Source organism: Diplocloster hominis, assembly GCF_032380655.1.
In the GTDB taxonomy this organism is placed as follows: Bacteria; Bacillota; Clostridia; order Lachnospirales; family Lachnospiraceae; genus Diplocloster; species Diplocloster hominis.
Map to the genome: position 1 here is coordinate 1 of NZ_JAWDIY010000027.1, position 57,671 is coordinate 57,671.

47 protein-coding genes and 1 pseudogene (1 of these 48 running past the window's edge) are annotated in these 57,671 nt (G+C 50.1%); 8 read left to right on the forward strand and 40 right to left on the reverse strand.

Going from position 1 to position 57,671, the window contains the following annotated elements; all coding sequences use genetic code 11:
- Positions 1-134: 134 nt before the first annotated feature.
- From ybiA to ABC831_RS20025, 8 genes are all read right to left on the reverse strand, one after another.
- Positions 135-596 (reverse strand): riboflavin biosynthesis intermediates N-glycosidase, encoded by a 462-nt coding sequence (ybiA, locus tag ABC831_RS19990; protein ID WP_343249835.1) that lies wholly within the window; start codon positions 594-596, stop codon positions 135-137.
- Between the two features lie 98 nt (positions 597-694).
- Positions 695-1,180, reverse strand: a complete 486-nt coding sequence (locus ABC831_RS19995; RefSeq protein ID WP_343249836.1) for a nucleotidyl transferase family protein — start codon at positions 1,178-1,180, stop codon at positions 695-697.
- 247 nt (positions 1,181-1,427) lie between these two features.
- Complete coding sequence (locus tag ABC831_RS20000; protein WP_343249837.1) at positions 1,428-2,825, reverse strand: MATE family efflux transporter; 1,398 nt, start codon at positions 2,823-2,825, stop codon at positions 1,428-1,430.
- Between the two features lie 15 nt (positions 2,826-2,840).
- Positions 2,841-3,839 carry a LacI family DNA-binding transcriptional regulator gene (locus ABC831_RS20005; RefSeq protein WP_343249838.1) on the reverse strand — a complete coding sequence of 333 codons (999 nt, stop codon included), beginning with the start codon at positions 3,837-3,839 and terminating at the stop codon, positions 2,841-2,843.
- 93 nt (positions 3,840-3,932) lie between these two features.
- Positions 3,933-4,583, reverse strand: a complete 651-nt coding sequence (locus tag ABC831_RS20010) for an ABC transporter permease (RefSeq protein WP_343249839.1) — start codon at positions 4,581-4,583, stop codon at positions 3,933-3,935.
- Entirely contained in the window at positions 4,580-5,575 is a 996-nt protein-coding gene (locus tag ABC831_RS20015; RefSeq protein WP_343249840.1) for an ATP-binding cassette domain-containing protein, read from the reverse strand. Before ABC831_RS20015 ends, ABC831_RS20010 begins: the two co-directional genes overlap by 4 nt.
- Positions 5,576-5,588: 13 nt before the next feature.
- The gene (locus tag ABC831_RS20020; RefSeq protein ID WP_343249841.1) at positions 5,589-6,476 is read right to left on the reverse strand and encodes a glycine betaine ABC transporter substrate-binding protein; all 888 of its coding nucleotides are present in this window, start codon (positions 6,474-6,476) and stop codon (positions 5,589-5,591) included.
- A 25-nt stretch (positions 6,477-6,501) separates the two neighbouring features.
- Positions 6,502-7,245 (reverse strand): ABC transporter permease, encoded by a 744-nt coding sequence (locus ABC831_RS20025; protein ID WP_343249842.1) that lies wholly within the window; start codon positions 7,243-7,245, stop codon positions 6,502-6,504.
- A 121-nt stretch (positions 7,246-7,366) separates the two neighbouring features.
- Here ABC831_RS20025 and ABC831_RS20030 point away from each other — a divergent pair, with 121 nt between their 5' ends.
- The gene (locus tag ABC831_RS20030; protein ID WP_343249843.1) at positions 7,367-8,290 is read left to right on the forward strand and encodes a nucleoside hydrolase; all 924 of its coding nucleotides are present in this window, start codon (positions 7,367-7,369) and stop codon (positions 8,288-8,290) included.
- Between the two features lie 39 nt (positions 8,291-8,329).
- On the forward strand, positions 8,330-9,592 hold the full coding sequence (locus ABC831_RS20035; RefSeq protein WP_343249844.1) for an MFS transporter: 1,263 nt from the start codon (positions 8,330-8,332) through the stop codon (positions 9,590-9,592).
- Between the two features lie 104 nt (positions 9,593-9,696).
- Here ABC831_RS20035 and ABC831_RS20040 read toward each other — a convergent pair whose 3' ends face one another.
- A complete protein-coding gene (locus ABC831_RS20040) occupies positions 9,697-10,281 on the reverse strand; it encodes a TetR/AcrR family transcriptional regulator (protein WP_343249845.1) in 585 nt (194 codons plus the stop codon).
- 194 nt (positions 10,282-10,475) lie between these two features.
- On the opposite strand from ABC831_RS20040, the gene ABC831_RS20045 reads away from it, so the two are divergent.
- The gene (locus tag ABC831_RS20045; protein WP_343249846.1) at positions 10,476-12,392 is read left to right on the forward strand and encodes an NAD(P)/FAD-dependent oxidoreductase; all 1,917 of its coding nucleotides are present in this window, start codon (positions 10,476-10,478) and stop codon (positions 12,390-12,392) included.
- A 162-nt stretch (positions 12,393-12,554) separates the two neighbouring features.
- Here ABC831_RS20045 and ABC831_RS20050 read toward each other — a convergent pair whose 3' ends face one another.
- The 10 genes from ABC831_RS20050 to ABC831_RS20095 all read right to left on the reverse strand — a co-directional run bounded on the left by ABC831_RS20050 (position 12,555) and on the right by ABC831_RS20095 (position 25,044).
- Complete coding sequence (locus ABC831_RS20050; protein ID WP_343249847.1) at positions 12,555-13,016, reverse strand: metallophosphoesterase family protein; 462 nt, start codon at positions 13,014-13,016, stop codon at positions 12,555-12,557.
- Between the two features lie 86 nt (positions 13,017-13,102).
- On the reverse strand, positions 13,103-14,461 hold the full coding sequence (locus tag ABC831_RS20055; RefSeq protein WP_343249848.1) for a sodium-dependent transporter: 1,359 nt from the start codon (positions 14,459-14,461) through the stop codon (positions 13,103-13,105).
- 330 nt (positions 14,462-14,791) lie between these two features.
- Positions 14,792-17,053: an Hsp70 family protein gene (locus ABC831_RS20060; RefSeq protein WP_343249849.1), complete on the reverse strand. Its 2,262-nt coding sequence runs from the start codon at positions 17,051-17,053 to the stop codon at positions 14,792-14,794.
- Positions 17,054-17,135: 82 nt separating this feature from the next.
- Positions 17,136-19,274, reverse strand: coding sequence for a leucine-rich repeat protein (locus ABC831_RS20065; RefSeq protein ID WP_343249850.1), 2,139 nt, complete (start codon positions 19,272-19,274; stop codon positions 17,136-17,138).
- Positions 19,275-19,291: 17 nt separating this feature from the next.
- Positions 19,292-20,014 carry a LytR/AlgR family response regulator transcription factor gene (locus ABC831_RS20070; protein ID WP_343249851.1) on the reverse strand — a complete coding sequence of 241 codons (723 nt, stop codon included), beginning with the start codon at positions 20,012-20,014 and terminating at the stop codon, positions 19,292-19,294.
- A 5-nt stretch (positions 20,015-20,019) separates the two neighbouring features.
- On the reverse strand, positions 20,020-20,499 hold the full coding sequence (locus tag ABC831_RS20075) for a hypothetical protein (RefSeq protein WP_343249852.1): 480 nt from the start codon (positions 20,497-20,499) through the stop codon (positions 20,020-20,022).
- 14 nt (positions 20,500-20,513) lie between these two features.
- Positions 20,514-21,272 (reverse strand): cysteine peptidase family C39 domain-containing protein, encoded by a 759-nt coding sequence (locus ABC831_RS20080; protein ID WP_343249853.1) that lies wholly within the window; start codon positions 21,270-21,272, stop codon positions 20,514-20,516.
- A 15-nt stretch (positions 21,273-21,287) separates the two neighbouring features.
- Positions 21,288-21,947, reverse strand: coding sequence for a hypothetical protein (locus ABC831_RS20085; RefSeq protein WP_343249854.1), 660 nt, complete (start codon positions 21,945-21,947; stop codon positions 21,288-21,290).
- A gap of 34 nt (positions 21,948-21,981) precedes the next feature.
- Positions 21,982-24,666 carry a helicase HerA domain-containing protein gene (locus ABC831_RS20090; RefSeq protein ID WP_343249855.1) on the reverse strand — a complete coding sequence of 895 codons (2,685 nt, stop codon included), beginning with the start codon at positions 24,664-24,666 and terminating at the stop codon, positions 21,982-21,984.
- Between the two features lie 33 nt (positions 24,667-24,699).
- Positions 24,700-25,044, reverse strand: a complete 345-nt coding sequence (locus tag ABC831_RS20095) for a hypothetical protein (RefSeq protein ID WP_343249856.1) — start codon at positions 25,042-25,044, stop codon at positions 24,700-24,702.
- A 448-nt stretch (positions 25,045-25,492) separates the two neighbouring features.
- On the opposite strand from ABC831_RS20095, the gene ABC831_RS20100 reads away from it, so the two are divergent.
- Positions 25,493-26,005 carry an AAA family ATPase gene (locus ABC831_RS20100; protein WP_343249857.1) on the forward strand — a complete coding sequence of 171 codons (513 nt, stop codon included), beginning with the start codon at positions 25,493-25,495 and terminating at the stop codon, positions 26,003-26,005.
- On the opposite strand, the gene ABC831_RS20105 is transcribed toward ABC831_RS20100, so the two are convergent.
- The 7 genes from ABC831_RS20105 to ABC831_RS20135 form a co-directional block, all read right to left on the reverse strand.
- Entirely contained in the window at positions 25,995-26,663 is a 669-nt protein-coding gene (locus ABC831_RS20105) for a phosphatase PAP2 family protein (protein WP_343249858.1), read from the reverse strand. The genes ABC831_RS20100 and ABC831_RS20105 overlap by 11 nt on opposite strands.
- 119 nt (positions 26,664-26,782) lie before the next feature.
- Complete coding sequence (locus tag ABC831_RS20110) at positions 26,783-27,388, reverse strand: helix-turn-helix domain-containing protein (RefSeq protein WP_343249859.1); 606 nt, start codon at positions 27,386-27,388, stop codon at positions 26,783-26,785.
- A gap of 214 nt (positions 27,389-27,602) precedes the next feature.
- Positions 27,603-28,256, reverse strand: a complete 654-nt coding sequence (locus ABC831_RS20115) for a hypothetical protein (protein ID WP_343249860.1) — start codon at positions 28,254-28,256, stop codon at positions 27,603-27,605.
- Positions 28,253-29,017 carry an ABC transporter permease gene (locus tag ABC831_RS20120; protein WP_343249861.1) on the reverse strand — a complete coding sequence of 255 codons (765 nt, stop codon included), beginning with the start codon at positions 29,015-29,017 and terminating at the stop codon, positions 28,253-28,255. Before ABC831_RS20120 ends, ABC831_RS20115 begins: the two co-directional genes overlap by 4 nt.
- Positions 29,010-29,882 carry an ABC transporter ATP-binding protein gene (locus ABC831_RS20125; RefSeq protein ID WP_343249862.1) on the reverse strand — a complete coding sequence of 291 codons (873 nt, stop codon included), beginning with the start codon at positions 29,880-29,882 and terminating at the stop codon, positions 29,010-29,012. Before ABC831_RS20125 ends, ABC831_RS20120 begins: the two co-directional genes overlap by 8 nt.
- Positions 29,883-29,947: 65 nt before the next feature.
- A complete protein-coding gene (locus ABC831_RS20130) occupies positions 29,948-30,904 on the reverse strand; it encodes a M56 family metallopeptidase (RefSeq protein WP_343249863.1) in 957 nt (318 codons plus the stop codon).
- A complete protein-coding gene (locus ABC831_RS20135) occupies positions 30,904-31,278 on the reverse strand; it encodes a BlaI/MecI/CopY family transcriptional regulator (RefSeq protein ID WP_343249864.1) in 375 nt (124 codons plus the stop codon). The genes ABC831_RS20130 and ABC831_RS20135 overlap by 1 nt, the downstream gene beginning before the upstream one ends.
- A gap of 476 nt (positions 31,279-31,754) precedes the next feature.
- Between ABC831_RS20135 and ABC831_RS20140 the strand changes: the two genes are divergently transcribed.
- Entirely contained in the window at positions 31,755-32,477 is a 723-nt protein-coding gene (locus tag ABC831_RS20140) for an AzlC family ABC transporter permease (protein ID WP_343249865.1), read from the forward strand.
- Positions 32,470-32,784, forward strand: a complete 315-nt coding sequence (locus tag ABC831_RS20145) for an AzlD domain-containing protein (protein WP_343249866.1) — start codon at positions 32,470-32,472, stop codon at positions 32,782-32,784. The genes ABC831_RS20140 and ABC831_RS20145 overlap by 8 nt, the downstream gene beginning before the upstream one ends.
- A gap of 88 nt (positions 32,785-32,872) precedes the next feature.
- Here ABC831_RS20145 and ABC831_RS20150 read toward each other — a convergent pair.
- The 8 genes and pseudogenes from ABC831_RS20150 to ABC831_RS20185 all read right to left on the reverse strand — a co-directional run.
- Positions 32,873-32,962 (reverse strand): annotated as a pseudogene (locus tag ABC831_RS20150) (SEC-C metal-binding domain-containing protein); the annotation flags it as partial.
- 148 nt (positions 32,963-33,110) lie between these two features.
- Positions 33,111-33,779, reverse strand: a complete 669-nt coding sequence (locus ABC831_RS20155) for a dihydrodipicolinate synthase family protein (RefSeq protein WP_343249867.1) — start codon at positions 33,777-33,779, stop codon at positions 33,111-33,113.
- A 121-nt stretch (positions 33,780-33,900) separates the two neighbouring features.
- Entirely contained in the window at positions 33,901-35,085 is a 1,185-nt protein-coding gene (locus ABC831_RS20160; protein ID WP_343249868.1) for a YgeY family selenium metabolism-linked hydrolase, read from the reverse strand.
- Positions 35,086-35,367: 282 nt separating this feature from the next.
- A complete protein-coding gene (locus ABC831_RS20165) occupies positions 35,368-37,416 on the reverse strand; it encodes a DUF5107 domain-containing protein (RefSeq protein WP_343249869.1) in 2,049 nt (682 codons plus the stop codon).
- A gap of 35 nt (positions 37,417-37,451) precedes the next feature.
- Positions 37,452-39,938, reverse strand: a complete 2,487-nt coding sequence (locus ABC831_RS20170) for a beta-galactosidase (RefSeq protein WP_343249870.1) — start codon at positions 39,936-39,938, stop codon at positions 37,452-37,454.
- 140 nt (positions 39,939-40,078) lie between these two features.
- Positions 40,079-40,897 (reverse strand): carbohydrate ABC transporter permease, encoded by an 819-nt coding sequence (locus tag ABC831_RS20175; RefSeq protein WP_343249871.1) that lies wholly within the window; start codon positions 40,895-40,897, stop codon positions 40,079-40,081.
- Entirely contained in the window at positions 40,894-41,772 is an 879-nt protein-coding gene (locus tag ABC831_RS20180; protein ID WP_343249872.1) for a carbohydrate ABC transporter permease, read from the reverse strand. Before ABC831_RS20180 ends, ABC831_RS20175 begins: the two co-directional genes overlap by 4 nt.
- Positions 41,773-41,901: 129 nt before the next feature.
- Positions 41,902-43,233 carry an ABC transporter substrate-binding protein gene (locus ABC831_RS20185; protein ID WP_343249873.1) on the reverse strand — a complete coding sequence of 444 codons (1,332 nt, stop codon included), beginning with the start codon at positions 43,231-43,233 and terminating at the stop codon, positions 41,902-41,904.
- Positions 43,234-43,431: 198 nt separating this feature from the next.
- Between ABC831_RS20185 and ABC831_RS20190 the strand changes: the two genes are divergently transcribed.
- On the forward strand, positions 43,432-45,234 hold the full coding sequence (locus ABC831_RS20190) for a cache domain-containing sensor histidine kinase (protein ID WP_343249874.1): 1,803 nt from the start codon (positions 43,432-43,434) through the stop codon (positions 45,232-45,234).
- Positions 45,235-45,256: 22 nt separating this feature from the next.
- A complete protein-coding gene (locus ABC831_RS20195) occupies positions 45,257-46,768 on the forward strand; it encodes a response regulator (RefSeq protein ID WP_343249875.1) in 1,512 nt (503 codons plus the stop codon).
- Positions 46,769-47,261: 493 nt separating this feature from the next.
- Here ABC831_RS20195 and ABC831_RS20200 read toward each other — a convergent pair whose 3' ends face one another.
- The 6 genes from ABC831_RS20200 to ABC831_RS20225 all read right to left on the reverse strand — a co-directional run.
- Complete coding sequence (locus ABC831_RS20200) at positions 47,262-53,954, reverse strand: endo-alpha-N-acetylgalactosaminidase family protein (RefSeq protein ID WP_343249876.1); 6,693 nt, start codon at positions 53,952-53,954, stop codon at positions 47,262-47,264.
- A 103-nt stretch (positions 53,955-54,057) separates the two neighbouring features.
- A complete protein-coding gene (locus tag ABC831_RS20205) occupies positions 54,058-54,552 on the reverse strand; it encodes an RpiB/LacA/LacB family sugar-phosphate isomerase (protein WP_343249877.1) in 495 nt (164 codons plus the stop codon).
- A 16-nt stretch (positions 54,553-54,568) separates the two neighbouring features.
- On the reverse strand, positions 54,569-55,537 hold the full coding sequence (locus ABC831_RS20210; protein ID WP_343249878.1) for a transketolase family protein: 969 nt from the start codon (positions 55,535-55,537) through the stop codon (positions 54,569-54,571).
- A complete protein-coding gene (locus tag ABC831_RS20215; RefSeq protein ID WP_343249879.1) occupies positions 55,530-56,384 on the reverse strand; it encodes a transketolase in 855 nt (284 codons plus the stop codon). Before ABC831_RS20215 ends, ABC831_RS20210 begins: the two co-directional genes overlap by 8 nt.
- A gap of 39 nt (positions 56,385-56,423) precedes the next feature.
- The gene (eda, locus tag ABC831_RS20220) at positions 56,424-57,386 is read right to left on the reverse strand and encodes a bifunctional 4-hydroxy-2-oxoglutarate aldolase/2-dehydro-3-deoxy-phosphogluconate aldolase (protein WP_343249880.1); all 963 of its coding nucleotides are present in this window, start codon (positions 57,384-57,386) and stop codon (positions 56,424-56,426) included.
- 24 nt (positions 57,387-57,410) lie between these two features.
- A protein-coding gene (locus ABC831_RS20225) for a tripartite tricarboxylate transporter permease (protein WP_343249881.1) crosses the window boundary here: on the reverse strand, positions 57,411-57,671 show its final stretch. 1,215 nt of this gene lie beyond the right edge of the window; 261 of the gene's 1,476 nt are visible here — the last part of the coding sequence; its start codon lies off the right edge, out of view; its stop codon occupies positions 57,411-57,413.

Sequence of the window (57,671 nt, forward strand, 5' to 3'; positions counted from 1 at the left end):
ATTTGTTTCGCAAAACTATTTTACAACAAAATGAGGAGGCAGGGTGAATTTATTTTTTATTTTATTTTTCCTAGACTTTTTGCTTAAGTTCGCGCCTATGGGGCCTGTCCCCGGATGTTAACACGAATAATCATCTATCCCTTCCCAATCGCCAGCTCCCCTCTTATTTTCATCAAAATCCGGCCCAGGTGATTCTCTCCCTGTCCGGTCCGGGTATCCACTCCCCAGCAGGTATCCCCCCAGGTATTTCCTTCCACCAGAGGCGTATCACCGGTCGCCAGCAGCCTTTTCCCCAAATCCGGGTTTTGGAAAAACTTTGCACGAACGACTTCTTCCATCACTCCCACCTTCACTTCTTCCCAGTCCTCCCGAAGCGCTACCTGCCGCCCCTGCCTCTTGGCCATATTTGGCGGGAGTTCACAAAATTGCACTTTTTCCTGATCCGTCCGGCACTTCTGGGCCTGAAAAGCGGCCTCTGCATTTTGATAATATAATCCCTGGTATTCAACCTGTGCCCCATAGAAATTACTCAGGAAATCATATTCCTCCCGAAATCTTTGGATACAGGCCTCCTTTATCATTCCATTTTTCTTCATAATCTCCCAAACCTCCTTTGTCACCATGCCCTCAGCCTGTGTACCGCCGCAGCGCAGATTCTCCCGCACAGCGGAGGAACTGATGCTCCCCAGCCCTTTTAGAGGAACGGATGCTCCTCCAAAAGCTGCTCCGGTGTCTCCCCATCCCGCTTTGTCACCAGAAACCGAAAGCGTTCCACAAATTCCCCGATTCGATGCCACCTGGGTATCACATGCAGCTTATCACTTCCCGCCACGAAGTATATCTGGCTTTGGCGATGTTTCTCCTGAATAGTGATCAGCGTCTCATAGGTAAATCCCCGCTCTGTCCGGTACATCTCACAGTCGTCAATGCTCAATCTGCCATCCTTCCTGCACATCGTCTCCAGCATCTCAAGTCTCAGATCATCCGGCAGGGCCTCCTGGGTATAACCGGTTTTCTTTAATTTCCGTTTTACATAACGGTAAGGAGCCGGAACAAAGATTCCGCTGTCTGCCTGTATCGCGTCCATGGCCGCCTGCAAAACTTCCAGATGTGCGATAGTGGGCGGTGAGAAGGAACCTCCCAGCACAACTATTTTCTGTACTTTGTTTTCAGTATTCATATTCTCTCCTCCCTTATCGATTGATGGGATCAATATAACATACCTTTCGTTAAGCGGCACATATCTTCCCTTTTTTTCCGCTGAAACGGCAGTTTTCGCAGACATGTATTCCAAATTTCTGCCTGGAAATCTATAGTCGGAAATTCAATAAAAGGCCGCTATGCCTCGCATAGCAGCCCCTTACACCCCATGGTTATTTCCTGTTCTCCCGGAATTTCAGGAATCTTCAGCATTTCTCGTATAGGACTTACTTCTTTCCATCCGCTGGGACTTTCCCATTCTGGGCAGCCGGTATCTTTTTACGGAAACCTCCCCTCCTATACATAATGAACAGATATGCGGGTATCAGAAACAGATCTGCCGCCATCCAGGCGATCTGATCCGTCCAGCACACCCCCAGAAACATCATCTGCGGGATAAAGAACAAACTCATAGCTGTTCGGGCGACCATCTCGGACACACCGGAAAAAATGGCGGATTTTCCATATCCCATCCCCTGTATAGCAGAACGTAATACCCACAACACCCCCAGCGTTATATAGAACATGCTGCTGATATTCAGGAACATCTGCACATTATCCAGCACCTCCGTCTCAGCACCATCCACGAACAGCATCGCGATATACCGTCCGCCCAGATGCAGGACGATGGCCGCCGCCACCGCATAGATACACTGGATCAGAATCGCAGACCGGACTCCCTCCCGGATCCGGTCCAGCCTCCCGGCTCCCAGGTTCTGACCCACATAAGTGGCCATGGCCGTTCCCACAGCCTCAAAGACCGACAGGAACAGGTATTTGATTTTCAGCGCCGCGGTATATGACGCCACACTGACCTCTCCTAAATGATTCACAGCGCTTTGCAGCATGATGCTGCCGATGGCGGTTATGGACGTCTGCAGCCCCATAGGTAATCCCAGATTCAAAAGCTTCAGCATATGCCGTTTGGCCGGTTTACGCTCCTCACTGTCCGCTTTCAGTTCCGGAAATTTACGGACGATACATTGGATACACAGCACCCCGGACACTGCCTGGGACGTAATCGTGGCGATGGCCGCCCCCATCACGCCCCAGTCAAATACAGTGATAAACAGCAGATCCAAGCCAATATTAATCACCGCTGCGGCGGTCAGAAAGAGGAACGGGCTTTTTGAATCTCCCAGTGCCCTTAAAATACTGGCCAGAAGATTGTAGAGGATCGTAAATGGAATTCCAAGAAAAATAACAAACAGGTAATCCCAGGCTCCCTTAAGGATCGATTCGGGCGTACGGATCAGAATCAGAATATCCCTGCAGAATACAGCGGTCACCACTGTGATCACCACGGCAAAAATACCGGACAGATAAAAGCTGTTAAATGCAAACTTCCGCATCTGGGAAAGCTTTCCGGCTCCCAGGCTCTGCGCTGCCGGAATTGCGAAACCGGTACACATGCCGGTGCAGAAACCGATGATCAGGAAGATAAGCGAAGAGCTGGCTCCCACCGAAGACAGGGCACGGATACCCAGATAACGGCCCACGATCACAGCATCCGCCATATTGTACAGCTGCTGGAACAGGCTGCCGCACAGAATCGGCAGGGTGAACCTTAAAATCAGCCGGTACGGAGTACCGACTGTCATATCTTTCGTCATGGACTTCGCCATTTTCTATTCCCCCAATTACGTGGTTTTGCGGACCACCAGGGTCGGCTTCAGAATCTTTTCCACGTATTCTTTATTTTTCCCTTCGATATAATCCACCAGTACCTGTACGCCCAGTTTCGCCATATCTGTAGTGAACCGGTTGATGGTTGAGAGTGGTTTTTCTATCAGATCACTGATATAGGTGTTGTCATATCCCATAACCGCACAGTCTTTTGGCACCCGGATGCCCTCTTCCCTCAGCGCGGCCATAGCGCCGAGAGCCACCGTGTCGCTCATGCAGCACAGTGCGGTAAATGACTGCCCCTGACGGACCAGTTCCCTGGTCTTCTGATAGCCGAACCGGTGCTGGTATTCACCGAAGCAGACCAGCTCCGGCTGTACTTCCAGGCCATGCTCCTGCATCGCCTGTTTATATCCCTGGTATCTGCGTTTCGAGGTAAAGGTTCCCTCTTTTCCACAGAGGAAGCCGATCTTCTCATGCCCCCGCCCGATCAGATGGCTGACTGCCAGATATACGCCATATGTATTGTCATTTCCAATATCTCCCACATGCCAGCTGCATTCTTCCAGATACTGGTCTATGGTCACGATCGGAATACCCAGACGCCCGATCTGCTCAAGTTCCGGACTAACACCGCTGCTGGCCAGCAGGATCCCGTCCACGCCCCTTCGGGCCAGGAACTCCATATAGCCTTTTACCTTCTCACTCTCATCATCGGAATTACACAGCAGCAGGGTATATCCTTTTTCCTGTGCCTGGTCGTCACAGGCCCGATACAGCTCCGGGAAATACGGGTTCACGATATCCGGAAGGATCAGTCCCAGCATCCGCGACTGATTCGTTACCAGGGACCTGGCAAAAGAATTGGGCGTATACCCCTGCTCTTTTACAATCTTCAAAACCTTTTCCCTGGTAGCTTCACTGATAAATCCCTCTTTATTATTCAAGATCCTGGATACCGTCGTGATCGACACCCCGGCCATTTTTGCAATATCTTTTATCGTTACCGCCATGCTGAAACCTCTCCTGACTACCGCTCTGGCCCTTATTTACACTGCTAAAACAATCTGAACCTATTCTATCACAACGGGAGAATTTTATCATCTCTATTTTTTCCGCCAAACGGCGGATTTTCCCTGGGCGTACCGCACCGCACGATTTTCCACCCTGATAAAAAGAAAATTGATCAGCATGGCAAGTCCCGAAACCATCAGGATTCCCCAAATCAGTTTGGGCATATGATAGGTCCGCATCCCTTCAAACAGTATGTTTCCCAATCCTCCCGCATGGATCAGTCCGGCCATGGTGGCGATCCCCGTAGTGCTCACGGTAACAATGCGGATACCGGCAACCAGATAAGGCAGCATCACCGGCAGATAGACCAGGCGCAGGCTCTGCATCCCGCTCAGGCCGATTCCCCGGGCTGCCTCATAGATGTCCGCCGGCACCGCATGTTCCGCCGCCTGAATACTGCGCAACAGCAGAAACAGATTATAGATCGTCATTCCCACCACTGCGGTTCCCTTCCCAAGCCCTAAAACCGGCACCAGAAATGCGAACAAAGCTATACTGGGAATACAGTATGCCACCAGCAAAAGCAGCAGTACAGCCTTCTTAAGAAGCGGGAACCGGCTAAGAGCCATATAAACCCCACCGGCCAGCAGGACGGAAATCAGCAGAGTGATTCCCACCAGTTCCAGATGTTCCGCCAGCGCACTTAACAATTTATCATAATTTTTGAATGTATAGCTGATCATACCATTCCACCCGTCTGACCACGTGCCTGATTATCTGTATCCCCGTCAGCCGGAATCAGATCCCTGTGCCGGAAACTTCCCATACAGATCCCTTCCCGGTACACTGAAACCCGCTCCTGTCCCTGAAGCATGCAGTCCAGCACCGTCTCCATGGGCATATCCCATTCTACCGATCTGCCCCCTCCGCCCTGTCCTCCCTGCAGCAGGTCAGCAAAATCACTCACCCTAAAATAACTCAGCTTTTTCAATGCCGTGTCCGCATGGAACAATTCCCGGATAGCTTCATTGGCAGGATGCAGAATCAGCCGGCGGGGTGTGTCAAACTGGCTGATCTCACCGTCATTTAAGACCATCACCCGGTCCCCCAGGTCGATCGCCTCCTGCCGGTCATGAGTTACGAATAATATGGTTTTACCAAAGGTAAGATGGAGCTGTTTTAATTCCTGCTGCAGTTCCTTTCTGGTCACCGCGTCCAATGCCCCGAAGGGTTCATCCATCAGCAGGATATCCGGGTCCGTGCTAAGGGCTCTGGCGATGCCCACCCTCTGCTGCTGCCCGCCGGAGAGCTGCCAGGGATGCCTGTTTTTAAATTCTTTGTCCGAAGGGAGCTTCGTCATGGACAAAAGCTCATACACCCGGGCGTTGATGGTGTTCTTGTCCCATTTTAATACTTTCGGCAGCACAGCGATATTCTCAGCCACCGTCATATGCGGAAACAGACCCGCCTGCTGAATCACATACCCCATGTTCCTTCGCAGCTGTTCGGGTGTTCCCTGCGCAATGTCCCCGCCCTTAAATAAGATCCGGCCGCCGGCAGGGCTGATCAGACGGTTCACCAGTTTCAGCAGCGTTGTTTTCCCGGAACCGGAATTTCCCAGAATCGTGATAAATTCCCCTTTTATGATTCGGAAGCTGATATTCTTTAATATTTGTCTGTCCTGACCCGGATATCCGGCGTCAACATTTTGAAATTCCAATATTACATCCCGCACCCCATACCCTCCGCTAGTTCAGATTTTCCTTAAAAAATTCGGCCGCCACATCCTCCGGCTCTTCTTTATCCAGGTCCACTTTCGCATTCAACTGCTGCATGGTTCCCGTATCCAGGACGGCTGAGACCCGGTTCAGCGCTTCCTCTATCTGCGGATACTTCTCCAGGGAATCCTGCCGGATCACCGGCACGATATTGTAAGAAGGCCATGCCTCTTTGTCATCCTGAAGCAGTACAAAATCAGGATCGGTAAGCTGTCCGTCTGTGGTAAAGGCAACCGCCAGATCCGCTTTATCATTTTTCAGCAGTTCGTATTTGATCGCGTTATCATAAAACTCCACCGACCCGAAAGTAAATTCTCCGTAAGTTCCGGTCAGCGCCGGCATACCGTCCGCATTTTCCTCAAATGCCCCCTGAGAGGCGAACCGTATCACAGAGGCGTTTTTCTGCAGATCTGAAATCGTCCGTATGCCATACTGTGCTGCGATACTCCGTGTTATGACCAGTCCCTGGGAATTATTCGCGGCAGACGCATCCAGCAAAGTCATATGGTAATCCGCTTCGTATTCCGCCTTCACATGCGCATACAGCTCTTCCGGATCTTTTATAGGCGCTTCCTTCAGGACATTTAGAAGACAGGTACCCGTATATTCCGGGTAGAGATCCAGATCCCCCTTCTCCATCGCCTCCTGCGTGACATTGGTGCCTCCCAGGTTGAATTTCCGTTCCACCTCGAAGCCCGCCTGTTCCAGAGCCAGCGCATAAAGCTCTGCCACAAGGAAAGATTCCGTAAAATCCTTGGACCCGATTTTTACCGCGTTTTCCGATGATTTCCCTTTGCAGCCAACAAGCCCGGTTAAAATGACCAGAATGAGTAATAAGCTGAGTACCCGTTTTTTCATCCTTACCTCCAGTCCGGCGGCCTCTCTAATGCCGCCCTGTATACTTATATTCCAACGACCGCTGCATCCATCCAAACAGGATCTCGCCGGCCAGTGCCATAGCTGTGATCAGAATCCCGCCGATCACCACCAGCCGGGAATCATTGATCGTGAGTCCCGTCATCACATATCTTCCCAGCCCGCCGGCGCCCATCAAGGAGGCCACCGCAGCGATAGTCACCGCGTCCACGATGGCGGTGCGGATTCCTAACAGCAGAAATGGTTTTGCCATAGGCAATTGTATCTGGAAGAGGATCTGCTGTCTGGACAACCCGATCCCCTTGGCGCTTTCCATTGTATCTGCTGCTATATTCTTAATGCCGGCATAGAGATTCACCAATATGGAAGGGATCGTCACCAGGGTCAGCGTACACAGGGCGGGCAGGAAGCCCACACCCAGAACCGGCATCGCCACCACCAGAATGGCGACACCGGGAATCAATCTAAAAAAACTGATCCGGTTGATCACCTTATCCATATCAGCATCTTTCATAACTGCCAGGATACAGATTCCCAGTGATACCCCGATTCCGATCAGCACTGCCAGACCGGATAAGGTGATATGCTCCACGGATGCCCGCAGGATCTCTTCCTTATGACTGGTCAGGTATCTGACAATCTCTTCCATCTCATCCCTCCATTTCATACGGGTCTTGCCTGTCCGTCTGTCTTGTCTGTCCGTCTGCCCTGTCTGCCCGTCTGTCTTGCCTGTCCATAAATTACTTGACAAATAAAAATCCATCGACTAATATTAAGTTACGCAAACGTTTTACGTATATCATTTTACATCAATCGTTTTACTTTTTCAAGAACTATTTATCAAATCTATTTTATTGAAGGAGGTATCTGCATTGCAACGAATCCCTATCATCATTGACGTCGATACCGGAACGGATGATGCGATCTGCATCACAGCAGCGCTGCTGCATCAGGATCAGCTCGACATTCAAGCCTTTACCAGCGTCTGCGGAAATGTATCCCTTGACAAGACCAGCCAGAACACGCGCAATGTCGTAAGTTACCTGGGTTATGACCTTCCGGTGGCAAAAGGAGCCGAAAAACCGCTCGCGCATGAATTGACCATCGCAAAAAGCCATGGCAATACCGGGCTCGGCGATGTAATCCTGCCCGTATCCCCCCACGGATTTCTGGATGAGCCGGCTTGGGAAGTGATCTACCGTCATGCTTTGGAAGAAAAAGGGCAGCTGCAGCTACTGGCGGTAGGACCGCTGACGAATCTGGCCCTGGCGATTACCAGACATCCCGACATCGTTCCCCTGATCCGCAAGATAACCATTATGGGCGGCGGGGTATGGGGAGGAAACATGACGATGACCAGTGAGTTTAATATCTACAACGATCCCGATGCAGCCAAAATCGTCTTTGACTCCGGAATCGAGCTGACCATGATCGGACTGGATGTCACCTTAAAGCCCAAACTTCCCGACTGGGTGGTGGCCGAAACCGCCTCTGTGAATACCCCCTATGCAAATCTGGTTTCCCAAATATTTGATTTCATGAAACGGAGGAAAACCGAGATTGGAGGGGATGACCCGAATCTGCACGACGTGATCGCACTGGCCAGCATCGTACGGCCGGATCTGATCACCACCAAAGATTTTTTCATGACCGTGGAGACCGAAGGGACCATCACACGGGGAATGACGATCGCCGACTTCCATGGTGTGGAGGAGAAGGCTCCCAATGTACATGCGGCAGTGGACATTGACATTGAAGGATTCTGGCACTGGTTCGTGGATATGCTGAAACGCTGATAAAGGCTGTATTTGAAAAGAGAAGGAGGATTCTTACTTATGGGAGAAAAGAGTAGTTCATTGTTGTCAAAAAAATGGTTGATCCTGTTTATTATCTGTGTCGGCGGCGGTATCGTATACATATTGCCCTATATCCAATATTCCTTTTACGACGATCTGCAGGCCGCCTTTGGAATCAGCAACCTGCAGATGGGTAACCTGATGACGGTTCTGGGTATCGTAAGCTCCATCGCTTACCTTTTCGGCGGACTGCTGGCCGACAAGTTCAATGTGCGCTGGCTGATCTGTATATCCCTGGCCATTACCGGCGCCGCCGGCATCTGGTTCGCCACATTTCCTTCCTACCCGCAGCTGATGGCCATTATGCTGATCTACGGATTCTCCACAGTATTCACTTACTGGCCTGCTATGATCAAGGCGGTCAAACTGCTGGGCTCCGACGACGAGCAGGGCCGGATGTTCGGATTCCGGGAGGCCGGCTTCGGACTGTTTGCATTCGTTTACAGCCAGCTGGGCACCTGGCTGATCTACAAGGCTTCCCCCGACATCACCGGTGTGCGCAATATCATCATCTACTATTCCATCATCTACTTCGTGGCTGCCGTCCTCTCCTTCCTGTTCATTCCTGATTCTTCCGCTTCCCAGAAGAAAGAGAAGGTTAGCTTCGGTGATCTGATGCACGGCCTTGCGTATGTCTGCAAAATGCCGGCGATCTGGATGGTGGGTCTGATGGTCTTCTGCGCCTACTGTGTCAGCGGTGCGGGTCTTGGAAAACTGGTGCCCTACTGGACCTCCGTCATGGGTGTGGATACAGGAGTCGCTGCCTCCTTATCCAGCGTCCGGCTCTATCTTCTGCCGTTCCTGGCCGCTGCTCTCGCCGGAGTGCTGGTGGACAAATTAAAATCCGCCACCAAATTCCTGACCAGGGCCTTTCTCCTGCTGATCGTAACTATGGCCGCCTTCACGATCACCCCGGCCGGGAATCACATGGCGGTGGTTTCCATTATCATCGGCTTTGCCGCATCGTTTGTGATCTATATGATGCGTGGTACTTACTTTGTACCGATGACAGAGCTTACTATCCCCAACGAATATATCGGTACAGCCGCCGGAATCGTCAGCTTCATTGGTTTCCTTCCCGACGCGTTCATGTTCACCGTATTCGGTAAGATGATGGGGGATAATCCCGGAGCCGCCGAGTATAAAGCAATCTTCTGGGTATGTGTGGCGCTGGCCGTTGTGGGCCTGCTGCTCAATTACGGGACGCAGATACTGATCCGGAAGGCAAAGAAAGCCCGGTAAGTGTCATAAATACCAGAGCTCTCCTCCGGGAGGCAGTCCGAAAACCAGGTACAGCCCACCAGGTGTCCTTACCGAGCGGATACCTGGTGGGCTGCGCCCTGGTTTTATTTGTAATCATATCGCAGCTCAGGCAGTATATCATACATTACTTCCATCGATCTTCGGGTGTTTTGCATCCAGTCGAAGTTTCCTTTCTTGATGCACCAGGTAATTTCGTATCCCGTGAAGAGATAAGCGGATGCTTCATAGAGCTGTTCGGCCGGGTTTTGGTTCCGGATCTGTCCGGCTTCCTGGCCTTTCCGGATGACAGATACCGCGATGCGGGTCAGGTCTTCGCGCATATCAAAGCTTCCGCGGTCTTCCTTCAGATTGACGATGAAGAGCTGGCTGTAGAGGTCCTGACCGTAACGGACGGATTCCCGGATCAGGACTTCAAAACACATCCATAACTGTTCCCAGTAGTTGTCGGCTGAGATCAGGGATACCATCAGCTGCGTCAGATTGTCCGTGATAATATCGTAGTTATTGATAATCAGATCGTCCTTGGATTTCATATGATAGTAAAATGTGGTTTTTGTGATCTCACAGGCATCGCAGATGTCCTGGATGGTTACCTGGTCGTAGCCTTTTTCCTGGAAAAGCAGATTGGCTTTTTCAATGATCATTTCTTTTGTTGCTGATTCTGCCATAATTTCCTCCGCTGCCGCACTTGCTGCAGCATTTCTTTTTTTCTGCCATTTTTGAACATATTGACAGTATAGCAAAAAAACCTCACAACCACCAGAGAAATATATTGACAATAAAATAACAATATTCTATACTATTATTACCGCAGTAATACAAATATATAACTATAGTAATATTTCAGAAAGGTGGAGATCCTATGTCCAAATTGTTTGAAAAATCGCAGATCGGCTCCATGAAATTAAAAAACCGCATTGTTATGGGGCCTATGGGTACGACCGGTGAGGCTGACGGCGCTTACAACATCGACGCGATCAATTATTTTATGGAGCGCGCGAAAGGGGGAACCGGGCTGATTATCACAGGAGCCAACGTTGTGTCTACGAAGTATGAACCGAGGCCCTGTACGGAACTCAGTAATTTTCATCACGTGGAACGTTTGAATATGCTGATTGACCGCTGTCATCATTTTGGTTCCAAGGTTTGTGTTCAGCTCTCACCGGGATTGGGCCGTCAGCAGTTTACCGATCCTTTTACCCCTCCTTATTCTGCCGGCGACTGTCCTGCATTCTGGTTCCCCCAGCTGAAGTGCAAACCGTTTGCCGTGGAGGATATTCACTATCTGGCTGACAAAGTAGGATACTCCGCCTCTCTTGCGAAAATGTCCGGCGCGGATGCCGTGGAACTGCACGCGTACGGCGGTTATCTGCTGGACCAGTTCCAGTCTTCCAAATGGAATACCAGGACTGACGAGTACGGCGGTTCCCTTGAGAACCGGATGCGTTTTACACTGGAATGTATTCAGGCGATCCGCTCCAATGTGGGCCCTGATTTCCCGATCCTGGTGAAGTTCACGCCGTATCACGGGGTAGAGGGCGGAAGGGAGCTGGAGGAAGGATTGGAGATGGCGAAGATCCTTGAGAATGCCGGAATCGATGCCTTACATGTGGATGTCGGCTGCTACGAGGCCTGGTATAAAGCGATCTCTACCGTATACGCACCGGAAGGGCATCAGTTAAGAATCGTAGAAGCGGTAAAGAACACCGTGAGCCTCCCTGTCCTGGGCCAGGGAAAACTTTTTGATCCGGAAATGGCGGAAAAAGTGATCGAAGACGGCATCGCCGATTATGTAGTTCTCGCCCATCAGATGCTGGCAGATCCCCACTGGGCCAATAAAGTAAAAGAAGGCGCGATCGAGGATATCACCCCCTGCGTGGGCTGCAATGAATGCCTGCTGGCGGGCTTCTCCGGTAAGCACTACTACTGCGCGGTAAATCCGTTGTGTTACGCGGAAAAAGAATACGCGCTCCCGAAACCGGACGGTACTTCCAAAAAAGTCCTGGTGATCGGCGGCGGCCCCGGAGGAATGTCTGCGGCCATGACCGCAGCAAAACGCGGATACGACGTGGAACTCTGGGAAAAGACCGGAAGGCTGGGCGGCAATCTGTGGGCTGCGGGGACTCCCACCTTCAAACACGACGTCCTGCGCCTGATTACCTATATGGAAAGGCAGATCCATAAGCTGGGCGTGAAAGTGCGTTTTCTGAAGGAAGCCACCGCACAAGCTGTGGCCGCCGGCCAATTTGACAAGGTCATTCTGGCTGCAGGCTCCACACCCGTTATGCCTCCGATCCCCGGGATCGAGTACGCCGCCTCCGCCAATGCCTATCTCACCGCACAGAAAAAGCCCGGCAGGAAGGTGGTTGTCATCGGGGGTGGATTAGTCGGCTGTGAAGCTGCCGCCTACATGAAAGAGACCGCGGATGAAGTGACGATTATCGAAATGCTGGATGATATTCTGGCTACCGCCGATCACTGTCTGAATAATGATCAGGCGCTGCGCGCCATGCTGGCCGAACGGAACGTTCCCGCCATCTGCGGTGCAAAAGTGACCCGCATCACTCCTGAGAGCGTTACATATGTAAAGGATGAAAAAGAAGTGACCATTGCCTGCGATACCGTAATGATCGCGGCCGGTTATAAGGCGAATAACCAGCTGGAAACGGCTCTGGAAGGCGCTGTCAAAGATATGACCGTCATCGGAGACGCGGAAGCGCCCAGAAAGATTCTGACTGCTGTTCATGAAGGCTATCATGCGATTCGGGTTATGGAGTAAAGTACTGCCTTTATATGATAACTAGTCAGCTTACAAGATCGGAGCGGGCTGCGCAAGGTTTGAACTTGCGCAGCCCGCTCCGATCCGCCCGGTACGAACGTGCCCTATAGGGCAGCCAGCTGTATCGGGCGCTATTTTTTTGAAATTCAAACACATTCCCCGCTAATTTTCCAGAACCGGAAAATTGATTTTTTCAATCCGGTAGTTCTCCCCCGTAATTTTTAATACTGCCATGGTTACCGGCAGATCAAATCTTCTGCGCCCGCAGCTGCCGGGGTTGAGCCAGAGGACCCCGTCTATTTCTTCCTCCAGATATTTATGGGAATGTCCAAAGATGATTATATCCGGCTTTCCTTGCTGAATATCCACCTCTTTTTTGTTATGAATAAGATAAACCTTCAGATCCCCCAGCGTAAAATACAATTCCCGGGGCAGATCCTTTGCCCAGTCTTTATCATTGTTGCCGCGTACCGCATAAACCGGTGCGATCTGCCTTAACTGTTCCAAAATTTCTGGTTTACTCATATCGCCGGCGTGGATAATAGAATCACATTTTTTTAAAATACCGATGACATCCGGCCGCAGTACATTATGGGTATCTGATATTACCGCTGCTCTTATCATACGACACACTCTCTTTCTAACCTCTGCCCCATACCTATAACCGCAGGCTGTCAAAGCCATGCCTTCAAGATACGCCCGTTACCTGCTTAGAATACGACCTTTGCGATACCAGCAAATCCGGATATCGTAACGATCAATACCAAAATCGGAGTTATAAACCGAATGCAGAAAATCCAAAGCTTCTTCAGGCGGAACCGCACACCCTCCTGCTCGATCTCGTCAACCAGATACTGAGGCTTCCATTTCCATCCAATATAATAACACATCAGAATTCCACCGACCGGCAACAGAATATTGTCCGTCAGCATACCCACAAAATCAAAGAAATTATAATTCAAGATTTTAAAGTCCGCCAGAACCCCATAAGACAGTGAGCTGGGAATGCCCAGTAAAAACAACAGGACAGCCACGATCAGAACAGCCCGGCCTCGCTTCCACTTCCATTTGTCAATCAGAAATGATACCGTAACCTCCAGCAATGCCACCGCACTGGTCACCGCCGCAAAAAAGACCAGTAAGAAAAACAGCAGGGCAAAGACCGAACCCCCTTTGATCGCACTGAACACTTTGGGCAATGTGCCGAAGATCAGGCTTGGTCCCTGGCCCGGCTCCAGCTGGAAGGAAAATACAGCCGGGAAGATGGCGACCCCGGCCAGCACCGCCATACAGGTATCCAGCAGGGCCACACTGATACAGCTCTTGGGTATACTCTCTTTTTTACTCAAATAGCTTCCGTAGGTTATCGTGATACCCATACACAGACTCAGCGAATAAAACACCTGTCCCAGTGCCGCATTGATGGAACCGATACTGAATTTGGAATCTTTGATGGAAAATATAAATGCCAGCCCTTTGGAAGCCCCCGGCAAAGTGACACTTCTCACCACAATGATCAGAAGAATCACAAATAAGGCAGGCATCATGAATTTACTGGCTTTTTCTATTCCCCGGACACCGAAAAAGCAGATCAGCGCTGTCATCAGCATGAAAAGGAAGTGCCAGAACACCGGCTCTCCTGCGTTTCCGATAAAAGCTTCAAAATCTGCCGGCGCCTGAAACGTGGTAGCATAGCTGAAAAAATATTTTAAAATCCAGCCGCCGATCACACTGTAATAAGACAGAATGATAAAAGCGGCCAGCACTCCGAACACCCCGACTATCTTCGCGTGGGGGTGGACATCCCCATAGGCCTGGACCGGATCATGCCTGGTCTTTCTTCCCAGGGACATCTCCGTGATCATAACCGGCAATCCCAAAACACATATAAAAAACAGGTACGCCGCCAAAAAAGAGAATCCTCCGTTTTTTCCCATGAGATATGGAAATTTCCACAGATTCCCCAGTCCGATGGCTGCCCCTGTCGTTGCCAGAATAAATCCCAGTTTGCTGGCCCACTGATTTTTGTTGCCTGTTCCGTTGTGTTTCTCCCCCGTTGCCCTGCTCATGTGTAACCTCCTGCGTGTTTTTCTTATGTATTTGCCTGTAAACAAGCGAATGTTCTGATGGTAAATGAATTCAGCCGGACGGATTCTTTCTGCCGCAGACTATACGATCACCAATCTTCATTACCACAGTTCTTATAGTATAACACACAATCTCTTCCCGCAAAACCACTAATCCAGACATACTAATCTAATCCAGACATACTAATCCAGATAAAATCCGGACATGTCCCAAGCCGGAATGGACATGTCCCAAGTTGAAATGGACATGTCCCAAACCGAAATGGACATGTCCCCTTTTACCTTCCTATAATCAATGCAGTAATCTTACCACTAGCCTCTGAACTCTTTAAAAAATGCCTCAAAAAGCTGGTATGCTGGTATAATATGATCTTCTGTATAAGTCAGCCAGATATTGGTTGTTTTTATTTTTCTCGTGTTCTGCTCCATATAAAAATGTCTGACCGCAAGCCCGGTTACCTTATTCTCAGCTGACTGATCCGAAGGTACCTGATAATTCGGCGGGGTAATCGGCTTGATATCCACGATATCATTATAAAAAATACTTTCTTTATACAAGAAATCAAACCGCCAGTGGATCCGCTTATTGGTGAATATCAGTCCGTACTCGATCAGGTTCCCTCTTTCGGCGCCCTTCCGGTTCAGATAGAGGATCGGGACTTCATCCGTCTGAAGCTGAAGTCTTAGTTTTTGTGACCAGCCGTTCATTTCTTTATAATGATTTTCATAGTATTTCCACCGAAGGCTGGGGTTGCTGTTCCAACGGTATACCCTCTTCTCCACCTCTGCCGGAAGCCAGCTTAACATATCATTTACCGTGTAGGACAGCCCATTGGCCGGTATTACCCTGCCGGCCGCTTTGTTGCTGCTGTATGACATGCGGGAGCCTCCTCCCCCATGTTGTTCTGTGTTTTGATCCGCATATTGATTTGCGTGCTGTCCCGCATACGATCCTGCTGCCTGAGCCGGCATGGTTTTTCTCATCTGCTCTGCCTTATCCAGCGCGATCACGTTCCCTCTGTCGGCGGCCAGCTGATACCACTTTAACGCTTCTTTATCATCCTTTACCACGGAATCCAGCCCCAGCTGATAGTAAGTACCCATCCGGTACTGGGCACGGGGTTCGCCTTTTTCGGCCGCCAAGCGGAAATACTTCAGTTTACGCTTCCGGTCAGGTTCTTTCAGCGCCAAATCATAGAGTTCATACCCTGACAGTTCCCCGATGCTCTCATCCAGACTTTTTTGGGGTTTCTCCGGTGACAGATCCTTGTGCGCCGGCGCAGTGTTTCCATCTGACGCAGTTTGCACCCTCAGCCCGCTCTGACAGATTACCCGCAGCGGTTCATAGGCCATCCCCACCGCCACCGTCTCCTGGGGTTTACCATTGACACAGATTCTGGAGGGGTTAGCTCGTATCTTCGGCAGATCCAGGAAGCCAAACTCCGGCTTTTTGCCCTCCAGCATATCTTTTATGAAATACCACTGGCTGTGCCCTCCGGTCAGGATGACCAGGTCGATTGCCTGGCCTCCCGGGAACTCCGGCACGGTTGCCAGGGTATGGTCAAGGCTTCCATTTACCAGAACCGCGAAGTTTTTCAGATATTCCGTACATGCCTGCTCAAACTCCTCCCTGTCGATCGCCGGGGAAAAATCCGGAAGGGCCGGATAGGGATTCTTTACGGTCTGGAAGTACGGGATACTTTTATCCCTCTTCAGTGTCCGGGATACCGTCGTTTCCTTCCAGGTCTTTATATTATCTATGTACTTTTCCGTAAAACTGTCAATAAAGTAATCCGGAACGATATCCCGATGTTCTTTCAGATACCTTTCGATATAACCGGTCAGAATGTAATCCACATCTTTTCCGCCAAAATACAGATTCGTTGTTTTATCCGGCCAGGTAGATATGATCTGGGTTTCATCCTTTTCATACCGGCAGACGGCGATGTCCGTAGTCCCCGCCCCCATGTCCAAAAACAGCAGATAGGAACAGCCGTCTCCTCCCAGCAGTCCCATCGATCTCAGCTCTTTTTCTTCCTGTACCATGACCGCCCGGACAGCGGCTTCCGGCTCTGTGATCCCCTTTACATTTGGAAAGCCCGCCTGCGCTGCCACATCTATCATAAACTGACGGTTCTCTTCCGCATATTTTGCAGGATAACTGACGTAGGTAATTTCCTCATCGGAATTATCGCCCAGCTGATTCTTCTGCTGCTGATAGACCTCATACAGATACTGGAAAAACCTGCTGGTAAGCCATTTGGCCCGCATCCGTATAGCAGGCTGGTCACTTTCCAGCTCCACTTTAAAGTTCCGGTAGGTTGTCATGCCCGGCTGTTCCGCAGCCGCGTAGTAACCGAAATCACAGTCTTCATCCGATAACGTAAGCTCAGGAGTAATCTCCATATCGTCCGGCAGCTGGACCAGCGTCGGTATGCTGTCCCTTCCGTCGAACAATACATTATTGACGAACAGACGGTCCCCGATCGGTGTCCGGTCCTCTCCATATCTTTTTACCCTTACTACAGATGTGCTCGTTCCAAAATCAATTCCTATGATTCTTTTTGCCGCCATATGATCACCTGCTTTTCTATATTTTCCTATCTCCTATTCAGTACCGCAATTGAGTATCTGTTAACATGTCCCCTTTTGCCTTTTATATGATTTCAAGCTTTATCCCGTGTTCTCTGGCAAAATGTTCCGCATAGGACCCACTCTTGCAGCGAATTGTGATAGTCTCTTGATCAAAAGCAAATGTTTCAATTTTCTGGACGCCTTCCTCCACCGTCACTATCTTCAGTTGAGGGCATAATGAAAAAGCATTGCCCCGCACGATTTTCACGCTGCCCGGTATAGTGATCGAAGTAAGAGCACAACCTAAAAATGCTTCTTGACCAATATCCTCTATTCCATATTCCAGATTGAGTGTTATCAAGTTTTTACAGTTTCGGAAAGCGAAATTACTAATTATTTTTACACTGCCCGGTATGGTGATCGAAGTCAGGGAATAACATCTGCTGAAAGCATAACTTTTGATTTTATCAATGCCGTACCCAAGTGTAACCGTACGCAGTGATTTACATTGTTCAAAGGTGTTACACTCTATCTGTCTCACACTCCCCGGTATCACAGCTGATTCCAGCGAGGAGGAAAAACGGAAAGCTCCTTCTCCGATTGTAAGCAGCCCATCCGGGAAGTTGATACTTCTTAATTTCGAACACTGGCTAAAACTTCCGGCTCCAATATGCTGCAATCCTTCCGGCAGCACTACCGTCTCTACCTGCGGGATGGCACTACGGCCACCTGCCGGATGTATAGGAAAGGCGAACATCCCTATGGCTGTATATCCTTCCGGTACGATAACGTTTCTTACAGCCAGGAATTTTTGCTCCGCGATTTTCCTTGTCAACACCTTATCCGGCAGATTGCGGACCGGCGGCGTGTCTGTATCACCTGTCTCCAATAACTCATAGGCCATCCCGACAGCTGCCATCTCCTGCGGTTTCCCGCTAAGCCTAATTCTGGCAGGATCTGCCTGGATCTTTGGCAGGATCACGCTGCCGAAGTTCCTTTGCTTCCCGGCCAGAATCTCCGGAATAAAATACCACTGGCTGTGGCCTCCGGTGAGAAGCACCAGGTCGATCCCCTCCCCTCCCGGGAAATCGGGATCTGTCTGTTTCGTGTGGGCAAGGCAGCCATTCACTAATTCAGGAAAGCCTCTCAGATAGTCCCCGCAGGCCGTCTCAAATTCTTCCCGGCCGATAGGCGGCGAGAAATCCGGGAGATTCGGATATGGATTTTTAACAGCGCTGAAATACGGTACGCTCTTATTGCGTTTCAGCGTTCTGGAAACTGTCACCTCTTTCCAGGCTTTGACCGCATCGATGTACTTTTCCCCGAAATGCTTCATAAAATATTCCGGCACCACATGGCTGTTAACACGCAGATAAGCTTCCACATAACCGTTCAGAACCTGATCAATATCTTTTCCGCCGAAATAGATATTGGTGTGATCATCCGGCCAGGTAGATATAATCTTAGTCCTGCCCTCTTCATATTTACACACGGCCAGGTCCGTGGTACCCGCACCCATGTCCAGAAACAGCAGATAAGATGCCTTCCCGGGTTTCAGCAGAGCCTTTTGCCGCAAATCGCTCTCCCCCTGTATGAGGAACGCCTTAACTGCTGCCTCCGGCTCTGTGATACCTCTCACGTTGGGAAATCCTGCATCCCTGGCAGCCCCGATCATAAACTGCCGGTTTTCTTCCGAATATTTCGCCGGGTAGCTGACATAGACCAGCTCCTCGTCCAAGCTCCCTCCCAGGTGTATCGCCTGTGCCTGATACTGGCGGTAAATATACCGCAGAAACTGACGGGTCAGCCAGCATGCCCTCATACGGGCCCCGGCGTCAGGGCTTTCCAGATCCGTCTTGAAATTCCGGTAGGTGGTCATCCCCGGCTGTTCGACAGCGGCGGAACGCCCGAACTCACAGTCCTCTTCCTCCAGCTCAAGGCCCGGGGTAATCTCGACATCATCCGGGATCTGCACCAGGGTCGGCACATTGTCATTTCCGTCAAACAGTACGTTCGATACAAACAGCCGGTCCCCAAATGGCTGTCCGTCATCCCCGTACCGTTTCACTCTGACCACCGAATTACTGGTGCCGAAATCTATTCCAATTACACGCTTTGCACTCATATTTTCCTCCAGCAGCGCGTTTACCGCGCATATATTCAGGTATGGGTGAACTTCTTTTAGTTCAACCGTTCCTCCAGCAGCGCGTTTACCGCGCATAAGTTCAGATATAGGGGCTAGATCTCTTCTGGTTCCGCCAGCAACCGGCTTATGACCCCTTCATAATACGGCTTACTGATCTGTAATTCCTCACCGTCTGTGAGCAGCAGGTTTTTTTTACTTTTATCCACCCTCTCCACATAGGATAGATTTACCAGATAACTCTGGTGGACCCTTAGAAAAACCGCCCCCGGGACCTGCCGGCCGATCTCGTCCAGCCGCCCCCGGAATGTATAGCTGTGCCCCTGGCTGGTATATAGAATTACATTTTTATAATTGCTCTCGAAGTACCGGATGTTCCTGAATCGAATCAGAATCGTACTGCTTTTGGCGTTTCGGACGAACAGGTTTTTATCCTGAAGGATCATGGTACAAAGCGCCAGCACTTTGCCGCTGAATAAGGCACGGTCCGACAAGTCCGCGTGAAAAGCGACCGGCCTGGCCAACAGGTAGGGTTCCAGGTCCAGCTTTTTCTGGGCGTAATACATCACGTAACAGTGGCTGCTCTGGTATAACTCTTCCGCCAGTCTGCCGGCGGTTCTCCCCAGGCCCAAATTGATCAATACCAGCTGAAGGGTGTCGGACGACTCGAACAGCCGGCCAGCCTTTCGCAGGTCTGTGATCCAGACCACCTGCATATCCACATCATATCTCACCGCTGTATCTGTCAGCAGTTGTCTGATACATTCAATATTGTTCCGGTCTGTATCGACCACTGCCAGCTGTACTACAGGCTTCATCCGTCTCACTCCTCCAACAATCTTCTGTAATATTCCGTGTAAAAAGGTTCGATAATCTGAAACAGCTCCTCCTGCATCAGCCCGGTCTGCTGCTCTGTAATCTGCGCACCGCCCGACCGCTGCCTAAGAAGCGCTCCGGCCCTGTCCAGGTACCCTTCCACCGCCTCCCGGTAGGCAGACGCCTGTTCTCCTATACCCCGGCTGAAGGTACCTTCATATTCCGAAAAATCTATATCCTGAAATCTGCTGTTGTATTTCAGATCCTCCACCCGTACCAGCCGGACGGACGGATAAGCCATGACGGCATGGAATCTGGGCAGACTCATGTGAATCTGAGTGCCTTCCACTTTCGTGCGGTAGTAAGGAAATATTATCAGAAGTTCCTGGTCTTTTTGTTTCAATACCGGCAATCCCATCTGGAAATTCATGGGGATCATACTCCGCACCGCCTGTTTTTCCTGTACCTCTTTTATAAAGTCTCTCATGCTGGCTCCTCCTCTCATTTATCAGCCCGATATGCGCTTACCATAAAACCGCCGCTGGTGTTCCATGCTGTTTGGAATTCCTCCAGATCATAGCTGATCCCGCGTCCGCCCGGAAGCCCCGAATCATTCAGGATTACTTTCACATTCGACGGGTCCGTTTTATCGATGCCGATCACTTCCACCGCATGATTTGCGGTCAGGGACGGATAGTAGATGCTTTCCGTGGAGTCCGGGGTCAGCAGGGATATATTATTCACACCGGCTATGACCTTTCCGCCTTCCTCCAGGGTTCTCTCGATATCCTGGATGCTGCCGTGTTCGTTTTGCACTACCTCCAGGCCCAGATATTCCAGAATGTTGCCCGTATCCTCCAGGGTAGTTCCTGTTTCCGGATCGAACCATCCTTTTGACACGGCGAACTCCACCAGGTCCTGTTCATTCAGTTCCGTGTCCAATAGCTCCTCCGCCACGAATTCCTGGCACACCACCGCGCAGGACATATCGCCCTCCTGCATATGCCAGTGCTCCATATCTTCCAGCGGCTCTCCTGATATCAGCTCATTTTCCAGGCCTTCCATCCCTGCGGGCATCCCGATGCTGCCTATGGTATCCCGGTATATTCCCTCCTCCAGCTTTTCTGTCTGGCGTATATGAGTCTCATCTAAAGTCTCCAGTCCTTGGCTGTTTTCCAGGGAACGTTCAAATTCCGAAGTGTCCTCCAGCCGGTCCCGGCCTTCCAGTTCTTCAAAATCTTCCATGTCTTCTATTCCCATTTTGATCCTCCTGCTTTATTCATTCCTGCCGGCTGTATTGTTTCCTGCCTGTATAGTTTCCTGCCTGTATTGTATCGTTCCATTATTTCCGGCTTGCTCCGGGGATCTGAGAATCCCTTTTTCCAGAGTCAATGCTCCTTCACTCCAGCAGGGCCGGTATACCTCATAAATCCGGCCGGGAGTAATGGCCGTGTCATCCAGGGTTACATAGGTAAAAACCGTACGTTTTTCCGCCTGAATACTTTGTGCCTCATCCCGCCTGATACCGCTTGCGAAGATTCCCTGAATGATAAGCGTTGCATTTCGAACCTGTTCTTCGGCGTTTCCTGATTCCATCTTAGAGAACCTTTCTGCAAACAGTCCGGAAAATGCGGAGTCTTCCTCGAAGTTTTCCACTCTCAGGCACCATTCCCCGAACGTACCGGAGGCATTATCCGTATTGCCCAGGCTGATCTGATACATTAACTCGTATAAACCCGTGAATTCTGTTTTATGTTGGCTGATCCCCCCGGCCAGGGTACGGATGATCTCTTCGTTCTCCGGCGTTAGAGCCTGTTCCTGCTGTTTGACCGGTTCCTGTGTCCGGCCTGCCTTCCTTTTCCCTGCGAAATAATAAATCAAAAGCGAGGCGATCAGTACTGCAGCCGCAACCGCAAAATAAATCCAAACTTCCATACAGTTTACCTCCTATCCATCCTCTTCCCGTTCCTCAAACCCCGGGCTTATTCATCTTCACCCAAACCGCCGCATCGTCGTTATCACCGTAGACGATGGCATTCCCGATCTCCAGCGCCGGGATCATGGACTTTTGATCCTCCCGCAGCGCCAGGGAGGCAGCCATCACTTCACAGTCATCCGGTGAGGTCAGGCGGTGCACGAATTTATAATTCGTATTCTTGATCACGTCCGGGATCAGCCGGGTCGGCACCTGGTCCACGATCGTGATCCCCTCCCCGTAGCCCCGGATCTCAGAGAGCATATTGCTGAACAGGTCCGCGACCACCTGCTGGGGATTCCCCGAATCGTTGGTTACCACGGAAGGGTTCATCAGAAGATTATGGGCCTCTTCGATCATGGTCAGGTGCAGCAGCTCATTTTGCTGTGCCCTCTTCCGGTAGTCCTCCTGACAGGAATAAGCGGATATCCGGTATTCGTAGAGGCTTAACATCAGCAGCGCCATGATAAGCGCCTTATCCCGGCTCCCGGCGATCCGGCTCAGATTGATGACCGTAGGCTGTCCGAACAGCACATCATAGTCTGTGGATTTCGTGACATTCAGCAGGCGGCCTCTGTTCCCGCGGGTCAGATATTTTAACCGGGTGATCAAAGACTTCCGGATCGTCTTATAATTTCTCGGATCGTATCCTTCCACCAGATCGTCCACCATAGGAATCAGGTCTTCCATCTTCGGATATAAGAACGGCTTCACCGCCTCGCCGGAATGGAAATCCTCTTTGAAGAAATCCTCCGCTTTTGCATAGACCAGCTCATCGATCAGTACCGGCAGAACATCCTCGATGCTGGGGATACTGGCCACCAGCAGGGAGACCAGGTTCTCACACCGGGCCATCAGGTCCACTTTTGCCCCCCTGACCGCCGCAGGCTCGAATGGATTCACCGCCAGCTCCTCCAGAGGCTGCCCGTTAAAGGAGGCCGCCCCCGGCATATAGATGTGAAATGGGATTCCCTTCTTTTCCTTCAGTTCCAGGGCCCAGCGCACATAATCGTCCTTCGCCGGCTCAATGATCAGAACCGGAACCCCCCGGGATACGACTTCGTTCAGAATTGATTTACAGGTGGTCGACTTACCGGAACCGGTGCCTCCGGTAACCAGGGCATGGCGCACCAGGGAATTGGGATCGATCCGGTATTCGTTGTTCTGCACCACGCCCATGTCCACTACCTTACCGATGGATATGGAATCCTCCTTAAGCACCGGAGGATTGTTGGCAAACCGGACGGCCGTCTTGACAAACCGCAGGCCCGGAACGTCTCTGCGGGGAAGGGAGGTGGTAAGCCCCAGTTCCTTTGTGTTCATAGGCGTGCTTAAGTATTGATACCGGCGCCCGAACACATGCCAGATATGATCCTGTTCATATTTTCTTTTATATTCATTGTCGAGCATTTTATCGATATTTTCATTTTCCAGGGAAATAAGCTGGAAGCCCTTGACGATCTCCGCGGCATTGCTGTCTTCCCTCAGGACGTGAAGGCGGATTGGCTCCAGATAAGTCTCGTCCCCGGAATAGATGGAACGCAGCATACCTGTCACCGTAGTGATATCCATCTTGGTCCGGCCCAGCACATAAGTGCCCACATTCCAATAGCCCAGGTTCCGGCCCTCTTTCAGGCGGGCGATATGTTTTTCCATGATTTCTTCGGCATATTGGGCAAATTTATCCAGATATTCGGTGGTCACCGAACGGGAAAAATTGATGGACACGGATTTGGTCTTGTTCATGCCCATAGCTCCGCCAACCGCCCCTCCGATTCCACGGCCCAGATTACTTCCCAGATAGGGAGCCCCCAGCCAGCTGCCGATCAAAGCGCCCGCCACGGTGCCAAGGCCTGACAGGATTCCGCCGACCGCTCCGCCCATTCCCACATCCTTCTGGCTGCTGGAGCCCTCATTTTCCGTGACCGTGCGGGACACATATTTGTGGATCTCACTGCCCAGTTCCCGCATCCGGTTGATGATACTGCTGATCTCCTCGTCCGGGATCGGATCTGCGATCACCAGAAGGGAATAATCCCGTTCCCGCCCGTTGATCTTGCGCACACCGAAGGCCAGCTGATCCAGCGTCTGCAGCACACTTCTGCTCTCGTCGCTGATAAAGGAGGGTATTCCGGTCACCGCACCGATGGCGTGGTAGTTGTTCAGCACATCGTAGATCTTCTCATGCCGGTCGTCCCGGGTCTGGTCGTGTCTGACCCATTCCATCGCGACACCGGGCATATTGGCCGCCGTGGCCTCCATCATCTGATCCAGCGCGTCCTTGGACCCCACACCCTGGGTCGCTGTCGTGACCCCCAGGTACAGACTGGTCTGCCCGCCGGTTCTCTGTAGTAAAAATACTGTCCGGTATCCCCAGATATGCAGTGTGGACAGCACTCCCTGCCACCGGTTGATCAGGTCATAGTCCTCGATGTTGTCCGGATGCACCGGAAGTCTGATGATCTGCAGCCATTCCACCTCACCATGGCGCTCTGTCTCATCGGGCATAAAATAATCAAACTGGCTGACCCCGTTCAGATAACTGCGTTCCATCGTGCCTTCCAACAGGCGTTTGAACACCTCATCCGGAATTTTAATCTCATTCGGAGTTTCGATCTCCGCCATATCAAGGCCCCGGAAGAGATCCCGGAAACCTACGTCTCGGATTCTGTCAGACATGCTGCGATTCCCCCTTTTTCTTTTCTGTTTGTATTATTCCCCGGCCCGGCTCAGTTCCCGCTCCAGCTCGGCAATCTTGGACTTACAATAATCCATCTCCGCTTTCCTTTTACTGATATTGGGCTCCACACCGATCCATCCCTTGGCCGCATCTTCTTTCAACTGTTCATAGCTGGACAGCGCATTGCTGTATTCGGATCTGACATCCCTTAAATTCCGTTCTATGGATTCCCTGCTGCGGGAACCGAAGCTGATCTCTGCCGTATCGTCGGACTCCCTGTCCTCCACCTCCACTATTTCCGGCTGTGCCAATTCTTCACCGATTTCTGACACTTCCAATTCCTCGTCCTCATAATCTTCAAAATCTTCGTATCCCATGTTTACCCTCCGTTTCTTCGGTCCGGATTCCTTTCTGTGAAAGGAGAAATGTCCGGCATTTTTGTTATTCCTTTTGTGACTTTATCTTAGCATCTAAAATCTACGGTATAAGTAAGGCGGCCGTTTTTGTGCTTCAAACGGCAGAATCTTCCGACCGAAGTTGTCCTTCGTGTATTTCTTTTTATTATACTCTGTCACGTTTTTAATTACCACCGCCAACTTTTCATTTGCGGGACAGGAATGGATTTATCCTTTCGTTCCATTAGGAAACGATTGGATTTTCAGTACCAAATTGTACTTTGGAACTGTGGGACTGTCCGATAACCTGGCGCAGTCACCCACGCAGTTGCCAGGAGAAAATGCATTGACAGGCAAAGTACGGTATTCTACACTGAGGAATAGAACGTATACGTCTTATCCGAAAATAGGAGGTTTACAGAAAAAACAAATGATTATTTTAATAACAGGGGCTTCCCATACCGGAAAAACTTTATTGGCGCAAAGACTAATGGAGAAATATAAGTTTCCATATTTCTCCATAGATTTATTAAAAATGGGGCTTATAAGAAGCGGGAATACGATACTGACGCCGGAAGATGATGTGGAACTGATGGGCTATCTCTGGCCGATCGTGAGAGAGATGATAAAGACCGCTCTTGAAAATCAGCAAAATCTTATTGTGGAGGGCTGCTATATTCCCTTCCGCTGGGAAGAGGATTTTGACAGCAAATACCGGAACGACATAAGGTTTTATTGTCTCGCCATGACAGCATCATACATTGAGAGCCATTTTGATGATATAAAAAAATATGCAAATGCCATCGAGCATCGGCTGGATGATTCCTTGTGTACCAAAGATTCCGTACGCAAAGAAAATTCCTATCATTTGGACATGTGCAGAAAATACGGGTGTCATTGTATTTTGATCTATGACAGCTATCCGGCAGATCTTACGATTTAGATGCGGATAGTTGAATCGTTCCGTGATACAGCATCACGAGTGCCGCACTGAGTATCATACCGCCCATAATATCGGTAAACCAATGCACCCCCGACAATAACCGTCCTATAACCATAAAGGCCGTATAGAAACCGCAGAGAATATTGATGCCTTTCCTGACCGCCTGGTTTTGTATGAGGCTGTGGAACTGCATCATAGCGGCAGGCATAATGCACATGGCGAGCATTGTGGTGGAGGAAGGATAAGAGGCTTCCAAAACGCCGTTTATCAGTATAGGTCTATGATTGACAACATAAAACTCAAAGAATAGGTAAGCACAAAACACCAACAGATAAAAACCTCCCAGAATCAGAATACTGCGGTCCACGCGCAGGATACTCCTTCTCTTCACCAGCTGGACCATACCCAACAGGCCAAACCCCATTACAATAACTACCGGAACCAGGCTTAACCAGTCGGTTATGTAATAGAGCCGCATATTCACACCCAGCAGCTCGTGTATAGGTGCGTTAATCGCTGCGAATCCAACGGGAGAATTTTGAGGACCGATCGGTCTTCGATCAAAAGACATAAGCGAAACGGTGTAGAGGATAAATAAGATCAGGAAACAGACTGCCGGGGTAAAAAAATGGATACCCTTTGTTTTTCTTTCTTTCATTTTCAAGACTCCTTTGTTTTCATTTTGTGTGCCGGTCTTTATCCGACCACACTCTGACTATAACTTTGGAGGCCTGAAAATGTAAGAATACCATCGTCACATCCATGATATGATACGTGTCATGGACGTTTTAACAGCAAAATCCCCTTTATGATCAAAAGAATAAATACAAAAAAAGCGGCATAAGCCTGCCGGCTTGCAATAAAGATGAGCACACCGAAAATACTTAACAGAACAGAGGTCAAACTACTTATTTTTACCCAAATCTGACCATTATAATTTTGTAACGCCAACGTTGTGACCCCCCAGATGATGGTGAGAAGTACAATCGTGAAATAGGCTTCTTTTATAAACCCTTGCCCTTGCGTGAAAGCAAGTAACGATACCTGACGAATGCTGTCTCCTTCCTGTTGCCCGAAAAGGGGTATCAAAAACATCATCCCGGCAGCACAGTCCAGTAAACCAAACACGAAATCCCGCATATGCCGTGTCTTTTTTATGTTATCCGTTTCGGCTATGCATATGAGTTCCCTGTTCGATAAGAGTTCATCTATAGTGATTGAAAAGAATTCAGAGATTGATTTTAACGAATCAATACTTGGATAGCCGCGGCCAGACTCCCATTTAGAAATAGCAGTTCGTGAAACAAACAGTGCTGCTGAGAGTTCTTCCTGGGTTAAGCCCTTCTGTTTCCTGAGCTCCTGCAGTTTCTCATGAAATTCCATAATAATCACCTCGCTTTTAAAATTTATTGAACGCCGAATCAAAGGTGATTTCTCCGCCTAACGAAAAGATTCAGCACAATTATTTTCATTCTAATATTCACTTGCAGAAATGTCAAACTATTCATGGTTGGAGGGGGGAGAGCCTCATGGTATGGATGCTGCTTATGTTAGGTGCTGCACATGGCGTGGTCTTAAGGAATTCCCTGGTCAGAGTTTATTTTTCCCCGGGATCAAACAAAGCAAATACCCTCTTCCGGCACATTCCGTAAGAAATCAACCACAAGCAGAGTCCTGATACGATTAAAATAGTTTTGTTGACATACCAGATCCGGTCGCCGCCGGCCGCATAGCGGATGAACAGATAGATATACGAAACCGGCTTATATCTTGTCATACTGACCGCTATAAGTGAGAACAGCCAGATCACTCCTGTTATCATAACAGGCATATGTGGAGTACTGGTCCGGATTGATATCACTACACACAGGCTGGACAGAAAGAAAGCGCCCGGTATATATGTGAGCAGCAGCCCGGCCGCATCCATACCCGGTTTGAGCGCCACGGTGCCGCATATACCGGCAATGGTAAATAGAAGGACACCCGCCAGCAGCAGGATATATCTGCGTATGATCCATAGGAACAGCGATTTCCCCTGCGCTGCGATAACTTCAAACATCGGATCGGTTCTGACCCTGCACCATTCTCCCACGGCAATCGCCGTATAGAAAGGAAAGACAATCTCAAATCCCACATAGCCCCAATGGATATTATTGCCGCCGGCGGCGCAGACTGCCAGAAAGGCTCCGGTAAGCAGTGCTGTGATCCAGACCGGATGAATCCCCATTATTTTACATTCCTTTTTTATCATTCATCCGCCCTCCAAAATGATCGTTTCACGGCCACCAGGGTGACCGCTAAAACTCCGGTTCCCAGCAGGAACGCCAGGTTTAACAGCGCGCTTCCGGGATAGACCTGCGGCCACTTTGGATGCTGCCAGATGTATTTTGTGAGATCTCCCTGAGTGAAGATATAAAACGGCATTTTTTCTGCGGAATTGATGGAAAAAGCATTGGTCATAAACAGAATGGAATACAGCAGATAGAAGAAGCGTATATCCAGTATTTCAGGAAACATGACACTGCTGGCCGCGACAAAAAAGGCCGCCGGCAAAATCAGATACAGCGTGACGGAGCAAATGGCCTGCAGATAGCTTCCGGCCCCTTCCGCCCCCCGGCGGCACAGAAGAAATCCACAGATAGAAATTCCGAGCAGCGCAAACATCATCGTGAGCGCATAGCACAGATTTCCCAGTAATTTCCCTCCTATATAATCCTTTTTCCGGATCGGGGCCGCCATAAACAAATCTTTTAATCCTGCTTTCCGGTCTCCCACCATCCGGCCGGCCATCAGGAACATCAGACCAAACAGCAGGATCAGGCCGTCAAATGCGAATACACGCTTCACATAATAGTGGATTTCTCCCAGGAATTCCACACGGGCCATGTTGGCCGCCGTCGGGAGGCAGTCCAGAAATGCCGATATTGTGGTAAACAGCAGCACACCCCATCCGGCGGGACGGCCGATCTGCATTTTGTATTCGTATTTGGCAATAGCGGTCAGCTTACTCATATTTTTTACCTCCCATACAATATACATAGGCGTCCTCCAGCGTTTCCGAAACCGGAGGGACCGGGAACACCCCCCTCTCATCCAGAATTCGGGCCCGTATGCCGGAGTGCTCATATGTGACGGACAGAACGACGGCTTTTTTCTGCAGTTCCGCCAATTCCCTTTCCTTTTCTATTTCCACGATCTTTACCTTACCGGCGGCTTTAGATAAAAGCTCTGCGGCGCTGCCGCCAAAACACAGTGTCCCCTTCCGAAGTACGGCAAGCTTCCCGCATAACTGATAGACATCCTCCACAATGTGCGTGGACAGCAGAACACAGTTGCCGTCTTTCGCGAACCGGGACAGAACACCGCGAAAGCGAACCCGCTCCTCCGGGTCCAGTCCCGCCGTCGGTTCATCCACAATTAAAACCCGCGGCTCCCCCACCAGTGCCTGGGCGATTCCGACCCGGCGTTTCATTCCGCCGGATAATTGTCCGATCCGCCGGCCCGCATATTGTACCATGTCTGTCTGTTCCAATACTTCCATTACTTTCTCACGGCCTTTTACCCCTTTTAATGCCGCCATATAACTGACGAAATCGAATACGGTCAGCGCCGGATACATGGTAAGTTCCTGGGGCAGATAGCCGATCAGCCGACGGGCCTTTTCCCCCTGTGTCTTTGTGTCATAGCCTCCGATCCGTACGGATCCGGAGGTCGGCTGCATAATGGTTGAGAGGATTTTCATCAGCGTTGTTTTACCGGCTCCGTTATGACCCAGTAGCCCGAATACGCCGCTTTCCACTTGGAAGCTGATGTCCTTTAGGGCGGTTACGTGATTTTTGTATTGCTTTGACAAATTGGTTATTTCTATCTGATTCATTACAGTTCCTTTCATCTACATTTGTAGTTTTTTTGGGCTCAGTTATTGTTAATGGTCTGTTACTTTTAATCAGGCTCACTGTATTCTACAGAACCCATCAAGGCCGGATACGGATAAAAATATGTCCGGCTGGCTGAAATAGAAAGCAAAATCGTCATGGTGACCAATCCCCCTAAAACGGCCAGAGAAATAATCCGCCAGAACTGTTTTGGATAAGACAAAAGAGCAGCAAACCGCTGTTTCGCCATCAGGAACCCCAGAGCCTCTATTCTTCCCCCGGCGTTTTTTCCCGTACCGGATGAGATCTCCATCAGATGGAGCATGGTTCTTGTATAATCACCGGGAGTCAGTTCTGCGCAGCTATTCAGTACTTTTTTGTCACAATCCATTTCGCATATCAACTCAAAATCATTCCTGGAAATCCATACAAAAGGATTACACCAGTGTAGGATAGATGCCAGGTCATAGAAGCGTTGGAATAAATGGTGTTTTCTCTTAATATGCAAAACTTCGTGCTTTAGAATAATCTCCAATTCCTGATCGGTCAGCTCCGGTAAAATCGTTTTGTCCAAAAGAATGACCGGGTGCAGGATAGTCACAACACAGACCGGATCTTTGAAATTCCCGAACAGGACACGGGGATTTTTCGAAAGCCGTACTGCGGTACAGCATTCCGATAAGATCTTCAGAACTCGCTCATCCCGGCAAATGGTACATTTCCTCATAGACCGGGAGGCAAATCGTATACGAATCAGAAAGTAAAGGGCGAACAGCAGCGCTCCGGCCATCCAAATCACGGATGCGATCCGGAAGCCGTAACGCCACATCTGCCTCTCACCGGGAATGAGCTGCACCTGAGGCACAATAACCGGAATCAGATAAAGCAGAAAACCGGTCACTCCAAACCACAGCGGCTGTACCAGATGCAGAACCTTTTTGGAAAACAGGGCGGCAAAGGAAAAGATACTTCCGATAAACGATAAATACAGGATGATACTGAATATATTTCCAAGTATCTGCATTACTTCTCCTCCTGTTCTTCAATTAATGCTTTGAGGGCATCCAGTTCTTCCCTGGACAGATTTCCACTTTTCACAAAACCGGATACCATACTGGATAAGGAACCGTCATAGACCCGGCGCAGAAACGTCTGGCTTTCCGCAAGCTGGCATTCGCTCTCTGAAACAGCCGGATAATAAAGATATCCTTTTCCCTGTCTTTTCGTTGACAATGCCCCTTTTTTTACCAGGCGGGCGATATAAGTCTGGATCGTGGTTTTGCTCCAGTCCGTACATTTTAATTTTTCCAATATTTCCTGAAGGGTTTGGGGCGGGTCGCTCCAGATGATCTTCATTACCTGCCATTCTGATTCGGAGATGGATATTCGATTCGACATTGGGATCTCCTTTCTTTGATTGATTATCTGTAGTTCTATTGTAATCATAAAACTACAAACTGTCAATCATTTTTAATGGAAACTGGTATATTTTTTCTGCAGCTGATTCTAAAGGAAAAATAGGGGATCAAATGAAAAAGGGAATTTACTTTTTCTTATTACCGAAACTTACTGTTCCTATTTTTTTGGTGTGGATTTTTTTTAGTTCTTATTATATGATAGTAAAGGCTGTTACCACCGCTTATTTTTTACGGTTGTGCAGGTGGAATATTTACATGAAAATTCAAAAAGATTAGAAAATAGATGTTATACCTATATGTGCAAAAAAACGCACTCTTAGAGGAACGGTTGAACATAAAGCTGTTCACCCATACCTTATTTTGCAGCTTTGCTGCAAACCCGCCCGTAGGGCATGCATTAAGAGTACCTGTCAAGGTATACCTATATGTGCAAAAAACGCACTTTTGGAGGAAACTATGAAACACAATGGAATTGCATTCAGAAATGGTTTAAAGGATGGTGTCCCCATCGGCCTGGGTTATCTGGCAGTCTCCTTTACTTTCGGTATCATGGCCGCCGGGGCCGGGCTGACTCCCTGGCAGTCGGTGTTAATGTCCTTTACCAATCTGACTTCGGCAGGACAGTTTGCCGCGCTCAGTATTATACAGGCAGGTTCTTCGTACATGGAAATGGCGGTTACGCAGTTTATCATCAATCTCCGCTATTGCCTGATGTCCTGTTCGCTTTCCCAGAAATTAGAAGAGCAGACACCATTCCATCACCGGCTGTTCGTCGGATACGGTGTCACGGATGAGATCTTCGGTGTATCTGTGTGTAAGCCGGGCAAGCTGAATCCTTTTTACAGTTACGGCCTGATCAGTGTGGCTGTGCCGGGCTGGACGCTGGGCACCCTGCTGGGTGCCGTCTCAGGCAGTCTGCTTCCGGGGCGGGTACTCAGCGCGCTGAACGTCGCACTCTACGGAATGTTCCTGGCGGTCATTATCCCTCCTGCCAGAAAGAGCAAGGTGTTAGCCGGGGTCATTCTGGTATCCATGGCCTGTAGCCTGCTTTTCACTTTCATTCCTGTGCTGAACACGATATCATCCGGATTTAAGATCATCCTGCTGACCATCCTGATCGCCGGTGCGGCGGCCTATTTCTTCCCGGTCAGGGACTCCGAGGAGGTGCTCCATGAGTAATCATGCGGTTCTTTACATAATAGTAATGGCGGTCGTGACCTATCTGATCCGGGTACTTCCACTGACACTGATTCGAAAAGAGATAAAAAATCCTTTTATCAGATCCTTCCTGTTCTATGTGCCTTACGTCACACTGTCGGTAATGACTTTCCCTGCAATCTTAAGTGCCACCGCCAGTGTCTGGTCAGCAGCGGCGGCGCTTGTAACCGCAGTGTTCCTGGCTTACCGTGGAAAAAGTCTGTTTCAGGTTTCGCTGGCTGCCTGTGCGGTTGTGTTTCTGGCTGAGCTCGTATTACCGCTGGCCTAGAGAAGATGCGGGACATGTCCCTTTCGGTTTGGGACATGTCCCATATTATCTTTTTTACCTGCTTATGCCCGATTATCAACTCTGCCCTTTATTTCTTACCACAGCATTTTTTGTATTTCTTACCGCTTCCGCAGGGGCAGGGATCATTAGGATATATCTTCTTGGGCGACGTTACCGTCTTCCCGCTTACACCGTCGGGCAGAAATGTCACCGGTATCTCATCTGTATTGGAATACGCTTCTTTTAAATAGTCAGCCGCCGTATCTCTCATCGATACGATGTGAGACGCCTTTGCTCCTGATCTTTAATACCGATCGCCCAACATTTCACTTGGCGTATGTCCCCTGTGCATCAGCATTCTCGTGTTGTTGTTGACTTCCATCAGGATGGATGAAAATTGTTCCAGCGCCGATTCGGATAAAGAAAATATATCCATCTGCTCTCCTATCAGCAGATCCAGGACATCCTTCAGATCCCCTCCCTTTGAAATACAATTCCATATAAGCGTCAGCAGATCCCCCACATAATCTGCCTCTAACTGATATTCTTCTGTCAGGAAATCCCTTAATTTCTGTTATAATGGTTATTGGAGTAATCAGTGCCTCTTCCAGTCGCTTCTCATCGAACAGTTTATTCATCCTTAGGAACTTCTCCGCCATAATATTAAAGGTACTCCCGATCCCGGCCCGCACCCCGACTGCCAGCGCGCTCAGATATAATTCGTCGTGCCCGATGAACACGCTCTTGTCCGGATACTCCTCGATAATCTGCTGAAGCTGAAACAGATCATAACTGGTATGCTTTATTCCGATTATCTTCTCATTTGAGAGTAACCTTTCCAGATCAGTCTTGGAAAAATGAATCCCCGACATAGCCGGGATATTATAGATCAGCACCGGAACATCCACCGCATCTGCCAGATCTTCATAATACCGTATATATTCTTCCATATTAAAACTGAAATAAAACGGCGGTACAGAGGAAATGGCGGACACCCCTGTCTTCTCTGGGATCTATTTGAATCCTCTGATATTAATAAGCAGCATCTTATTATCGGCCGCTATGCGATCCCCCGGACAGGCTTAATCCATAGGATTTTATATTATCTTGTGTCCTTTATTTCAACAGCGCTTTCATAATCCCATAATAGCCTTCTGACGCTTTAACCAATTGCTCTGTTTCCACATACTCATCAATGGTATGTGCAAGGCTCTCCGCAGAAGGACCAAACCCTATTGTGGGAATACCCGCTTCTCCCGCATAATGACTGCCGTTCGTACAGAAATTATATCGGGTAATAACCGGTTCATAGCCCATAGATCTCAACTGCCGTACGACATCCTGGATAAACGGTTCTTCTTCCTCCTGAAGCCATCCCGGGAAAAACCGCTCACCGGTAATGTGTTCCCCGGTATAACATATCTCATCCCCTACGGCAAAAGAAACTCTGGCCGAAAACTCTACATCTTCACGCTCCAGTTTATCCAGCACCTCCCGGATCGGCGCCAACACACTTTCTTTCGTCTCTCCCACCAAGAGACGTCTGTCATAAGTCGCCCGGCAATACTCCGGTACGACAGACGCTCCCGGATAGGGACTGGATTTGATATCCGTCAATTCCAGGATTCCCTTCCCCAATACCGGATGCTCCGGTGGAATGATTTGGCGGATTGCCTGGATCAGTCTGGTCATCTGGTAAACGGCGTTTATTCCTTTTTCGGGATTGGCAGAATGGGCCGGCTTTCCAAAAGTTTCCAGGACGATCTCTGCTCTACCTCTCTGCCCGATTTTTATATTCAGACCGGATGCCTCCCCGATCACTACATAGTCCGGTTTTACCATGTTACTGATACTCCGGGCGGCTACTCCTTCAAAACATTCTTCATGAACCACTCCAGCCACACAGATCTCACCGGGAAAGTTCCTTCCGGTGTCCTCAGCGAAAAAACGGGCCGCCGTCAGGAATCCTGCGATGGCGCCTTTCATATCCGAGGCTCCCCGGCCGTACAGCCGCCCGTCTTCTATCTCTGGCTCAAACGGGTTATGTGACCATTTTCCACTATCCTGCACTGGCACGGTATCCATGTGTCCGTCAAACAGCAGCTTTTTTCCAGAGCGTGTTCCTCTGATCCTTCCAATTATATTGCCGTACCGGTCCTCTGTAATCTGATCAAATCCCGCATACTCCATATATCTTCTTAATTCACCGGCTACGGCCTTTTCTTCGCCCGAATAACTTCTGTACGAGATAAGCCTTTTGCACAAATCAATTATCTCTTCGTTTCTGCTGGTCTGAAACATTTTCGTACCTCCATATAAACCTCGTGGCACTGTCCTGGTGACGGCCCGCTTATGTTCTGGTTTTCTATTATTATACAAAATGGAAGTGTCCTTTACAACCGATCCTGAGATCGAATTCCCTCACTTTCTCACCGTCTAATAGCGACAGGTACACGAAACGGACATGTCACAAATTGAAATGGACATGTCCCAAATTGAAATGGACATGTCCCAAATTGAATTGGACATGTCCCAAACTGAATTGGACATGTCCCAAACTGAATTGGACATGTCCCGAAATCACTAACACGAAACCAGGCGGAAATCAATATTCCGCGGCGGCATCTTCTCTTTTTTTATCCTCCTCAGACATTGTTCAAACTCTTGTTTGGTATAATCTGTACCTAATTCCCTTAATGCCTGGTACCGGAACCAGACCTCGCACATCTGGTTCTCTCCCTCCCGAATCACAGAAAACGGATAGGCAAACGCCCGTTCCAGGAACTCATATTCTCCAACTGCCAGCGCCGCCGGGCATACGGTTATGATTATTCTCTGGTTCCCGGCCAATCCCTCCGGAAGTTCACGGTAGAAGTTCCACATCTGCTCAAACTCCCTGCGCTCACATAGCAAGGCCAGATATTCCTGGGCAAACGCGGGATCTCTCATTCCTTCGTCACAATGTACCGCCCGGGAAAGCATCTGGACCGCCTCGCCCGTTTGGCCTGTATCCTTCAGATAACAGGCCAGGTTCCGGTAGGCCATCGCGCTTTCCCTGATCTGTAAGGATTTTTCCCACAGTTGTCCCGCTTCCGCCTCCCTGCCGTTTTCATACAGCAAAACCCCCAGCTGAATCAGGCAGTCCGGATGATCCGGTTCCCTTCTGACCGCCTCCCTTAAGTAGGGTTCCCATGCGGTATCCGTCATCCAGGAGCGAAGGCTTTCCAGCGCCTCTGCCCTCGGCATAACTCCATTCTCCAATAGCTGATACCATTTCCGTTCTTCCTCACCCATCGCTTCTGCCGGAAAATATAACCATTCAGGCACTGTATGTTCTATATTTTTCTTGCGCCGTTCCTGCTCCAGATAACCCCACCCGCTTCCGCAGGCCAAAAGCTGGCGGACCGGCAGCATACTATCCTGCACGAATTGTTCATGCAGGGATAGCAGGCGTTCCTCCGGGATCGTCCGGCAGACCTGTGTATAGACACAGTCCCGGGCAGCTTCCCAATCCGCCCCGCAGATGTCGCCGGCTTCGATGATACCGCTTCCAAAAGCCTGTGTGAACATAATCTCACTGTGTCCGGGCATCTCCAGGCCATGCAGCTGGGTGGGGCACAGTCCGGCCTGAATTTCCACATAGTTTCCCTGCCCCGGCTCTGACAGGAAATCCAGCCAGTGCCGGCCGCCCCTGTGCTTTCCCCAGCAGAACATCTTGCGGATTCTAAGGGGCTGTGTGGATCTCTCCAGGAACATCCACCCGTCGTCATAGGCAGCGGCTTCCCACGGGCAGGACTCCTCCTTCCCGTTCTGGAAAAAGAATTCGTTCGTATATTCGGAGTTTAGGGGATAAGATACATCTGTGCCGGGCATCGTCGGCAGACAGGGCATCTGCGCGTGGCCGAATCCGTGCGGCGCATCCTCCTTTTCCAGGGACGCCGGTTTTACATAGATGACTTCTTTGGTTCCCGAGAAAATTCTCACCCGCTTCTCTTCCCGGATCGCCGTATTGGTCCACCAATACATCGGCACCGCATCGCTGTGGTCATTCATAATCCGGACGCAGGCGTAGAGGGCATGGGAGCCGGAAGGCAGATGAAAATCGATATGCCAGAAGATCCCCCTGGTGCGCTCATAATCATACATCCTTAAGAAATCCATCCCCCACAAATCCTTTACCCTGGCAAAATATACCGGGGAACAGGTCGTATAGGTATGACCTGTCTGCGCGATATTCCACTCGATTCCTCCGGAGAACCAGGCGTTCCGGATCGCCAGATTGGCAGGCTGAAATACCGGATTTTTAAAAAGCAGTTCTTTCCCGGCGCTCTTGTCATAGAGGGAATACAGCCTTCCGCCCAGCTCCGGCAAAAATTCCGCCCTCAGAATTTCATTTTCAAGTACCACAGTTTTGTATTCTCTCATCATCCGCTCTGCGTCGTAGCGGTCCTGCATACAGTAGGGCAATACGCGAAAGCCCGTATAGCAGCCCAGATTCTCAAGTTCCTCCGGCCAGAGGGTTCCGTCATTCTCCACTTTCTGATGTTCCTGCCGGGACCGGAACATTGGCAGCGGATTTTCTTTTGGCAGCCGTGTTCCGTTTATTTTAATTTTTGATGTATATGCCTTCATATTACCTCCGCCTTATCCCTTTCGATGCTTTGTATTCAAAATGTAATCTGTATCTCTTTCTTTTGCTCGGCGAGTATTCCCCTTAAGCACACCAGTTCTTCTTCCCGACTCTGCGAAAACCGTTCCAGATATACGGGCTGTTCTTTCGCAAGCGGCAGAATCTGCAGGGTCAGCTTCTGATCTTTTAGTTCCCTGTAGAATCTCTTCAGGCCGACCCGCCAAGGAGTCCCTTTGCAGTAATCATCCGCGATCAGCCGCTCTCCCAGATACAGATGCGCCACATCCCCCAGATAATCTACCGTAAGTATCAGATCCTCACCCTCCGAAAGCTCCAGCGGCTGCAGACGGATATCCCATTGCCGTACATCCCATGCCCCGCTTTTTTCCGTCTTCAGGTAGCTGTAATGCCCGGCCAGCTTTTCATCCGCCGGTTCCTCTTTCCATGCCGCATCCACACGCGTTTTTTCTGCGATATGGTATGCATAACCGTAAAATTCTCCTCTTCTTCCGATATATCTAAGTCCCTGTGTATTTTCCGGTCTTTCTTTTCCCAGTATCCAGATACAGCCATCCGGTTTTGACGTACGGATATGTATATTATGGTCCTGACAGAACAGCTCATCGGAACATATGACAATCCGCTTTTCTGTATCCGGATTTGTATCACTTTCTTTCAGAGCGGCTTCTTCTGTTTTATTAAGGCAGCCTTTGGCAGTACTACGGCATACTTCTCTTACCCTGCGGCTTACTGCCGCTTCTTTCCAGCAGTTATCTGCCGCCTCTTTCCAGCAGTTATCTGCCTCCTCCTGGTTCAGCGTAATGATACACACCGTACGGCCGCCGGCTGTCCGCACTTCGGCCATGCACTCCATTCCCGCCTGCCGGACCCGCAGCAAAGTCCCTGTTTCTGTCTTTATTTTTTCCATCAGATCCGGGGCGGACGTAACCTCCAGCTGTTCCTGAAAATAGTACTCGCTGACCATCCCGCGCGGATTATAAAACAGGAAGAACTCCTTACCTTCCAACGTACACCTGCACAGCGGCTGCGCCGTCGCGTAGACCAGTCTGCTTCCTCCCATCTCCATCGAAAACGGGAAAAAGAAATAGCTGTCCTCCGGTATGGTCATGCCTTCTTTGTCTGCGGTGCAAAGCGGGAATCGGATGGTTTCCTCTTTTCTCCGTATACAAACCACCGTATTCTTTTTTTCCGGCATCCGCTCCAGGCGGATATAATTGTTAACGAACAAGAACCCGCCGTCCTCCCCATCACGGACACAATATCGAAGTTCCTCCTTATTCCCGTTCTCTTTGCCGCCCGCCGGAAAATACGGCTGCGCCTTCGCCAGCATCCCTCCAAAATCACCCAGGAACAGATTAAACCGCTTCAAAACTCTATACCCATCCCGAATCTCCCCAAAATCACTGACCGGTGCCTGGAAATCATTGCTGAGAGTCGGGAAATTATTCAGATATCCCGTATCTTTCGTCTCATTGTAAGTAGTTTTACCGGTCTTCGGGTTCATCCCCCCCTTGAACATAAAGTAACCGACCAGATTATTCCCGCTGCCGATACCGGTTAATGTCATAGCACCCACATCATCCGGATGAATCACAGGTCTTCTGTGGTAGGTCACGGGAATTCCCGTTCCTGTCTCACAGGTGGCGAACGGATAACGGGAAAAATCAGCGGCTCCCTCATACCCTTCCCTGTCTGTCAGCTCCAGAACATCGACACCGATATCCGCGTCATTGCGGTCCTCCTGGAACAGATAATGGATGCTGGGTGCAAGGGGGGCGGTGTGCTGCTCCCACGGGCCCTCCGGATAACCGCCGAACATGGGGATGAATTCGTCCTGCGGGAATCTCGTTCCGCCGTGATGCCCCCAGCCCGTCACCGTCCAGACAGGCGCTTCCATACCGCACTCCTGTGCCAATTTCTTTAAGGTTCCCAGATGTTCCGGCTCCCGGATCAGTTCATTGTCCACCTGTATCCCGATAATCGGGCCGCCGTCCCGGAAGAACAGGCCGTCCAGCTGCCCGGCCAGCTCCGTATACAGCCTTTTTGCATAGAACAGATAAGTTTCGTCATTGCAGCGGGTATGACTGCATTTCTCATAGATCCAGTCCGGATGCCCTCCGTTTCTGCACTCCCCGTGAACCCATGGGCCAAGCCTCAGGAAGAACCCAAGCCCCAGTTTACCGCACAGCTCCACGAACTTACGGATATCCCGGCTTCCGCTAAAACAAAATTTTCCTTCCTCCTCTTCATGGTGAATCCAAAATACATAACTGGATATCACCTGAATTCCGGCCGCTTTACATTTCAGGAGATCTTCCTCCCAGTATTCCACCGGATTTCTGGAATAATGAAATTCCCCCATCACCGGTATAAAGGGCCGCTGGTTATAAGTCAGATACCGGCTGTTCGCCTCTATCCTGTTCCCTTTTGGATCAGCGCCGCCCATACGCAGATGGCCGCGTATGATCGGTTTTTTGACCGCCGTGTCGATATGATATTCCATATTTACCTCCATTGGCGCATATGCTGCGCCATAAAATATTCGTAAAAGATCTCCGGCCTATTTTAAGCGCGCCTGGCCTTTCACCACACCTGGCCTTTCACCGCGCCTGGCCTTTCACCGCACCTGGCCTTTCACCGCACCTAGCCTTTCACCGCGCCGACCGTCATGCCGTCCACGATCTGTTTCTGGAACAGGATAAACACGATCAGAATCGGCACCACCGCGATGACAATATCCGCGCATACCAGGTTCCAGCTCCTGCTGTACTGTCCGAAATAGTTATATACCGTCATAGGCATGGCCCACATATCGGAAGACCTGGTGAAATACAGCTGATAGTAAAAGTCATTCCAGATCCCGGTCGCGATAATCAATACACTGGTAACCGTCACCGGCTTAAGCAATGGCAGGATTACCCGGAAGAATAAGGATACCGCTCCGCCGCCGTCGATCAGCGTAGCCTCATCCAGGGACGTGGGGATCGTCTCCATGAATCCATAATACATGAACACGCAAAAAGGGATATTGAATGCAATATACAGCAGGATCAGGTTGAGATAAGTTCCATACAGATGCAGCTGCTTGGTCGTCATGATGGTCGGAATAATGGACATGGGCAGCACCAGTCCGGCCATAAACAGATAATAGAGTTTGTTGCAGCCACCGGTGCGCCTCCTGCTGAGGACAAAAGCCGCCATCGCCGACACCATCATTACCCCAAAGGATGAAAAACCGCTGTATACGATCCCATTTCGCATGGACCCCCAGATATCCGAGGTGGCAAACACTTCCCGGTAGTTATCGAGAATCCATTTCGTGGGAAGCGACAGGGTAAAGGAGGCCGCCTCCCCCTGGGTCTTGAAAGAATTCAGAACAACGATGCAGACCGGGACAAGGATCAGCAGGCTCAACAGGAAAATACAAAGATTCAGGATACCCGCTTTCACTGTCTTTTTCAATTGTAATCCACCTCTTTTCTCTTGAGCAACACAATCACGCCAATACAGATCAGCAGAATCAGTACGGTAAGCACCAGGTTATAAGCAGTTCCCACGCCCCACAGGCCGTTGCCGAACATTTTGTAGATCATGGTGCTCACCACCTGGGTCGCGTTGCCCGGCCCGCCGTTGGTCAGGATATATACCTGGTCAAATACCTTCAGCCCGTTGATGATGGCGAAGATCAGGTTGATCGTGATTCCCTGTGTGATCAGCGGCAGGATAATATGGCGCAGGCGCTGAAAATATCCGGCCCCGTCCACTTTTGCCGCCTCAAAGTAATCCATGGGAATCGATTTTAGAGCGGCCAGATAAATAATCATGTGGAAACCGGCTGTCCTCCACACTTCCACCAGGCATACCGAGCCCATAGCCACCTTCCGGTTGTTGAGCCAGTCCATGCCCTGTATGCCGAAAACCGAGAGCACCGCATTGAGCGGGCCGGTCGGATACAGAATCGCGGTGAACATTACACCGATGATAACCATATTTAAAAAGTTCGGCAGGTAAAAAATCCCCCGCATGTATCCGCCGGATAACCTGCTGTTGTTGCTGGCCAGCAGGGCAAGCCCAAGTCCAACCACATTTTTCAGCACTACCGTAACGATGGCGAAGAAAAAGGTATTCCATAACGCCAGCTTCAGATTCGGATCGCTGAATATCTTTTTGAAATTTTCAATCCCCACAAACTGATAAGTATGTATACTTCTGGAGTTCCAGTCCGTAAAGGCATAGAACATCCCGCTTAGAGACGGCAGAATAAAGAAGATAAAATAGATGATCAGTGCGGGGAGGACGAAATATAAAGGATAAATTTTCTTTGTATTCTTTAACATGGAAATCCTCTCACTTTCTCAAATATATAAACATGTTCCAATACTATCCATAGAAAACAACCAGAAAAGAGGGCAGAAAAAAGGCTGTAAAAGGTTGTTGGAATGAAACCTTCTACAGCCCGTATGTCTTTAGAATCCTTCCATACCTTTGGCTTTCGCCTGATCCGCGAAGGATACGTCCCATTTCTCCATAACTTCTTTCGCCGTAATGCTTCCGGTCAGCATCTCCTGCTGATAGCTCCAGAAATCATTCAGATCGATACCGGTCAGAAGGCTGTTGGTCTCAACCGCGGTATTTCCAGTGGTCATGTAGCCGTCGTTTAAGTCCTGCTGCCATGCGGGCAGTTCCATCTTCTGATCTTTGAACAGCGGGTATTCTCCCCAGCCTGCCAGGAATATATCCATATGTTCCGGCTGAGACATCCAGTCCAGGAATTTCTCCGCCGCTTCCACGTTCTTGGAATTTTTAAAGATCGAGAACTGGCCGGGGCCTTTGCTGACAGCCAGAACGTCCTTTTCATAAGGCAGTACGGACATACGGATGTCCACATCGGGATTGATCTTCTGGATATCGCCGATCGCGAACTGGCCGGATACATACATGGCCGCCTCACCGTTCGCCATGGCTGCCTGCGCACTGTCATAGGTTGCCGCCATAAAGTCTGCGTTCGTGTAACCTTTTTCTCTTAATTCACCCATTTTTGCGATGACGTCTTCAAATTCCGGTACATCGGTCCATGTCACTTCGCCGCTCATAAGCTTTGCGAAGGTTTCCTCCGGCACTACCTGGGGAGCCGCTCCGGTAAACCATACCTGGGTGGTCCAGGTGTCTTTGTCGGAAGCGTAAACCGGTGTAATCCCTTTTTCCTTAAATATCTCACAGGCTTCGTAGAGCTCTGCCGTATTAGCAGGAACCTTTACATTGTTCTCATCAAATAATTTCTTATTGTACAGAAGGCCGACTGCGGTATCGCCGCTGGCGGGCATGCCGTATAATTTGCCGTCGATCATCTTCGGTTCCATCTGGCTTTCGATGGCCCGGCTGTACCAGGGCTGCTCCTCTGTCATTTCCAGGAAGTTATCCTCCCCCACTTCCAGCATCAGGCTCTTGTCGATCCGGATGATATCGGGAGTCTCCTCCACGGCTACTTTGGTCTTGACCAGATCGATCCACTGGTTGTCCGGGATCGCCTGGACATCGATTTTGTATCCCGGATTCTCTTCCTCGAACTGCGCGGTCAGATCTTTTACAAAGTCTTTGTAATGCGTCTGGGGAAGCATAAAGGAGAGTGTTACTTCCTCCCCGTCAGCCGGGGCCGCTTTCTGTTCTTCCTGAGGCGCTGCTGTTACCTGCGCGCTGCCGGCCTCATTTTCTGCCGGAGCCTCTGTTTTGCCGCATCCTGTCATCATCCCGGCTGCCATGACCACGGCCAGGGCCGCTGCGAATGTCTTTTTCCACATATCTGATTCCCTCTTTCTTTGTTTTGATGTACCTAAATCGTACACCGCAAAACCCCCCGGGTAAATGTAAGATCATAAACCGGGGAGATGTAAAATACTTAACCGGCGGCTGTTTTCACGGGTTTCCCGCACTCTGTCTCCATGATATAATATACCTATCGAATATAGGAAATTACGCAGTCCGACGGGGGGCTATTTATGAAAATCAAAACACTCTCTAAACGAAATCCGCACAACTATCAGACCAAACTATTCTATACCTATTCCACTTTAATTTTTATCATCCTGCTGATCCTCGCAGTCCTGATCTTTACTTTATTTTACAGCTATAATTATGAAAAAGCCATCGACAGCCAGAATCAGATCCTGGAAAAAACCTCCCAGCAGCTGGACTCTGTGCTTTCCTCCATGGACAAGCTGGCCAACGGGCTGTTGTTCAACCAGGATTTTATGAATATTATCCGGAACGACACGGCAGCCCAGACACAGTATAATGAGAATAACAAAAAAATACTGTCCATGATCGTCAGTCTGGATGCCCCTCTCATCGAGACATACCGGGTGATGGTCTCTACCCCGCAGGCCTATTACACCTTCGTAAAATCCGGAGAGGACCAGACTTATATCGCCCAGGCCCTTAAGGACTATCCCTATCAGGAACTTCTCGATCAGGTAAAAGGCAGTAAGATCATCCTTCCCACTCATCCGGACACATTCAGCCGCAAGGATAACCCGGTCATCTCCGTTCTGCGCAATATCACGGATTATACCGGCCGGAAGTTCGGGATGGTGGAAGTCCAGAATGAATATGAAAAAGTGGAGGATATCTGTAAAATCGAGTCCAGCATCGGAACGATGGCCGTATTTTCCGAAACCGGGCAGATCATCTATCCCTGGGGCGCTCAGGAGGGGGATACCGGTTTTTTGTCTTCCCTTTATTCATCCGTGGAAGCCAGGGAAAAAGAGGCGGGAAATTACCGCTTTGACCGGTGTGAGGTGGCTTACTCCCGCTCCGGCTACAGCGGATGGACCACCGTAATCTACCAGCCCGTCAGCCGGATCGTATCTTTTTCCAACTATATCTTCCTGGCCATATTCCTCACCTTTCTGGCCATTACCTTTGTGACGCTGATCCTGGTGAAAAAGCTGACCGTCCGGCTGACCCAGCCGCTGACAGAGCTGAATGAATCGCTGCATACGGTCAGCCTTAATAATCTGGCGGTTACCCTGTCCCAGTCCTACGACATCGCGGAGATCGACCAGATCAACGATTCCTTCCACACCATGTTCCTGAAGCTCAAGGAATCCATCGCACAGACCGTGGAATCCAGGGCCAACGAAGAGCGTGCCAATTATCTGGCGCTCCAGTCCCAGATGAACCCCCACACCATCTACAATACGATCGCCATGATCGAATCCATCAGTTATATGCACGGGGATAAGGAGATCTCTGAGCTGTGTGTCTATTTCTCCCGCATGCTGCGTTATATCTCTGATTATACCAGGCATCACTATACCGTCAAAGACGAAGTGGGGCATCTGGAAAATTATTCGAATCTGATGAAGAAACGGTACGAGGGGCAGCTTCAGGTAGCGATCGACGCCGATCCGGTCCTGTATCAGAAGGAGATACCCAAATTCACCCTCCAGCCGCTGTTTGAGAACTCTGTCAAGTATGGCTTTTACGAAGCGGATCAGCTGCTGCAGATCGGGGTCCGCATCCAAACCCTGCCGGATGGATGGTATATTCTGATCGAAGATAATGGAAGCGGGATTACACCGGAGAAGATCCAGGAGATCTACCAGCAGTTTGACCACTGTGACAAGCGCCTGAAGGCCAACGATGAAGTGATCAACATGAAAATAGGAAATCTGGCCCTGAGTAATATCTACATACGGATGCGGATTCTGTACGGGGAGGGATTCTCGTTCCACATTGAAAACTGTCCGCAGGGGGGCTGCCGGATCTATATCGAAATCCTGGATACCCGGAATACATAGATGAGTCATGGAGGAGAAGTGTATGAAACTGTTGTTGGTGGAAGATGAAATTCACGTATTAAAAAGTCTGGAACAAAAAATCCTGGATCTGAACCAGGATTATGAGATTATCGGAACAGCGTCCAACGGAACCAAAGCATTGGAACTGATCCGGCAGCAGACGCCGGACATCGTGTTGACGGATATCCGGATGCCCGGTATGGACGGCCTTACGCTGATCCGGGAAATGGCCGTTCTCTGCCCGGACGCCATAGCGGTCATTATCAGCGGATATCAGGAATTTGAATATGCCAAACAGGCCATGTCCATGGGTGTCCTGGATTATCTGCTCAAGCCCATAGACATCCAGGAACTGGACGAATGTCTCTCCCACTGTCGGGAACGCTGCAAAGAACAGCAGGCAAAAAAACGGACGAATATGGTTTCCGTCATGATGCATGAGGAAAAAATGCCTATGACCTTCCACTCGGACGGTACATACGTCATCCTCTATCTCATCATCGGCAATCCCCTTCAAAGCGCGGATCATATTATTCATCCGTCCGTACCCTATATCCCTTCCGAGACGATGGAGGAACGGCTCCACCGGGAGTTCTCAACCGCCGGAGAATGCTACTGCTTTGACGGGATCTTTACCAATGAAAAAGCGGTGCTGCTGCACTTTTCCCGGTTCCATCCGGACTCCTTTCGCCTCCGGCTGAAGGGACTGCCTCTTTCGCTGGCTGCGGAATTATCCTATACCGTTACGATCTACGCCGATCTAAGAGGACAGATCGACAACCTCGGAAACGCTCTTAAAAAATGCCGGGCAAAAGCCGCCCAGAGCGTCCTGCTCCACAAATCCACGGTCCGGTACGCGCAGGACGATCCTGTCCTTTCCAACAGGAAATCCATCACGAACGACGTGATCAGCCGCTATCACCTGCTGTTGGATCAGAAACAGTTCGACATTTTGAAAACCAGTGTCCACCAGCTGTTTGATCAGTGGCAGCAGGCGGAACGTCCGGTCTGGTTTATGGAACAGGACCTGGTCTATCTGCTGGATTCCCTGAAATATGCCATGTCTTCGGGCACCGTATTCGAATTCAACAGCCAGTTCTATATTGAAGATATCATCAGCACCGCCTCAGATTATCGGAATCTGGAGGAACATTTTTACCGTCTGCTCCTGGACCTGTTCGAGACTAACGCTCCCGTGAAGGAGACGTCCGCGGACCGGCTGCTCCAGACAGCCGTGGATTATTTTGAGCAGAATATATCATCGAATATCTCTCTTCAGATGTTAAGTGAGCGGATGAATGTATCCCAGGTCTATCTGTGCCGTATTTTCAAGAAACAGACGGATCTGACTCCGATTGACTATTTCGTGCGTCTGAAGATCGAAAAAGCCAAAAATATGATACAGAATTACCCGAACATGCCGTTAAAGGAGATTTCAGAGACATTGGGCTTCAATGATTCCTATTATTTCAGTAAGGTGTTCAAGAAGATTATGGGGGTTACCCCATCCGGATATAAGAAGTCGGTCGGATAATTTGATTTTAGTTGAAACTGTTTTTATTCGCATTGTTATATAATTATTTGACAACAAAAAAAGCAAAATTTTGTTTTAGAAGTTCCCATCACACATTTTTCTATCGCCTTCCGTATTAGTAATCACATTAAGGAAAGTAAATGAGATAAGAACGGGCTATCGGGAAATAAATAAGTCATACCAGATATGGAACATGTTCGCCAGTTTTACATCCATATCTGGTATGCTTATTTAATTTCCCGACAGCCCCCCCAAAAAAGGCTGCGCGGTTTAGGATCTGTATTTTACTCGATCCCATCCGCGCAACCTCTTTTTATTCCGTTTTCTTTATACCATTATCTTTATGCTGTTCTCTTTGTGCCAGTCTCTTTATACCGTTCTCTTTGTACCAGTCTCTTTGTACCAGTCTCTTTGTACCAGTCTTTTTGTACCAGTCTCTTTGTACCAGTCTTTTTATACCAGTCTTTTTATACCAGTCTTTTTGTACCTTCTCTTAAGACTCCTGCCCTTTCCCCTTGGTTTTTTTCCTGACAACCAATATACACACAGCAGCCGCTAAGATCACCAGGATCATCATAGCCGCGACCGGGGCAGTATCACCTGTAGCCACAGAAGACGTCTGGCTGTCACTGCCGGAGTTTCCAGAGCCGCCAGAGCTGCTGGACCCGGAGCTGCCGGAATTCCCGTCATTTTTGGACGGATCATCGTTATTCTCCTGCTTTTTCCCCTCATCCTTATAAGCGATAGCGAACAGGGAGTACTTATCGTTATCCATCGTAATTGTACCATCCTCGCGGTCCAGATCAGGCAATATCTCGGCCTGGCCATCGTGAACCCGTATGACGAAGAAGGTCCTCACCACGTCCGCATTTCCCCTTAACTGCTCAGGCACGTCCAAAATCAGGCGGACCGGCTGTTTCGTTTCATTGACCGGTTCCATCTTCTGGCCATCCAGGGTTTTGAACAGGGAGATATCCAGTAACATTCCCAGAGTCTGGCCGTTAGCATTCAGAGCTGCATTGGCCGCCGCAATATCCTGTGCGTATTTTTCCTGATCAGCCGCCTGCATCTGAAGTATGATACCGATCTCTTTTCCTTCCTGTAACTGATTCCATTCATCCTCGGTCAGTGCTGCATGGATGACACTGTTTTTATCCCCGAAGCGGACATTCGGCATGCCCGTCCCTTGCTGGATATCGACCGATACTTCTTTGACTGTCACCAGTCCTTCACAGGCCGCTTTCAGGATACGGTATGCTTCATCCACCTGATCCTGAGTCGCATCCGCATTTTCCAGTACGGTATTCGCACTGTCGAGTGCCGACGCCAGCACCGCCCAGCTGCTCTGGGTATAATGCTCCTTCTTCCATGCCGACGCCTCTGCCGCCAGTTCTCTCAGGGCATCTTTTTGTATCGGAACCGGCTTCTCCTCCGCTTTCAGTTCCAGTCCGTTCACCGCTGCCTGCAGTGCGTTATAGGCTTCCTCGATCTGGGTCTTCGTGCCGCCCGGCTCCAACGCTTCTTTCGCCAGATTCAGCGCGATTGCGAAAGCTTCCCAGGTCTCTTCCGTATAGAGGTCTTTCTGCCGGTCCTTATTCTGTTCATATAATGTTTCCAGTGCTTCCCTGCTGTCAGTCTCGGCCTGTGTCAGATCTTCCACCAGAATGTTATCCAGGATCAGCGGGGTAGGATCTACGGATACACTGTAGGTCTGCTTCACCCGGTAAATTCCGATCCAGTTCTGATCCGAATCCGCTGTAAACTGATATTCGAATTCTTTGGTTTTAGAGGTGGGTTCCAGTATGGACTGGCTCACCAGATTCGCCGGTTTTGACGCGTTGCTGCTGGTATCCTTGCCGTCGCCCACCACAAACGCATAGTCAGCCGCCGGCTGTACCTGATACAGGAAGCTTACCCGGTACTGATGTCCCTTCTCGAAACGGACTGTCTGCGGGGTAGTCTGGACCGCGATACCGGTCTGGGTTCCCAGTACCTTTAACGAGCGCTCCTGATCCAGGGTATCATCCACCTTTGCCGTATTCGGGTCCCAGGGAGAGTCTGCTCCGTTGTCCGTATAAGGGCTGTGCCGCATCTGGATCGATATTCTCGTCTCATGGATTCCGTTGGACCCGCCCAGGTTAAACGGATAGTAGCCTTCATAGGTGGCCTTGTAACGGTCATTGCCCTGTACACCGTCTCTTTGTGCGATCTCAAAATCCTGGTACAGCACGACTCCCTGCGCGTCCTTTGGCGCATCCGGCGTGGTCGTATCATAGATACGCACATTGTCGAATCTCACTTTACCCTCTCCGGCTTCTGCGGCAAGCCGGATCACCGCTTCCCCGGTCCCTTCCGGTACGGTAAATGTGGTGCGCATGCGCAGCATATAGGTTCCGATCTTGGAATCGTACTCATCGTAATCCAGCAGGATGGATTTCGTCGTATAATTCTTCGAAGTCTTACCAGCGCAGTCAACCATGAGCGCAGCTTCCCGTTCTTTACCCTGCTGGACTTCCACCATGACGGAGGCGGCATACTCGCCGGGTTTCAGTCCGGTGATCTTCTGGCTCACCTGGGTCTCTTCCGTCGTATCGATGATCAATTCATAATTACGCTGCTCCCCATAGGGTGCGTTTCTTCCCCATCCGGGTGTATTGGGATCATCAAACTCGGTGTCATTCTTTTTCACGGCAGCCTCGCCTTTGTCCACAGACCAGCACCTTAAGTCCCCGTAGTTAAATCCGGGATCTTTCACATATCCGCCGTCTCCATAAACCAGATCGGGTTCTTTCGCCGCTTCGCCTTTGTATACGACATAGGCCGTCTTGGCTTTGATATTATTAAGCGTCACTTTTCCATTCTGTACCGCCACCTGGGTTTTTCCGATTTTCCCCTGATCCGTCAGTTCGTACAGATATACGGTGGAAAGTCCGTCCCAGCTGTCCGGCAGATCCCATGTGCTGTTCCCGCCGTTTTCATTCCAGTGGTAGAGCTTTACTTCCTTCTCTTCCCCTTCCGGGTTTTCGATCAGGCCTTCGTCCCAGGGAATCAGATAACTATCCTGATTATAGATGACTTTGCCGTCTTTTTTGATCATCCGCTTGCCGGTGGTTTCATCCTGATACACTTCCACCTGGTCTTCAAACCAGATGTGTTTGGCCCATCCGTCCGCATCCTTTTCCATGCGCAGGATCGGGAAATGCTGCATGTATTTGGTCGGCAGGTTATTGTCAAAGACTACCCGGATCGCCTGATTGAAACTGTTATTCGTGGTTCTCTGGGGCCATCCCTCATAGGTGGTGGTGTCGGCGCCCATCAGCAGGTTACAGCTGTTGGGATAACGTCCGTCCACCTCCGCGTTATTGTCCCACCGGTCTTTTGTGTGGTTGTAAATAAATCTGGCGATATCACTGGCATACCCCTTCAGATTCGCCGGACTGTATACCTTCTCCACGGCCCAGTGAGACCAGACCGCCTCTTCCTCATTCTGATACGGCCATTCTACGAAATAGCTGAGCCCTGCCTCTTTATAGTCTTCTGCCAGCCGGCGGCCCTTCCATCCTCCTCCGGAGAATACATCACTGTATATGAAACCCAGGTCCGGTACCTCGTTTTTAAAACCGACCATACGCTTCTGACGTTCCAGGCTTAAGGCCTCAAAGGTGATATCCGGCGTATATACCTGCTCCAGCCAGTACCCGTATGCCTGATAACCCCCGTTTTTCGGAGTGATGCCGTCTTCCTGCATCAGGATACTCTCCGGACGGAACTCTCCCGCTTTGGCGAAAATCTCCGTATAATTGGTATGTACCCCCACCCAGGAATTATACAGGTTGGCAGCGTCGCTGACATATTTGTTAAAATCTCTCAAACCGCCCAGGCGGTCATCATATACGGTAAAGTCTCCCCAAACCCCCGTATTGTGGAACTTGTTCAGCACCAGCTGTCCCAGTCCATCCGTATTTAAGTATACCCGTTTCGTCTCATCCAGAGAAGCCACATAGGGATAGTTGCCCTCCCCTGACTGCGGGAATACCAAACGCTGTACCACGGCATCTGGAATCTCTTCCATTCCCTGGGCAGTCGGCATGATTTTACGGAATTCCACCGCCGCGTCCTGCCAGTCCACATCTTGGGATTCGTTGACATCTTCCGCCAGTGCCACATATAACAGCGGAAGCTGTTCCGTATAGTCTGCTTCGTAGGTCTTTGTCACGATTTCTCCGGCTTTCCCGTAATCCCCGCGCATATCCTGGAATTTCTTCGTATAATCATCGGCCCGGTATCTCCAGGTGCCGTTCCATAGTCCGGTCCGGTAACCGCTTCCGTCCGGTACCGTCTGCTTATATACCTTGGTATCCATACCGTTGCTCCGGATTCCGGCAGCCACATTTTCATTGTTCAGAAAACCATAAACGTATTCATCCGGCTTCGCGTCGACACTGGTGTTCTGTGTCAGATCCAGATAACGGTCTCCGGTTTTTCTTATATCCGATTCCATCTTAGATCCGGCAAACGCTGCACCGGCTTCGTCACTGCTCACTGAGATAATATTGAGATCAGGTATTTCAAAGGTAAAGATTCTCTTTGCCTTGTCCAAGCTTTCCTCAATGCTTGTCACATCTAATTTCAGAATGTTTTCTTCCAGGCGGACCGTCATGGTAATCGTCGCTTCCAGCTCCGGTACCTTCAGCTTATATTCCGCACCGGCATCCTCTTTTGCATAGCTGACTTCCGGCGTATACAGCTTTCCGTTCAGTTTGATCTGTGTCAGCGCCTTATCGTTGCCGTCCATAACCGCACCGCTTGCCATGCGATATTCGATCACCCTCGGAAACGTCTTGTCGATCATAACCGTCATCGTATCATTGGCCAGTGTATCTAATTTCTCATTTTGAACCGCGCTCACCTGTACGCTGTCCGTTATGGACGGATTGTAAACGGAAACTGCCGTAATCGCAGCCTCTCCGGTTCCATTGGCTCTGATCACACCCTGATCCACGGAAACCGTCTCTTCCTCACTGCTGGTCCAGCGGATACCTTTCGCATCCGCCGACTCCGGAGTCAGCTTCAGCGGAATGTCCAGGCTCTCTTTCTCGTTGACCGTAAGCGTCTCAGGTAGCTCGATACCTCTGGCGGGAATCGTAACCTTCCTCGTCAGACGGATATAGTCCAGACGCAGTAATCCGGCGTCCTGATCTTCCTTGCTGACCTGAATGCTGACCTGATCCTCCGGTTTCAGATTCAGGGTGAGGGTTTCGGATTCCTGGTAATCGGAATACCCTGTATGGGGCGGTAAGGTGAACGCTCCTTTTCGCTCCCCGTTTACGAATACCGACAAGGTATCGGTATGAACCAGATAGGAATCTCTCGCATAGCACACAGAGAGATCGTACGAATCCTCCGACGGTATGGCAGGCTGGAACAGGACCCCGGCCCCGTTGCCGCTGTCGTAGAATCCGTCCACACATTTCCCCTTCGATGCATTGCCGTCGCTGCGCACGAAGATCTGTTTGGACGTATTTTCTCCCTGCAAAAGAGTCCCCTCTTCCGCTTCCAGTGTCATGGTTTCCGGAACCAGCTCAGATTCCTCCGCCACTACCTGTATCTGATAGACTACAGCAAATTCAGGATCTGCCGTCCCTGTTCCGCGGATCAGCGCATTTCCCGCTGAAACACCGGTGATCTCTCCGGTATGCGCATCCACAGAAGCGATCTCCGGGTGATCCGACTCATAACTTAACACTTCGCCATCCGGCAGATGATCCACTGGAACCGTGATCTTGTCCTGGGGCATGATCATGAAATTCCGTTTTCCGGACACATCCGTATCCGGTACATTTGGCTCATCGGTTTTTTCCGTGATATTCAGATAATCAATTCTCAGCATTCCCTGGTCATTGTCCGCGGCGTCTACCTGTATACTGATGGTATCACCCGTATTAAGCTCCAGTTCGAATGGATCAGAGACGATGGTATCATCCACATTAGATCCCTGGGACACCAGATTCAGATGATGCCGTTTGACTCCGTTCACATAGACACTGATGGTATCCTCTTTTTCATAATAATATCTGGCGTATCCAAGCTTCAGCTGGTAAACCGCATCTTTTGTGATGATCTGGGGATAACAGATTCCGGAACCATCTTTGCTCTCCTGAAAACCATCTACGTATCTGCCGCCGGATGCCTCTGCCAGGTCCACCGCTTTTACTTCCGTCGTCTGCGGCTCATAGTTTTCTCCCTGGATCAGCACGGCGTCCTCCGCCTCATAATTTCCGGTCTGGGACAGAGGGATTTCTCTGCCGGTCACCCGGATATAATCCAGTGTTACAGGCTGGTCTCCCTCATCATACTGCACACAGATCTGTGCATTTTCCGGTATCTGTACGCGGAATACTTTTTCCTGGAAGGTATCGGCTGCCGGAAGCGACAGATCGGTGCGGGTCCCGTTGATATACAGGCCGATCTTCCCGTCCGCCTCACTTGTGTAGGAAACTGCGATCTTGTCTGCCGCCGGGATGTGGGAAAAGGCAGCCTTTCCTCCCGCCGTCTGCATCGGCCCCACCGCTTTGCCGCCGGAAGCATTTTCCGCATCCTGTGCAGATACATCGGTTAACTGTCCGCCTTCGGCCTCATATTTTATCATGTAGGGATCGGCAGTTGCTTCCTGCTCTTCCTCCCACACATTGAATTCATAGACGTTCGTTCCCCATTGTCCATGGGCATCGATAACAAGCTTTATGTAGCGTCCGCTGCCGTTGACCTCGAATTCCTCCACCGTATTCGCAGGGGCCTGACTGGTCGTATACAGATCGGTATAGCTGCCATCCGTGCCATCGGCAGATGCCTGGATGCGATAGGCGTTTGGATGTACATCCGTATTTGTTCCCCAGTTGATGCGGACCTTTCGGATCTCTTTTGTTTCCTCCAGATCAATCAGCAGCCAGTTCCCATCGTTTTTATTGTCCCCGTCATACCACCTGGTAGTGTCGTCCCCGTCATTGGCGTAAGACGCGATATTCCCCTGGTCGTACTTGCTGGCTGTCGTGGGCTTTCCTGTACCGATGCCATAGTCCTGGGCAGCTTTGGCGATCCCGGCGCTGCCGGGAAGCGGCACGGTGGTCAGAACACATGCCAGGGCCAGGAACAGGCTCAGCCATTTTCTGGTTTTTCTGTTACACATAATAAATAACCCTCCTCCTTTTTTCTTCTATTTTAGAAGACAGGAGAAGGGTAGTAAATGTAAGATCATAAACCATAGAACCGTAAAATACTTAACCTCCCACTCACTTTAACGCATATTCACTCCGGATCTTTTTCTCCAGCGCTCGCACTTGTTCATAGGAACACTGTAAAAAACAGCTGTCCAACTCCCCCTGTGCCGGCGCAAACGGCGTATCCAAAAAAGCGTCCACCATCTTCCTGGCTTTTTCCTCTCCATTCAGGAATCCGCCCAGCGCCAGCATATTACAGTTATTGATCGTGCGGCAGAGCGATGCCGTGTAGACACTTTCCACCAAGCCGCAATATACCCCCGGGAACTTATTGGCGATGAGATTGACACCCATTCCGCTGCCGCAGAACACGATTCCCCGTTCATATTCTCCATCGGCCACCGCCTTTGCCACCTGATATCCCGCCGTATAATATTCCACCGGCATCTCAGGGGAGAGGGTCCCCACGTCCCGGACTTCAAAACCTCTTTTTTTCAAATGTTCCTTAACCGCTTCCTTGATTCCGAATCCAAAGGGATCGGCACCTACGATAATCTTTTTTTCCATTCGACCCCTCCCCTTCTCAATCGGATTTTTTTCTGACTGCTTCCCGTACGGTCCTGGCCACGTCCTCTGCCGTAAAGCCAAAGGCTTCTTCCAGATAAGGTTCCGGACCAACCTCCCCGAATCGGTCCTTCATTCCTATCCGATAGACCGGAACCGGATCGTGCTCCGCCAGCGTTTCCGCCACCGCGCTGCCCAGGCCTCCATAAACCGAATGGTTTTCTGCCGTGACGATTATACCGGTTTTCTTAGCGCTGTCGATCACCAGCTCTTCATCCAGCGGTTTGATGGTGAACATATCCACTACCCGGATCGAGATCCCTTCGTCCAAAAGCAGTTCAGCCGCCCTGAGCGCATTGGCCACGAGACGGCCGCAGGCGATTACCGTGGCATCTGTGCCCTCCCGCAGAATGATCCCTTTTCCGATTGTAAAATCAGATCCCTTTTCATAGATACTGATATTGTCCTGAAGGGCAGTGCGGTAGTAATAAATCCCATTCATGTCTTTCGTCTGTTCAATAAGATGATTAAACTGAACGCCATCCACCATATCGAACACGCAGGCATCGGGAACCGTCCGCATCATGGCAATGTCCTCAAAAGCCATGTGGGTACCGCCGTTATATCCCTGGGTGTACCCGGGCTGACTGCCGATAATATTCATACTGTTCCGTCCATACGCCCCAGAGAGATAGATCTGATCGAACACACGCCGGGAAATAAATACGGCGAAGCTGTGAATCAAAGGTTTCAGTCCGGCTGCAGACATCCCAGCGGCTACGCTGACCATATTACACTCGGCGATTCCGCAGTGGATCATCCGCCCAGGAAACCGCTCCAGCAGATCATCCATTACCCATGCGAACATAAGGTCCGCATCCAGATAAACCAGCTTCTCATCCTGTTCCATCATTTCCGCAAGATGGTCCACAAATTGTCTGGTAATGATCGGTTCTTCCAAACTGCCATTGTAATTTGTCTTAATCATGGGACCTTCCCTCCTCTAATCTGCTCATGGTCTCGGTTAGTTCCTCCATACAGCGTTTTGCCAGATCATCAGGAATATCAATAAAATGGTTAAAGGACAGTTCCTCCACTGCTTTGATACCGCTTCCTTTCACTCCGTCCAGGACAATCACAGCGGGCCGGTCCTTCTGCTCCCGGCGGGCGGTATCCACCGCTTCCACGATCCCTTCCGGATCGCTGCCGTCTACCGTCTGGGCATGCCAGCCGAATGCTTTGAATTTCTCAGCGATATCCATCAGGGAAAGCATATCTTCCACATAACCGTCCACCTGCTTTTTATTCCAGTCCACAAAAGCAGTCAAATGATTTAGTTTATACTGATGTGCGTAAAGCGCAGCTTCCCATATCTGGCCTTCCTGCAGCTCTCCATCTCCCAGGATACAGTATACATAATTCCGCATGTCTTGGATCTGGAACCCGTGGGCGATACCGGCAGCCACGGACAGCCCCTGCCCCAGGGAACCTGTGGATACATCGATCCCCGGTGTCTGTATCCGGTCGCAATGGCTTGGCAGCCGCGTGCCCCCCACGCAGAGCGTATTCAGCCATTCCAGCGGAAAATAACCTTTCAGAGCCAAAGCGGCAAAAACAGCAGGCCCTGCGTGTCCTTTGGACACCACCAGGTAATCCCTCTCCCTGGCATGCGGATCAGCCGGTTCCACATGCATCAATTTTCCGTATAACGCAGCCAGTACATCGGCGATGGACAGGCAGCCTCCGATATGTCCGAATCCCCTGTGTATCAGACATTTTACGGTTTCCATTCTGATTTGCGCAGCAAACCTCTGAAGTTCATTTGAGGTGCTCATACTTCCCTCCATTTCCGTGCCGTCTGTCCGCGGCACTGTCTATTTTTGCAGCAGATGAACGGCGAAGCCGTTAATCTCTTCTTCCAGGTAGACACAGATGAGACGTCCGTCTTCTCTATACTGCCTGCTCTCTTCCCGGCAAGCGCAGCCCCGGTCTTTCAGATAGCGGACCGCCCTTTCCACTGAGTTGGTATAGATTCCAATATGTCCCGCCGTTCCATATGCAGGATGTTTCACCGCTTCCAGCATCGTTCCTGCGAACACGGCTCCCGGATACCCTGTCGTGGGGATACCGAACATGGCGGAGAATTTCTCAGCCGTTTCTTTGGCGTTCTTCTCATCGCCGCAGTTCATGCCTACATGGGCAAGCTCAAATCCCAGCATAGCGGATACACTCTCCTCCACCAAAGCCTTTATCTTATCCAGGCTGCCCTCTTTGATCAGCCCTCCTTCCACCATCCAGTCTCCGCCTACCGCCAGAATAATAGGGCTGTCCAGGTATTCGTTCATATTGCCGGTATGGATTCCGCCAGTAGGCATGAAACGAAGATTACTGTAAGGGCCGCTCAGATACCGGATCGCGTCCAGGCCGCCGTTTGCGATTACCGGGAAGAATTTTACCGCTTCCAGGCCCAGTTCCAGTGCTCTCTCCACATCGCTGGGGTTTACCGCTCCCGGCATGATCAGGATGCCATGATCCACACAGTACTGTACCACGGAAGGATTAAAACCCGGACTCACAATAAAATCCGCTCCCTGCTCCACAGCCGCCTTAACCTGGTCGATAGTCAATACTGTGCCGGCTCCCACCAGCATATCCGGATATTCTTTTTTCATAATACCTATCACCTGAGCGGCCTCATCAGTACGGAATGCGATTTCCGCACAGGGCATACCGGATTCCTTAAGTATTTTTGCAAGCGGAACCGCAAGGTCCACGCGGTCGATCACAATAACAGGAACAATTCCTATTTCATGTATATTCTGTAATATCTGATTCATTTCAGATGTCCTGCCTTTCCTTCATCAGTCTTTTTTTCGTCTCCCCATACGTTTCTTAACAATAGGGCTTAACAGAGTAACCAGAATTAATAAGATAAATACCCAGCAAATAGGTGAGGAAAAGAATACGCTCAAATGTCCGCTGCCTTTTAACAGTGCTGTCCGAAACTGTTTCTCCGCCATAGGCCCCAGGATCAGGCCCAAAATAGCCGGCGAGGCCGGTATCTCCAGTTTGCTCATAAAATATCCAATAATCCCAAACACCAGCATGGTTCCCACGTCAAA

What these genes read in the sequence shown, in the direction of transcription:
- ybiA (WP_343249835.1), bottom strand. Translation starts at nt 596, where the DNA reads ATGAAGAAAAATGGAATGATAAAGGAGGCCTGTATCCAAAGATTTCGG.
- ABC831_RS19995 (WP_343249836.1), bottom strand. Translation starts at nt 1,180, where the DNA reads ATGAATACTGAAAACAAAGTACAGAAAATAGTTGTGCTGGGAGGTTCC.
- ABC831_RS20000 (WP_343249837.1), bottom strand. Translation starts at nt 2,825, where the DNA reads ATGGCGAAGTCCATGACGAAAGATATGACAGTCGGTACTCCGTACCGG.
- ABC831_RS20005 (WP_343249838.1), bottom strand. Translation starts at nt 3,839, where the DNA reads ATGGCGGTAACGATAAAAGATATTGCAAAAATGGCCGGGGTGTCGATC.
- ABC831_RS20010 (WP_343249839.1), bottom strand. Translation starts at nt 4,583, where the DNA reads ATGATCAGCTATACATTCAAAAATTATGATAAATTGTTAAGTGCGCTG.
- ABC831_RS20020 (WP_343249841.1), bottom strand. Translation starts at nt 6,476, where the DNA reads ATGAAAAAACGGGTACTCAGCTTATTACTCATTCTGGTCATTTTAACC.
- ABC831_RS20035 (WP_343249844.1), top strand. Translation starts at nt 8,330, where the DNA reads ATGGGAGAAAAGAGTAGTTCATTGTTGTCAAAAAAATGGTTGATCCTG.
- ABC831_RS20040 (WP_343249845.1), bottom strand. Translation starts at nt 10,281, where the DNA reads ATGGCAGAATCAGCAACAAAAGAAATGATCATTGAAAAAGCCAATCTG.
- ABC831_RS20045 (WP_343249846.1), top strand. Translation starts at nt 10,476, where the DNA reads ATGTCCAAATTGTTTGAAAAATCGCAGATCGGCTCCATGAAATTAAAA.
- ABC831_RS20050 (WP_343249847.1), bottom strand. Translation starts at nt 13,016, where the DNA reads ATGATAAGAGCAGCGGTAATATCAGATACCCATAATGTACTGCGGCCG.
- ABC831_RS20055 (WP_343249848.1), bottom strand. Translation starts at nt 14,461, where the DNA reads ATGAGCAGGGCAACGGGGGAGAAACACAACGGAACAGGCAACAAAAAT.
- ABC831_RS20060 (WP_343249849.1), bottom strand. Translation starts at nt 17,053, where the DNA reads ATGGCGGCAAAAAGAATCATAGGAATTGATTTTGGAACGAGCACATCT.
- ABC831_RS20065 (WP_343249850.1), bottom strand. Translation starts at nt 19,274, where the DNA reads ATGCGCGGTAAACGCGCTGCTGGAGGAACGGTTGAACTAAAAGAAGTT.
- ABC831_RS20070 (WP_343249851.1), bottom strand. Translation starts at nt 20,014, where the DNA reads ATGAAGCCTGTAGTACAGCTGGCAGTGGTCGATACAGACCGGAACAAT.
- ABC831_RS20075 (WP_343249852.1), bottom strand. Translation starts at nt 20,499, where the DNA reads ATGAGAGACTTTATAAAAGAGGTACAGGAAAAACAGGCGGTGCGGAGT.
- ABC831_RS20080 (WP_343249853.1), bottom strand. Translation starts at nt 21,272, where the DNA reads ATGGGAATAGAAGACATGGAAGATTTTGAAGAACTGGAAGGCCGGGAC.
- ABC831_RS20085 (WP_343249854.1), bottom strand. Translation starts at nt 21,947, where the DNA reads ATGGAAGTTTGGATTTATTTTGCGGTTGCGGCTGCAGTACTGATCGCC.
- ABC831_RS20090 (WP_343249855.1), bottom strand. Translation starts at nt 24,666, where the DNA reads ATGTCTGACAGAATCCGAGACGTAGGTTTCCGGGATCTCTTCCGGGGC.
- ABC831_RS20095 (WP_343249856.1), bottom strand. Translation starts at nt 25,044, where the DNA reads ATGGGATACGAAGATTTTGAAGATTATGAGGACGAGGAATTGGAAGTG.
- ABC831_RS20100 (WP_343249857.1), top strand. Translation starts at nt 25,493, where the DNA reads ATGATTATTTTAATAACAGGGGCTTCCCATACCGGAAAAACTTTATTG.
- ABC831_RS20105 (WP_343249858.1), bottom strand. Translation starts at nt 26,663, where the DNA reads ATGAAAGAAAGAAAAACAAAGGGTATCCATTTTTTTACCCCGGCAGTC.
- ABC831_RS20110 (WP_343249859.1), bottom strand. Translation starts at nt 27,388, where the DNA reads ATGGAATTTCATGAGAAACTGCAGGAGCTCAGGAAACAGAAGGGCTTA.
- ABC831_RS20115 (WP_343249860.1), bottom strand. Translation starts at nt 28,256, where the DNA reads ATGATAAAAAAGGAATGTAAAATAATGGGGATTCATCCGGTCTGGATC.
- ABC831_RS20120 (WP_343249861.1), bottom strand. Translation starts at nt 29,017, where the DNA reads ATGAGTAAGCTGACCGCTATTGCCAAATACGAATACAAAATGCAGATC.
- ABC831_RS20125 (WP_343249862.1), bottom strand. Translation starts at nt 29,882, where the DNA reads ATGAATCAGATAGAAATAACCAATTTGTCAAAGCAATACAAAAATCAC.
- ABC831_RS20130 (WP_343249863.1), bottom strand. Translation starts at nt 30,904, where the DNA reads ATGCAGATACTTGGAAATATATTCAGTATCATCCTGTATTTATCGTTT.
- ABC831_RS20135 (WP_343249864.1), bottom strand. Translation starts at nt 31,278, where the DNA reads ATGTCGAATCGAATATCCATCTCCGAATCAGAATGGCAGGTAATGAAG.
- ABC831_RS20140 (WP_343249865.1), top strand. Translation starts at nt 31,755, where the DNA reads ATGAAACACAATGGAATTGCATTCAGAAATGGTTTAAAGGATGGTGTC.
- ABC831_RS20145 (WP_343249866.1), top strand. Translation starts at nt 32,470, where the DNA reads ATGAGTAATCATGCGGTTCTTTACATAATAGTAATGGCGGTCGTGACC.
- ABC831_RS20160 (WP_343249868.1), bottom strand. Translation starts at nt 35,085, where the DNA reads ATGTTTCAGACCAGCAGAAACGAAGAGATAATTGATTTGTGCAAAAGG.
- ABC831_RS20165 (WP_343249869.1), bottom strand. Translation starts at nt 37,416, where the DNA reads ATGAAGGCATATACATCAAAAATTAAAATAAACGGAACACGGCTGCCA.
- ABC831_RS20170 (WP_343249870.1), bottom strand. Translation starts at nt 39,938, where the DNA reads ATGGAATATCATATCGACACGGCGGTCAAAAAACCGATCATACGCGGC.
- ABC831_RS20180 (WP_343249872.1), bottom strand. Translation starts at nt 41,772, where the DNA reads ATGTTAAAGAATACAAAGAAAATTTATCCTTTATATTTCGTCCTCCCC.
- ABC831_RS20185 (WP_343249873.1), bottom strand. Translation starts at nt 43,233, where the DNA reads ATGTGGAAAAAGACATTCGCAGCGGCCCTGGCCGTGGTCATGGCAGCC.
- ABC831_RS20190 (WP_343249874.1), top strand. Translation starts at nt 43,432, where the DNA reads ATGAAAATCAAAACACTCTCTAAACGAAATCCGCACAACTATCAGACC.
- ABC831_RS20195 (WP_343249875.1), top strand. Translation starts at nt 45,257, where the DNA reads ATGAAACTGTTGTTGGTGGAAGATGAAATTCACGTATTAAAAAGTCTG.
- ABC831_RS20200 (WP_343249876.1), bottom strand. Translation starts at nt 53,954, where the DNA reads ATGTGTAACAGAAAAACCAGAAAATGGCTGAGCCTGTTCCTGGCCCTG.
- ABC831_RS20205 (WP_343249877.1), bottom strand. Translation starts at nt 54,552, where the DNA reads ATGGAAAAAAAGATTATCGTAGGTGCCGATCCCTTTGGATTCGGAATC.
- ABC831_RS20210 (WP_343249878.1), bottom strand. Translation starts at nt 55,537, where the DNA reads ATGATTAAGACAAATTACAATGGCAGTTTGGAAGAACCGATCATTACC.
- ABC831_RS20215 (WP_343249879.1), bottom strand. Translation starts at nt 56,384, where the DNA reads ATGAGCACCTCAAATGAACTTCAGAGGTTTGCTGCGCAAATCAGAATG.
- eda (WP_343249880.1), bottom strand. Translation starts at nt 57,386, where the DNA reads ATGAATCAGATATTACAGAATATACATGAAATAGGAATTGTTCCTGTT.